Annotated in this window: 48 protein-coding genes (1 of these 48 cut by a window edge); 24 read left to right on the forward strand and 24 right to left on the reverse strand. The window is 67.6% G+C overall.

All coding sequences use genetic code 11. The features are described 5' to 3' along the window. Nucleotides 1-239: 239 nt before the first annotated feature. The 4 genes from A3ES_RS53900 to A3ES_RS55450 form a co-directional block, all read right to left on the reverse strand. On the reverse strand, nt 240-422 hold the full coding sequence (locus A3ES_RS53900; RefSeq protein ID WP_157630419.1) for a hypothetical protein: 183 nt from the start codon (nt 420-422) through the stop codon (nt 240-242). 108 nt (nt 423-530) lie between these two features. Continuing rightward, on the reverse strand, nt 531-1,958 hold the full coding sequence (locus A3ES_RS0109505; RefSeq protein ID WP_202806473.1) for an SNIPE associated domain-containing protein: 1,428 nt from the start codon (nt 1,956-1,958) through the stop codon (nt 531-533). Between the two features lie 310 nt (nt 1,959-2,268). Further along, entirely contained in the window at nt 2,269-3,711 is a 1,443-nt protein-coding gene (locus tag A3ES_RS55005) for a neutral/alkaline non-lysosomal ceramidase N-terminal domain-containing protein (protein WP_020386567.1), read from the reverse strand. Continuing rightward, nucleotides 3,708-4,169 (reverse strand): carbohydrate ABC transporter permease, encoded by a 462-nt coding sequence (locus tag A3ES_RS55450; protein WP_020386568.1) that lies wholly within the window; start codon nt 4,167-4,169, stop codon nt 3,708-3,710. The genes A3ES_RS55005 and A3ES_RS55450 overlap by 4 nt, the downstream gene beginning before the upstream one ends. Before the next feature lie 65 nt (nt 4,170-4,234). Between A3ES_RS55450 and A3ES_RS55455 the strand changes: the two genes are divergently transcribed. Beyond that, complete coding sequence (locus tag A3ES_RS55455) at nt 4,235-4,621, forward strand: hypothetical protein (RefSeq protein ID WP_202806474.1); 387 nt, start codon at nt 4,235-4,237, stop codon at nt 4,619-4,621. On the opposite strand, the gene A3ES_RS46745 is transcribed toward A3ES_RS55455, so the two are convergent. From A3ES_RS46745 to A3ES_RS0109535, 4 genes are all read right to left on the reverse strand, one after another. Continuing rightward, nucleotides 4,572-5,237, reverse strand: coding sequence for an extracellular solute-binding protein (locus A3ES_RS46745; RefSeq protein WP_020386569.1), 666 nt, complete (start codon nt 5,235-5,237; stop codon nt 4,572-4,574). The genes A3ES_RS55455 and A3ES_RS46745 overlap by 50 nt on opposite strands. A gap of 100 nt (nt 5,238-5,337) precedes the next feature. Further along, complete coding sequence (locus tag A3ES_RS0109525) at nt 5,338-6,024, reverse strand: N-acetylmannosamine-6-phosphate 2-epimerase (RefSeq protein ID WP_020386570.1); 687 nt, start codon at nt 6,022-6,024, stop codon at nt 5,338-5,340. After that, a complete protein-coding gene (locus tag A3ES_RS51145; RefSeq protein ID WP_020386571.1) occupies nt 6,021-6,911 on the reverse strand; it encodes an N-acetylglucosamine kinase in 891 nt (296 codons plus the stop codon). Before A3ES_RS51145 ends, A3ES_RS0109525 begins: the two co-directional genes overlap by 4 nt. Continuing rightward, nucleotides 6,908-8,974: a PLL family lectin gene (locus tag A3ES_RS0109535; protein ID WP_020386572.1), complete on the reverse strand. Its 2,067-nt coding sequence runs from the start codon at nt 8,972-8,974 to the stop codon at nt 6,908-6,910. The genes A3ES_RS51145 and A3ES_RS0109535 overlap by 4 nt, the downstream gene beginning before the upstream one ends. 227 nt (nt 8,975-9,201) lie before the next feature. Here A3ES_RS0109535 and A3ES_RS46755 point away from each other — a divergent pair, with 227 nt between their 5' ends. Together A3ES_RS46755 and A3ES_RS0109545 are read left to right on the forward strand one after the other, a co-directional pair. After that, entirely contained in the window at nt 9,202-10,032 is an 831-nt protein-coding gene (locus A3ES_RS46755) for an LLM class flavin-dependent oxidoreductase (protein ID WP_020386573.1), read from the forward strand. Between the two features lie 49 nt (nt 10,033-10,081). Next, nucleotides 10,082-10,930: a glycoside hydrolase family 172 protein gene (locus A3ES_RS0109545; RefSeq protein ID WP_020386574.1), complete on the forward strand. Its 849-nt coding sequence runs from the start codon at nt 10,082-10,084 to the stop codon at nt 10,928-10,930. A gap of 89 nt (nt 10,931-11,019) precedes the next feature. Here the strand turns inward: A3ES_RS0109545 and A3ES_RS0109550 are convergent, their stop codons facing one another. Together A3ES_RS0109550 and A3ES_RS0109555 are read right to left on the reverse strand one after the other, a co-directional pair. Beyond that, nucleotides 11,020-12,444, reverse strand: a complete 1,425-nt coding sequence (locus A3ES_RS0109550; protein WP_020386575.1) for a gamma-aminobutyraldehyde dehydrogenase — start codon at nt 12,442-12,444, stop codon at nt 11,020-11,022. Nucleotides 12,445-12,507: 63 nt separating this feature from the next. Then, entirely contained in the window at nt 12,508-14,142 is a 1,635-nt protein-coding gene (locus tag A3ES_RS0109555; protein ID WP_020386576.1) for an amidohydrolase, read from the reverse strand. Nucleotides 14,143-14,301: 159 nt separating this feature from the next. Between A3ES_RS0109555 and A3ES_RS0109560 the strand changes: the two genes are divergently transcribed. After that, nucleotides 14,302-15,690 carry an aspartate aminotransferase family protein gene (locus A3ES_RS0109560; RefSeq protein WP_040454401.1) on the forward strand — a complete coding sequence of 463 codons (1,389 nt, stop codon included), beginning with the start codon at nt 14,302-14,304 and terminating at the stop codon, nt 15,688-15,690. Between the two features lie 111 nt (nt 15,691-15,801). Here A3ES_RS0109560 and A3ES_RS0109565 read toward each other — a convergent pair whose 3' ends face one another. From A3ES_RS0109565 to A3ES_RS0109585, 5 genes are read right to left on the reverse strand one after another with little or no spacing between them, the layout of a single operon-like run. Further along, nucleotides 15,802-17,190: an NAD(P)/FAD-dependent oxidoreductase gene (locus tag A3ES_RS0109565; RefSeq protein WP_026162713.1), complete on the reverse strand. Its 1,389-nt coding sequence runs from the start codon at nt 17,188-17,190 to the stop codon at nt 15,802-15,804. A gap of 5 nt (nt 17,191-17,195) precedes the next feature. Beyond that, entirely contained in the window at nt 17,196-18,005 is an 810-nt protein-coding gene (locus tag A3ES_RS0109570) for an ABC transporter permease (RefSeq protein ID WP_020386579.1), read from the reverse strand. After that, nucleotides 18,002-18,889 carry an ABC transporter permease gene (locus tag A3ES_RS0109575; RefSeq protein ID WP_020386580.1) on the reverse strand — a complete coding sequence of 296 codons (888 nt, stop codon included), beginning with the start codon at nt 18,887-18,889 and terminating at the stop codon, nt 18,002-18,004. The genes A3ES_RS0109570 and A3ES_RS0109575 overlap by 4 nt, the downstream gene beginning before the upstream one ends. After that, nucleotides 18,886-20,025, reverse strand: coding sequence for an ABC transporter ATP-binding protein (locus A3ES_RS0109580; protein WP_020386581.1), 1,140 nt, complete (start codon nt 20,023-20,025; stop codon nt 18,886-18,888). Before A3ES_RS0109580 ends, A3ES_RS0109575 begins: the two co-directional genes overlap by 4 nt. A 5-nt stretch (nt 20,026-20,030) precedes the next feature. After that, entirely contained in the window at nt 20,031-21,209 is a 1,179-nt protein-coding gene (locus A3ES_RS0109585) for a polyamine ABC transporter substrate-binding protein (RefSeq protein WP_020386582.1), read from the reverse strand. A 157-nt stretch (nt 21,210-21,366) separates the two neighbouring features. Between A3ES_RS0109585 and A3ES_RS0109590 the strand changes: the two genes are divergently transcribed. After that, nucleotides 21,367-21,846: an Lrp/AsnC family transcriptional regulator gene (locus tag A3ES_RS0109590; RefSeq protein WP_020386583.1), complete on the forward strand. Its 480-nt coding sequence runs from the start codon at nt 21,367-21,369 to the stop codon at nt 21,844-21,846. Then, complete coding sequence (locus tag A3ES_RS0109595) at nt 21,831-23,225, forward strand: NAD(P)/FAD-dependent oxidoreductase (protein WP_020386584.1); 1,395 nt, start codon at nt 21,831-21,833, stop codon at nt 23,223-23,225. Before A3ES_RS0109590 ends, A3ES_RS0109595 begins: the two co-directional genes overlap by 16 nt. Nucleotides 23,226-23,243: 18 nt before the next feature. On the opposite strand, the gene A3ES_RS0109600 is transcribed toward A3ES_RS0109595, so the two are convergent. Beyond that, complete coding sequence (locus A3ES_RS0109600) at nt 23,244-23,960, reverse strand: hypothetical protein (RefSeq protein ID WP_020386585.1); 717 nt, start codon at nt 23,958-23,960, stop codon at nt 23,244-23,246. 197 nt (nt 23,961-24,157) lie between these two features. On the opposite strand from A3ES_RS0109600, the gene A3ES_RS0109605 reads away from it, so the two are divergent. After that, nucleotides 24,158-25,315, forward strand: coding sequence for an ROK family transcriptional regulator (locus tag A3ES_RS0109605; protein ID WP_083933316.1), 1,158 nt, complete (start codon nt 24,158-24,160; stop codon nt 25,313-25,315). Between the two features lie 1,094 nt (nt 25,316-26,409). After that, entirely contained in the window at nt 26,410-26,817 is a 408-nt protein-coding gene (locus A3ES_RS0109610) for a MarR family winged helix-turn-helix transcriptional regulator (protein WP_020386587.1), read from the forward strand. Between the two features lie 20 nt (nt 26,818-26,837). Here A3ES_RS0109610 and A3ES_RS0109615 read toward each other — a convergent pair whose 3' ends face one another. Next, on the reverse strand, nt 26,838-27,578 hold the full coding sequence (locus tag A3ES_RS0109615) for a GntR family transcriptional regulator (protein ID WP_020386588.1): 741 nt from the start codon (nt 27,576-27,578) through the stop codon (nt 26,838-26,840). A gap of 161 nt (nt 27,579-27,739) precedes the next feature. On the opposite strand from A3ES_RS0109615, the gene A3ES_RS0109620 reads away from it, so the two are divergent. Genes A3ES_RS0109620 through A3ES_RS0109655 form a run of 8 tightly spaced genes read left to right on the forward strand, consistent with a single transcriptional unit; the run spans nt 27,740 to nt 38,367 of the window. Next, on the forward strand, nt 27,740-28,528 hold the full coding sequence (locus tag A3ES_RS0109620) for a TIGR03084 family metal-binding protein (protein WP_020386589.1): 789 nt from the start codon (nt 27,740-27,742) through the stop codon (nt 28,526-28,528). After that, the gene (locus A3ES_RS0109625) at nt 28,525-30,252 is read left to right on the forward strand and encodes an acyclic terpene utilization AtuA family protein (RefSeq protein ID WP_020386590.1); all 1,728 of its coding nucleotides are present in this window, start codon (nt 28,525-28,527) and stop codon (nt 30,250-30,252) included. Before A3ES_RS0109620 ends, A3ES_RS0109625 begins: the two co-directional genes overlap by 4 nt. Continuing rightward, nucleotides 30,249-31,370, forward strand: a complete 1,122-nt coding sequence (locus A3ES_RS0109630; RefSeq protein ID WP_020386591.1) for an acyl-CoA dehydrogenase family protein — start codon at nt 30,249-30,251, stop codon at nt 31,368-31,370. The genes A3ES_RS0109625 and A3ES_RS0109630 overlap by 4 nt, the downstream gene beginning before the upstream one ends. Then, the gene (locus A3ES_RS0109635) at nt 31,367-32,932 is read left to right on the forward strand and encodes an acyl-CoA carboxylase subunit beta (protein ID WP_026162716.1); all 1,566 of its coding nucleotides are present in this window, start codon (nt 31,367-31,369) and stop codon (nt 32,930-32,932) included. Before A3ES_RS0109630 ends, A3ES_RS0109635 begins: the two co-directional genes overlap by 4 nt. A gap of 5 nt (nt 32,933-32,937) precedes the next feature. Continuing rightward, a complete protein-coding gene (locus A3ES_RS0109640; protein WP_020386593.1) occupies nt 32,938-34,974 on the forward strand; it encodes an ATP-binding protein in 2,037 nt (678 codons plus the stop codon). Next, nucleotides 34,971-36,128 (forward strand): acyl-CoA dehydrogenase family protein, encoded by a 1,158-nt coding sequence (locus tag A3ES_RS0109645; RefSeq protein ID WP_020386594.1) that lies wholly within the window; start codon nt 34,971-34,973, stop codon nt 36,126-36,128. The genes A3ES_RS0109640 and A3ES_RS0109645 overlap by 4 nt, the downstream gene beginning before the upstream one ends. Before the next feature lie 49 nt (nt 36,129-36,177). Then, nucleotides 36,178-37,743 carry an AMP-binding protein gene (locus tag A3ES_RS0109650; RefSeq protein ID WP_020386595.1) on the forward strand — a complete coding sequence of 522 codons (1,566 nt, stop codon included), beginning with the start codon at nt 36,178-36,180 and terminating at the stop codon, nt 37,741-37,743. A 15-nt stretch (nt 37,744-37,758) separates the two neighbouring features. Next, complete coding sequence (locus tag A3ES_RS0109655; protein WP_020386596.1) at nt 37,759-38,367, forward strand: TetR family transcriptional regulator; 609 nt, start codon at nt 37,759-37,761, stop codon at nt 38,365-38,367. Here the strand turns inward: A3ES_RS0109655 and A3ES_RS0109660 are convergent. Together A3ES_RS0109660 and A3ES_RS0109665 are read right to left on the reverse strand one after the other, a co-directional pair. Beyond that, nucleotides 38,350-40,623 (reverse strand): NACHT domain-containing protein, encoded by a 2,274-nt coding sequence (locus A3ES_RS0109660; RefSeq protein WP_237744901.1) that lies wholly within the window; start codon nt 40,621-40,623, stop codon nt 38,350-38,352. The genes A3ES_RS0109655 and A3ES_RS0109660 overlap by 18 nt on opposite strands. 109 nt (nt 40,624-40,732) lie before the next feature. Next, nucleotides 40,733-41,608, reverse strand: a complete 876-nt coding sequence (locus A3ES_RS0109665) for a proline dehydrogenase family protein (RefSeq protein ID WP_020386598.1) — start codon at nt 41,606-41,608, stop codon at nt 40,733-40,735. 287 nt (nt 41,609-41,895) lie between these two features. Here A3ES_RS0109665 and A3ES_RS0109675 point away from each other — a divergent pair, with 287 nt between their 5' ends. After that, entirely contained in the window at nt 41,896-42,912 is a 1,017-nt protein-coding gene (locus A3ES_RS0109675; RefSeq protein WP_020386600.1) for a GNAT family N-acetyltransferase, read from the forward strand. 415 nt (nt 42,913-43,327) lie between these two features. Here the strand turns inward: A3ES_RS0109675 and A3ES_RS55010 are convergent, their stop codons facing one another. Continuing rightward, the gene (locus tag A3ES_RS55010; protein WP_020386601.1) at nt 43,328-43,504 is read right to left on the reverse strand and encodes a hypothetical protein; all 177 of its coding nucleotides are present in this window, start codon (nt 43,502-43,504) and stop codon (nt 43,328-43,330) included. Between the two features lie 230 nt (nt 43,505-43,734). Here A3ES_RS55010 and A3ES_RS0109685 point away from each other — a divergent pair, with 230 nt between their 5' ends. From A3ES_RS0109685 to A3ES_RS0109705, 5 genes are all read left to right on the forward strand, one after another. Continuing rightward, nucleotides 43,735-45,030 (forward strand): NsdA family TPR-like regulatory protein, encoded by a 1,296-nt coding sequence (locus tag A3ES_RS0109685; protein WP_020386602.1) that lies wholly within the window; start codon nt 43,735-43,737, stop codon nt 45,028-45,030. A gap of 8 nt (nt 45,031-45,038) precedes the next feature. Then, entirely contained in the window at nt 45,039-45,575 is a 537-nt protein-coding gene (locus tag A3ES_RS0109690; RefSeq protein WP_020386603.1) for a GNAT family N-acetyltransferase, read from the forward strand. Nucleotides 45,576-45,849: 274 nt separating this feature from the next. Further along, nucleotides 45,850-47,505, forward strand: coding sequence for a PHP domain-containing protein (locus A3ES_RS0109695; protein WP_020386604.1), 1,656 nt, complete (start codon nt 45,850-45,852; stop codon nt 47,503-47,505). Nucleotides 47,506-47,544: 39 nt separating this feature from the next. Next, entirely contained in the window at nt 47,545-48,444 is a 900-nt protein-coding gene (locus A3ES_RS0109700) for an oxygenase MpaB family protein (protein ID WP_020386605.1), read from the forward strand. 67 nt (nt 48,445-48,511) lie between these two features. Then, the gene (locus tag A3ES_RS0109705; protein WP_020386606.1) at nt 48,512-49,729 is read left to right on the forward strand and encodes an ROK family transcriptional regulator; all 1,218 of its coding nucleotides are present in this window, start codon (nt 48,512-48,514) and stop codon (nt 49,727-49,729) included. A gap of 155 nt (nt 49,730-49,884) precedes the next feature. Here the strand turns inward: A3ES_RS0109705 and A3ES_RS0109710 are convergent, their stop codons facing one another. Beyond that, entirely contained in the window at nt 49,885-50,481 is a 597-nt protein-coding gene (locus tag A3ES_RS0109710) for a ParA family protein (protein WP_020386607.1), read from the reverse strand. A gap of 137 nt (nt 50,482-50,618) precedes the next feature. Next, nucleotides 50,619-51,506 (reverse strand): NAD(P)-dependent oxidoreductase, encoded by an 888-nt coding sequence (locus A3ES_RS0109715; protein ID WP_020386608.1) that lies wholly within the window; start codon nt 51,504-51,506, stop codon nt 50,619-50,621. A gap of 68 nt (nt 51,507-51,574) precedes the next feature. On the opposite strand from A3ES_RS0109715, the gene A3ES_RS46760 reads away from it, so the two are divergent. Continuing rightward, on the forward strand, nt 51,575-54,598 hold the full coding sequence (locus A3ES_RS46760; protein ID WP_020386609.1) for an ATP-binding protein: 3,024 nt from the start codon (nt 51,575-51,577) through the stop codon (nt 54,596-54,598). Then, the gene (locus A3ES_RS0109725) at nt 54,588-55,976 is read left to right on the forward strand and encodes an FAD-binding protein (protein WP_020386610.1); all 1,389 of its coding nucleotides are present in this window, start codon (nt 54,588-54,590) and stop codon (nt 55,974-55,976) included. The genes A3ES_RS46760 and A3ES_RS0109725 overlap by 11 nt, the downstream gene beginning before the upstream one ends. A gap of 1 nt (nt 55,977) precedes the next feature. Here A3ES_RS0109725 and A3ES_RS0109730 read toward each other — a convergent pair whose 3' ends face one another. Continuing rightward, nucleotides 55,978-56,940 carry an ABC transporter substrate-binding protein gene (locus A3ES_RS0109730; protein WP_157630422.1) on the reverse strand — a complete coding sequence of 321 codons (963 nt, stop codon included), beginning with the start codon at nt 56,938-56,940 and terminating at the stop codon, nt 55,978-55,980. Further along, a protein-coding gene (locus A3ES_RS0109735; protein WP_020386612.1) for an ABC transporter permease subunit crosses the window boundary here: on the reverse strand, nt 56,937-57,286 show its final stretch. The gene runs 1,612 nt beyond the window's last position; only the last 350 of its 1,962 coding nucleotides appear in the window; its start codon lies off the right edge, out of view; it ends in the stop codon at nt 56,937-56,939. The genes A3ES_RS0109730 and A3ES_RS0109735 overlap by 4 nt, the downstream gene beginning before the upstream one ends.

A 57,286-nucleotide genomic window follows, 5' to 3' on the forward strand; every position in this document is an offset into this window, starting at 1 on the left:
TGACCGGTCTCCTCCATCCGGCCCAGCAACTCCGCCCCGTAGGCCTCCAACGCGGCGACCTGCTCATGCACGGCGTCGTAAGCCGACAGCAGTTCGCTGCCGCTCATCAACACNGCTGCACGATCGTCCATACCGCTAAGGCTAGACGAGGCCGCCGACAGTTTCCGGGCCTGAATCCCCTTATCCACAAGGGGAAACCTCACATCCAGGAAACGCCGGAAAGCTGTAGGCTTACTGTCTCAGGTCGTCGGGATGCGGTGACGGATCTTGTCGAGGTTCGAGTCGATGGGATCGATGGCGTCGAGGAGGAGATCGGGCGAGCTGAGCGGTGGGTACTCCGCTCGCATTCGCTCGACGTGGGCCCAGTCGACCTCGCGACAGCGGCCCCAGCGGGTCGTAGTACACGGCGATCGCCGCCGCATGATCCGGCCCGCTCAGCACACCACGCGGCTTTATTGCCTCCAGCAACCAGTTCCCGACAAAACACAAGCGTGCCAAGCTCTCGAGCCAATCGAGCGGCCAGCGTCGGGTCAGGTGGGTGCCAGCACCCCGCCGTCGGCCTCTGCAGGTCCGTTGATCGACTGGTGGTATTCGAATGCCTCCGCGGCTTCGGTGAACTCCAGCAGATCTCCGGCGACGGCGGCCAGCAGATCCCGTACCTCCGTTGGCGTGGCGTAGAAGAACTCCCTCCGCAGGTTCACCCGATTGACTCGGCGATCCGCCAGCCTTCTGTGCATCTCGGCCTCGACACCGACCGCGTCGTTCGAGAAGTGGATGGCATGTACGTCGAAGTTGAACGGGACCGAGGCGTCCGACAGCTCACGAACCCGGTCCAGTGGTTCGAGCCGGCGCGTCATGCCCACCTTCACCATGCGCTCGCCAAATGCTCCGAGGTTGGAGATCACGTAGACGTAGCCGGCTCTGATGTTAGCGGCGCGATAGTCGACATCCTCGATGGCCTTCTCGATCTCACCCATCTCCGCGCGCATCCGATCGGCCGCTTCGACATCGCCCTTGGCCTCGAGTGCCGCCAACGCATTGACGTAGTGCGTCCGTTCGCGCTCCAGTTTCTCCCGCTGACGTTGAAGCTCCAGCTGAGTCTGGCGTTCCTCACGCAGTCGAGCTCGCTCCTCCTTTTCGTGCTCCTTCTCCCTGGCGAGCTTCTCGAGGAAGTCGGCGGTGAGCTCCATCTCCTTGAGACGCAACGCGTGGTAGTGGCTCCCGATCTCGATGTCCATCGACTGCCCCAGCTTCACGATGGTCGCCTTGGATTTCTCGAGCCGGTCCTTCGAGGTGGACACCTTGTACGGCCGCATGCCGCGAACCAGGTTGTCTGCTTCGTTGTTGTAGGCCCTCAGCAACAGCTTGGAGAACTCGCGAACCATCTTCGCGCCCTGGGGCCGCGAGCCGTTCATCGTCATCTGCTGCGAGCCGGACACCGCGCCGCCGTCTTTGCGGGCCATCGCCTTGATTTGGTCCTGCAGCCTGGCCAACTCGGCCTTGTAAGCGACCGAGTCATCCAGTGGATGGGTGTATTCGTAGACGCCCACCTCCTGAAGGATCATGGTGTCCTCGGTCAGAACCAGCTTGTCCCGGAGGGTTTGCAGTTGCCCGGTGACAGTCGCCTTTTCGGCGACGAGTGCGTTGATGGCCGTTGTACCCCGTACATGCTCTGCCTCCAGTTCACGCGTCAGCGTGATCCTCTGGCTCTCGAGCTCCGCGGTCAGCTCGATCTTCCGCTCCTCCAGCTCTACCAGAGACAGGGCGCCGAGCTTGTCCAGCTGAGCCCTCAGCTGCTCATTCTTGGCGGCCAGTTGCTGAACCTGGATTGCAAGCTCTTTGGCTTTTCCGCGTGCCCCGAACAGTCCAATGGTCGGCTCGGGCGCCGCCTTGACCGGCTGATGCACAGCCGGGGCCGCGGGAAGCGCTGGCTCGGCTGCGGGAGCCGGTGCAGCCACCCCGACCTGCCGCGGGAGCCAGAAGGTCCAGTTGACCGGTGGGGGTCCCCAGGCTGGATCGGGAAGCCAACCCGGCGGCGGTACCCAGTCGGGCGGTGGCGGCGGCCAGTTGGGCGGCGAGTTGTACCGCCAGTTCACAATCCAGTCCGGTGGCGTTGGAGCACCTTGGACAGGTGGCTGCTGGTCACGGCCATGCTTCATGGCTATCCCTCCCCAGACGTCGTCTACTACGACGTCCCCCGCGGGGACCGTAACACTCTGTGTAACGGAGGACCAGCTCTCACTATGGGTGACTTCGAACGATAAATACCTAGCTAACCTGCCCCGGTTCGGCCAGGAGATTGGTGGCTGCGGTCAAGAGTTCTTGGGTGGTGGGTTGGTCGAAGTAGGTGATTAGGGCTTCGTAGGTGCCGTGGTGGGCGGCGTCGGGGTCTACTACGTAGCCGTAGTAGCCGTCGGTGTAGCCGATTACTCGGGTGATGGGGTGGGGGCTGTCTGCTTGGAGGTAGAGGCCGTGGGCGGCGAAGAGTTCTATGGGGAGGTGGACCCAGGCGACGTCGCCTAGTTTGACGACGCTGATGGGGAGGTCCAGGACGGGTGGGAGGCTTGCGGTTGCCATCAGGGCTTGGCCTCGGGCGCCGTCCAGGCGGGTTTGGGCGATGCGTTGGGCGGGGTCGTCGAGGCTGCCGTCGAGGCCGGCTTCGGCGGTTGCCACCATGGCGTCCGTCTCCAGTTGGCTGGGGAGGTCGCGGACCTTCAGGCTGACTGTCGTACGGCGGATGGTTGGGGCGACGGAGGGTAGGTCGAGGCCTGGTTCGGCGAGGGCTTCGGCGACTCGGGCGGCGAGGAGGCCGCCTAGGCGCTCGACTTCGGGTGCGCCGCGACCCTGGCGGGTGAAGCGCGGGCTGACGTCGCCTGCGGCGCCCTGGAGAAAACCAACAACAGGCTCAGGGTGTGCGACCCCGGCGTCGGAGGTGAAGTCGGCGGCGGGGGCGGCGGTGGACGTGTGGCCGGCACTGGCGCCGGAGGCGGCGGTGGACGTGTGGCCGGCACTGGCGGCGGGGGCAGCCTCAGCGGCGGGGGCGAGGTGGGCTAGCGCGGCACGGGTGGCGCCGGGCCAGTCGGCTGAGTAGAGGAGGTTTTCCGGGCCGTACGTCGTCGGGTGGCAGGCGAAGTCGAGGAGGATGGCTTGGAGGGTTTGGTCGGCGACGGAGTGCAACGTTAGAACGCCGGCCGTATTGTCGTGGGGCCCATTGCGGCGGTGCCGGTTCGTGCCGACGCCGACGACCTCGGTCGAGCGCCAGGAGGCGCGGACCGGTTGGCGCTCCAGCCGGGCACTCGCGACAGCGGCCGCGAGCGCCTCGTACAGCGGAGCCTCTCGGGAGGCGGAGATGACCGGGTGGATCTGGCCGGTCCACCCCGACGGCGCCGAGTGAGTGTGCGACGCACACACCAAGACGCACTCCGGTGGAATGCCGGCCGCAGCACCCGCCGCAGCGGACAGCTCGGCCGCCAGCGACGCGCCGATCGCGATCGCATCTACGCTCAGCCAGAGGACGCCTGGGGAGTCGAAGGTACTGAGCCAGATCATCGTCGCGCGCAACTGATCCGCAGTACCGGTGGCCACTCCCTTGCGGGCGGAGTAGCCGTCGAGGCGGTGACCCGGCGGTGGGGTCACGTCCAAGGACACCGCCGCCAGCAGCAGCTCAGCACCCGCATCGAGCCGCCGCGTGCTGTTCGGTCGTGCGCTCATTTCAACGCTCCAGCGGTCATTCCCGTGCTGATCTGCTTGTGGAACACCAAGTAGACGCCCAGCACGGGCAGGATCGAAATGGTCAGTCCGGCGAACAGCCCGGAGAAGTCACTGTGATAACCCTGCGTCACAGCGATGTTTGCCAAACCCTGGGTGACGAGATAGCGCTTCTCGTCGGTGTTGAGCACGAGCGGGAGCAGGTACTCGTTCCACATCCCGAGGAACTGGAAGATGCCGATGCTGACCAGCCCCGGCCGGGCCAGTGGCAGCATGATCCGGAACAGCACACCCCAGTGCGAGCAGCCGTCGACCAGCGCGGCCTCGGCGAGCTCCTTCGACTGGGTCCGGAAGAACGCGGTCAGGAAGAACACCGAGAACGACATTCCGTGCGTCGCGTAGACCAGGATCAGCCCGGCGTACGTGTTCAGCAGCCCGAGGTTCTGGACGACGAAGAACAAACGGCACCAGCGCCAGGAAGCCCGGAAACACCATGCCGCCGACGAACACGTAGTACAGGACGCGGTTGCCGGGGAACTCGAAGCGGGCCAGCACATACGCGACCGCCGACGACAGGATCAGCGTCAGCACGACCCCGCTGCCGACGACGACCAGGCTGTTGAAGAAGTACGCGCCGATGTGCGACTCGGTCCAGGCCCGCTCGAAGTTCTCCCAGCGCCAGACGGCCGGCAGCGTCCACGGGCTCTTGAAGATCTCCGCGTCGGACTTGAACGAGCTCACCACCGCCCAGAGCAGTGGGAACACCACCATCACGCCCCAGATCAGCACGAAGCCCTGGCTCGTTCCGCCGAAGACACGCGACGCGACGGTACGCCGTACTGTCGCGTCCGCTCGTTCCCCCATCAGTACTCCACTCGCTCGCGCCGGGTCAGCCGGAAGGTCAGCAAGGTGAGGATCTCCTCGCACACCTTGAGCATCTCGTCCCAGTGCTTCGGGTACTTCCAGCCGTGCTTGTCCATCAACGGCTGGCTGTACCAGAGGCCGGAGACGCCGAAGACGTACGGCATCTCGTACTTCACGCCGTCGTACCGGCCGGCCTCGGCGACGCCCGGCAGCAGGGTGTCCTTGACCTTCACGCCCGGCTGGTCGTACGACTCCATCTCGAGCAGCTCACCGATGTCCATCACCTGCCTCTGCGAAGCCAGCGTGGCGCCGTCCAGGCCGACGTTCTCGATCAGGTCGGGCGGGTTGCCCTGGATGAACCGCGGCTGTAGCTGCTGCTGGAGCTTCTGCCCGCTGGTCAGCGTGACCTTGGCCTGCGGGAACTCCTTGCGGTACAGGTCCAGCGGCATGGTGGTCCAGTCCTTGCCGTAGCCGCCGTCGAAGTTGAAGAACTCCAGCGCCTTGCCGCCGTCGACCTTGCTGTAGTCGACCTTGTTGGCGGTCTGGACGGCAGGGCCAGCTTTGTCGGCGACCGGCTTCGCGCACGAGGCGAGCAGGCCGACGGCAGGCGCGGCCAGAGCCACGCGGAGGAGGGTACGGCGGTCGACCTGGCCGTCAGTTCTCATCTGTCGCGTCCTATCTCGGGAAGAGTTGGCTCATGGATACGCCTGCCGAAGACGGCGGGGAAGATGATCCGGCAACCTGGACTAGACCACTTGCGTGAGGTCACCCCCGAGGAATCGCGCCGACCAGCCGGGCCGTGATGTCCATCGGATTCGTGATCGCGTAGCCGACGACAACGGCATAGGCACCGGCTTCGCACACGGCCCGGACGTCTTCCGGCGTACGGATCCGGCCTTCGGCGATCACCGGGCAGTCCAGCGTCGCGACGAGCTGCCGGACCAGGTCGACGTCTGGTCTGGTGGGAGGGTTGCCATTGGTATAGCCGGACAGTGTGGTCGCGACCAGATCAGCGCCATCGGCACGGGCCGCGAGACCGGCTTCCAGGCTGTCCACATCGGCGATCACCGGTACGCCGAGCTCGTCGTGGATGCGCTCGATCTGCCGGTGCAGCCGGTGCCCGTCGGGGCGCGGCCGGAGCGTGCCGTCGAGGGCGATCAGGTCGGCGCCGGCCTCGACCAGGCCGATCGCCGACTCGAAGGTCGGGGTGATGAACACGCCACCGGGATCGCCGAGCTTGTTGAGACCGATGATCGGCAGGTCGGTGACCGCGCGGATCGCGCCCACGTCGGCGGCTCCGTTGGCGCGGATGGCGCCGGCACCCCCGGCCTCCGCGGCGCGGGCCATCAGGGCCATCGGTTCGGGGGAGTAGAACGGGTTGCCGGGGCCGGCTTGGCAGGACACCACCAGGGTGCCTGGCGCGAGGATCGACATCAGCTGGTCCTGTTTCATCGCGAGCGGTGGATCACGAGCAGTTCGGCGTACGGGCCTGGTGGCGCTGTGGCCAAGCGTTCGGCACCGTCGAGGGAGTTGCCTGCCGCCTCGGTCAGGTGTGCGCGAGCCGGCAGGGCCGCTCGCATTGGCGCGGCGAGTTGCTCGCCGGCGCCCGCGAACAGGCCGCCTACGCAGGCCACAGGGACTGGTTCGTTGCCGGCTAGTCGGCCTACGGCGGTCGCGATCGTCTCCGCGATGTCGGCAGCGGCCCGCAGGACGATGTCTTGGGCAACGAGATCGTCCTCGGCAGCACGACGCAGTACTTCGGGCGCGAAGCGGGCCACGTCATCCACGAGGGTCGGCGACGGATACAGCGCGATCGGATCCAGTTCGGTCTCGGCGAGTGTGGTGGCGGGGCCACGACCGTCACGAGCACGCTGTACTGCGACGAGGCCCGCTCGGCCGATCGCGAAGGCGCTCCCGGCGTCGCCGAACATGTACCCGTGCCCGTCGACCTTGTACCAGGAGCCGTCGCGGTCAACCGCCAGGCAAACCAACCCGGTGCCTGCGGCAACCACCACGCCGTACCCGTCCGGCAGAGCACCCGCATGCGCGGTCACCATGTCCTGGGTCAGGCGCACTTCTGTTGCCTGCAACAACTCTCCGATGCCCTCGGCAAGCTTCCTCGCCGTCGCCGGATCCTGCGGGAACCCGGTGAGCCCGAGCGCGACGACCTCGACCGGCTCGCTCACCCCCGCCTTCTCCGACGCGAGGCGGATGGCCTCCAGGGTGGCCTGCACACTGTTGCTTCCGTGGGCGTAGCCGGGGCCTTCGGCCGTTGTGCCGGAGGGGAGTACTCGGAGACGGAGAGCCGACTGGCCGCCGTCGAAGGCTAGATGGCTCATGCTGTGATCCAGTGGGAGTAGTCCTGCCAGGGAAGGTGCCAGCGATTGACCTTGCGGGTACGACGATCTTGGCCCGCGAGGTCGTTGGCCGTGAGTCTGACGGTACCGAGCGTTTCGTCGTACAGGATGGCGGGTGAGCCCTGGAAGTGCAGGGTGCCGACCTGTTCCCACGGCGTGTGGCCGCCACGGACGTCGATCATCGAGCAGTGGTGGATATGTCGATCCTTGCCGAGGGCATAGACCTCGATCGCGTCCGCGCCGGGGTTGAACGCCACGACCGGATCGTCCGCCAACTCCAGATCGCCCAGCTGCCGCCAGCGACCTTGGCCGAGGCTGTCGTCGAGGTAGGTGTGGTGCAGGTGGCCGTCGGCGCCGTGGACGTAGATCTCCACCGCGCCAACCGGTTCGTTGCGCGCCCAGACCGGGTCGCCCGCGGCGATCAGGTCACCGAGTAGCGCCTCAGCATCGCCTTGCATGCGCAGGATCCGGCCGTCTTCTCGCCGACTGAAGGTTGCCGGTGGCGCCGCCTTCCCCGCCGCGATAGCGTCGAACTCCGAGCGCACCGAGGCGACCAACTCGCTCCGGTCGGCAGTAGGCGAGGGAAAGAACTCCGCACCGGTCAGCCAGAGCATCGCACCGATCAGCGAAGGCGCGACGGACCACCCGGTCTCCACGCAGTACGGACCCCAGCCGAGGTCGGCGTTCGAGCCGACGTACTCCCACGCCTCGAAGTCGAAGGCTCGCTGCCAGGTCCCGTCGAGCTGCTCGTCCGACGGATCATCGGTCTGGATCCGCGACAGATAATCCAGTACTCCGGTCGCCAGTTCGCCGAAGATCTCCTCACCGGTGACCTGGTACGCGAGCGGCAAGGCCCAGGCGGCGAATGGCGTTCCGTAGAGCTGGTCCGTGACCGGGTCTCCGTTCGCCTGGAAGATGGACGCCTCGTCCACGCCGTACGCCTCGTTGCTCGGCGGGCACTTCCCGTCCCATTCGGCGAAGCCGCCATCCGGCCCTTGCCTGCTCTTCAGGTACTGCGCCAGCGCGCGCAACGTGTCGAGATAGAGCGGCTTCCGGGTGTAGAGATAGCCGCCGACCAAGGGCAGCAGGAATCGCCCCGCCTCGCAGGTCCGGCTGGTCTCCAGGCGAACCCGTGGGAAATGCGTCGCCATGTGGTCGAGACCGCGGGTAGCGATGTCGAGATAGGCCTGCTCGTCCGTCACGCCGTACGCGTAGAGATAGGAGCAAAGCGCTGAGCTCTGCCAGTGCGACGTGAGGTCGAGGCCGTCGGCGATCGGCGTACGGGCGATCTCGTCCCAGCCCTTGACCAGGATCGTCGACGGCGTGCGCCATGGGTCGACTTGCAGGCCCAGTTCCTCGTTCGCGGTACGGATCAGGGACTCGACGCCGCGCAGGCCGGACCGGGTGTCGCCGGAGATCAGTGCGAACAATGAGATCCAGCCGTCGTCATCGGCGAACAGGTTATTGGTAGCGGTCAGATCGGTGCGAGCGCCACGCGGTTCCCAGGCACCGAAGAGCGCGTTGTGGTCGGTGAGTTGCTGCTCCTCGACGACCAGGCGCATCAGGTTGGTGGCGATCGTCTTGCCGCGCGGGAAGTCGGCGAGGTCGGCGTACAGGCGGAAGGCGTGGGCGACCTGGGTGAAGCAGTCGCCGCGCGGTACCGGGCGGAACGGGAGCTTGCCGTCCAGACCGACCTCGTTGGAGAAGCCTTCGGCGACGCCCTTCGAGCCGTCGGGTGCGTCGTAGAACATGCCGGCGCGGTCGAACCAGGCGATGCCCTTGTCGACCATCCGGCGATAGCGCTGCTCTCTGGACCTGACCTCGACACTGGCCACTGCGCCGTCCACCGTGAAGGTGTGGGTGCCGTCGGCAAGCAGTTGCGGCTCCGACTCGAAGCGACCGGGCGCTGTCTCGGTGAGGTTGAGTTCGCCGAAGTCAGTTGGTCGCGCGCTGGCGATCCCGGCGCGGTCGAGCGCGGCGAGGACAGGGGCCGACGGGCCGGCTGGTCCGAACACGGCGACGGCGACGGGCGGGCTGGCGGTCACTGGCTGCGGTACCTCTGCCTTCTGCGGGTCGGTCGGGTGCCCGGCGTACCGCTGCCGACCTGCCGGAGCCCCCGTGCTGATGGGCCTACTGTGGCTGCCCGGATGCGGTGGGTAAAGCAAACCGAGTAGACCACTGGGGCGTGTCGTGAGGTCCTCCAGGGCAGTGTTTCGCGCCCGGAAAGTATTCCGTGACAGGCTGGGCGTTCAGAACTCCGGGAGGGGACGGCATGCGATTCGGGCTCAAGGTGAATCCAGCGGGTTGGGACGACGCGGCACGCTGGGCGGGCATCGCCGAGTCGGCCGGGTTCGACGGCCTCTGGACCGGCGACAACCTGCGCAACCCACGAGACCCCGCCATCCCGGTGCACGACGGGCCGACCGTCATCGCCGGCTGGGCGGCGACCACGAGCAGGATCCGGGTCGGGCTGCTGATCGCGAACATGGTGTTCCGGCACCCGACCGTGCTCGCCAAGCAGGCGACCACACTCGACCACGTGTCCCGCGGACGATTCGACCTGGGCATCGGCTCCGGCGTCTGGCCCACCGACCACGGCATGGCCGGTACGCCGGTCTGGACCGCGCGCGAGCGGACCGACCGGCTGGCCGAGTTCGTGGCGGTCGTGGACCGGCTGCTGTCGGGAGATGTGACCGACCACGACGGGCCGTACTACCCGTACACGTTGGCGGCGATGACGCCGGGAACGGTGCAGGAGCGGCTGCCCTTGATCGTGGCGGCGAACGCTCCGCGCGCTCTCGCGGTGGTTGCCGCTCACGCGGACGGTTGGGTGACCTTCCCCGGTGCAGCCGCCGAGGAGGAGTTCTACGCGAAGTCGGTCGAGCGCGGGCAGGCGCTGGACGAGGTGCTCGGCGGGCGGGAGATCCGGCGGATCCTGCTGGCCTACGGGCAGATCGATCCGTGGGCATCCGAGGACGGATTCGCGCGACTGGTCGAGCGCTACCGCAAGATCGGCTTCAACGAGCTGGTGGTCTACGCGCCGAAGGAGCACGAGCTGGCCGTCTTCGAGAAGGTGGCGGCGCGGCTCGACTCGTATCGGTGAACCTGAGTTAGACCACTTGCTCCGGGTGCGGCGCGGGTGGTCTGGCAGGGTGGCGATCACGCATCTGTGGATGACCGTCGACGCGAAGACGTGGCGATCGATCGTGCTGCGCGCCTACTGGGACGACGAGGAGACGCCGTCGATCGAAGTACCGCTCGGAGACTTCTTCTGCAACGGGTGGGGTGAGCACTGCCAGGTCAGCTCGGTGCCGATCGCGGTGAACCCGTCGGGTGGCTTCAACAGCTATTGGCAGATGCCGTTCCGGGCCGGCGCCCGGATCACCGTCGAGAACCTGCTGGAGACGCCGATCGAGGGCTTCTACCAGGTGGACTTCCTGCGCACCGAGATCCCCGACGACATGGCGTACCTGCACGCCCAATGGCGACGGAGCAACCCGGTCCCGTACGGCGAAGTGCACACGCTGCTGGACGGCGGACGGGGTGAGGGGCAGTACGTCGGGACGTATCTCGCGTGGGGCTGCAACAACACCGGGTGGTGGGGTGAGGGCGAGGTGAAGTTCTACCTCGACGGGGACGACGAGTATCCGACGATCTGTGGCACGGGCACGGAGGACTACTTCGGTGGCGCGTGGGGATTCGTTCATCCCGCGAACACCTACGCCACCTTCACCACGCCGTACCTCGGCATGCCACAGGCGATCCAGCCCGACGGCTTCATGCAGAACCAGCAACGCTTCGGGCTTTATCGCTGGCACATCGCCGACACGATCCGCTTCACCAGCGACCTCCGCGTCACCGTCCAAGCTCTGGGCTGGCGCCGGGACGGGCGGTTCTTGTTGCTGCAGGACGATCTCGCGTCCACGTCCTTCTGGTACCAGACCGAGCCGCACGCGCCCTTCCCAGAGCTGCCCGGGAAGGACTTCCTCGAGGTCATCTGAGCCCCGCGGCGCCACGGCAGGGACCACTTTGTGCTCCGCCCCCTGAGCGTCTGCTGGCCAGCGGAATGGCCAGGCCGAGCACAAAGTGGTTAAACCTCGATGTTGGACATCACGTGCTTGATGCGGGTGTAGTCCTCGAGGCCGTACATGGAGAGGTCTTTGCCGTGGCCGGAGTTCTTGAAGCCGCCGTGGGGCATTTCGGCGACGATCGGGATGTGGGTGTTGATCCAGACGCAGCCGAAGTCGAGGCGGCGGGCCATTCGCATCGCGCGGCCGTGGTCGCGGGTGAAGACCGAGGAGGCCAGGCCGTACTCGACGCCGTTGGCCCAGCGCAGGGCCTCGTCCTCGTCGCTGAAGCGCTGGACGGTGATCACCGGGCCGAAGATCTCCTGCTGGATCGCCTCGTCGTCCTGCCGTAGGCCCGACACGACCGTGGGCTCGTAGAAGTAGCCGCGATCGCCGACCGCGTTGCCGCCGGTCTGGAGTGCAGCGTGGTCGGGAAGGCGGTCGACGAAACCGCTGACCCGGCTGAGCTGGTCGGCGTTGTTCAGAGCGCCGTACGCGACGTCGTCCTCGGGCCGCCCGGTCTTCGTCGACCGAGCCTGCTCGGTGAGCGCCGCGACGAAGTCGTCATGGATGCGCGGACCCGCGAGCACCCGGGTCGCGGCGGTGCAGTCCTGGCCGGCGTTGAAGTAGCCCGCTCCCGCGATCGCCTCGGCGGCCGCCTCTAGGTCGGCATCGTCGAAGACAACCACCGGCGCCTTGCCGCCGAGCTCCAGATGCGTGCGCTTGAGCTGACGCGCCGCCGCGGACGCGACCTCCATCCCGGCCCGCACCGAACCAGTGATCGCAACCAGCTGCGGGATCTCATGGTCAACCAGCGCCCGACCCGTGTCCCGGTCCCCACAGACAACGTTGAAGACGCCGGGCGGCAGGAATTCATTGCACAGTTCAGCCAGCAACACCGTCGACGCGGGCGTAGTGTCGCTCGGCTTCAGGACGACCGTGTTGCCGGCGGCCAGCGCCGGCGCGATCTTCCAGATCGCCATCATCAGCGGGTAGTTCCACGGTGTCACCTGACCGACGACACCGATCGGCTCCCGCCGGATCCACGACGTATGACCGGCCAGGTACTCCCCGGCCGACCGGCCTTCGAGCACGCGAGCCGCTCCGGCGAAGAACCTCAGCTGGTCGACACACGGCGGCAGCTCCTCGCTCGCCGTGAGCGCGAGCGGCTTGCCGGTGTTCTCACTCTCCACCCTCGTGAACTCGTCCGACCTCGTCTCCAGCGCGTCCGCGATCTTCAGCAACATCCGCTGCCGATCGGCCGGCGTCGTGTCCCGCCAGGTCTCGAAGGCCCGGGCCGCCGCCTTCATCGCCTGGTCGACGTCCTCCGCCCCGGACTTCGGCGCCTGCGCGTAGACCTCGCCCGTCGCCGAATCGACCACGTCGTACGTCGCACCGCCGAGCGCGCTGGTGGGTTTGCCGTCCACGAGATTCGAGAGCGTCTGCATGCGGGCGAGCCTAATGGCACTCACAACGAATTCGGTAGGCCTTCGGCCAACTGACTGACGAAATCATCCGCCGAAGACGAGTTCTCCTTCGACATAAGTCGCCCGAACGCGTGCGCGTTCGATCTCTTCCATCGGCGCGCGGAACGGGTCGCGGTCGAGCACGGTCAGGTCGGCGAGCATCCCGGGCTCGATCCGGCCGGTCTCATCGGCGTGGTTCACCCAAGCGCTGCCCGACGTGTACGCCGCCAGCGCGGTCGCCAGGTCGAGCGCCTGCTCCGGCAGGAACGGCTCGTACTCGCCGTCGCCGGTTCGCCGATTCACAGCAACCTGTACTGCGGCCAGCGGGTCCGGACTCGACACCGGCCAGTCGGATCCGGCCGCGAGCCGAGCACCTGAGCGTGCGAGATCGCCGAAGGGGTATTGCCAGGCAGTTCGCTCCGGACCGAGGAACGGGATCGTCAGGTCGATCATCTGCGGCTCGTAGACCGCCCAGAGAGCTTGCATGTTCGCTGTCACGCCGAGGGCGGCGAATCGGGCGACATCGTCTGGGTGCACGACCTGGAGGTGAGCGATGTGGTGGCGCAGGTCGGTCTCGCCGTTCGCCATCCGGGCGGCCTCGAAAGCATCTAGTGCTTCGCGGACGGCGCGGTCGCCGATCGCGTGCACGTGGACCTGGAAGCCGGCGTCGTCGAGCGCGGTGACGTGCTCGCGCAGGGCTTGCGGGTCTACGAAGGAGAGGCCTGCGTTCGCAGTACGGCAGCCACAGCCGTCGTAGTAGGGGTCGAGCATGCCTGCTGTGAAGTTCTCGGCTACGCCGTCTTGCATGATCTTGACGCTGCGGGCTTTTAGGCGCGGGAATTGCAGGGCTTTCCTGCGCTCTAAGAGTCCGGGGATTTGCTCGGCGCCGAGGTCGCGGCGCCACCAGAGGGCGCCGTTGACGCGGGCGGTGAGGCGGCCGGTGCGGGCCAGTTCGACGTACGCCGGGGTTGAGTCGGTGAGGTTTGCGTAGTCGCCGAGGATTGCGTCTTGCCAGCCGGTGATGCCTAGGGAGTGGAGATGGGTCTGGGCGTCGAGGAGGGCGGCTACTTGCTCCTCGTGGGTGGTTGGGGGGACTAGGCGGCCGACTAGGTCCATCGCTCCTTCGTGGAGGGTGCCGGTTGGGGTGCCGTCGGGGGCGCGTTCGATGCGGCCGTCGGCGGGGTCCGGCGTACGGGCGTCGATGCCGGCGAGGGTTAGTGCGCGCGAGTTGACCCAGGCGCTGTGGTGGTCGGCGTTGACCAGGAAGGCTGGGCGGTCGCTGATGGCGGTGTCGAGGTCGGCTGCGGTGGGGGTGCCGTTGGGGTAGTCGGGTTGGTGCCAGCCGCCGCCTAGGATCCAGTCGAGGTCGGGGTTGGCGTTGGCGTAGGTCCAGATCGTGTGGAGGGTTGGCTCGCGGCCCGATATCGGGGAGAGGTCGCAGCGGGCGCGTTCGAGGCCGCCTTGGACGGGGTGGACGTGGGCGTCGACGAAGCCGGGTAACAACAAGCCGCCATCCAGGTCGACCACTTGCGTATCCGGGCCGTGGAGTTCGGGCCAGACATTGCTGTCGGCGGCGGCGGGACCTGTGGCGAGGATGCGGCCAGCGTGGGTGGCTGCCGACCAGCCGGGGCGGTAGGTGTGGCCGTCGAAGAGGGAGCCGTTGATGAAGAGAGTGTCCACTCGAGCATTCTCCTCGTGGTACGGAATCCGAATGAAATGTGGCTGCCGACTGCTGACTTCGGCAGGATATACGCCACACGGGAACGAAATCACTTGCCAGGTAGTGAGCTGGCGGGCAGGATGGCGGGCACCGGCCAGCTTGAGATGAGGAAAACGATGATGCCGTCCGACGCCCTTGACGACGCCGACTTCGCTCGTCTGCAGCAGTCCGCCCGTGACCACCTCTGGATGCATTTCACCAGGATGGGGAGCTATCAGACCGCTGAGGTGCCCGTCATCGTCCGTGGCGACGGCGTCTACATCTACGACGCCCGCGGCAAGCGGTACCTGGACGGCCTAGCGGGACTGTTCGTCAGCCAGCTAGGGCACGGCCGGACCGAGCTCGCCGAGGCCGCCGCCAAGCAGGCCTCCGAGCTGGCGTTCTTCCCGCTCTGGTCCTACGCGCACCCGAAGTCGATCGAGCTGGCCGAGCGAGTGGCCGGCTATGCGCCGGGCGACCTCAACCGGGTCTTCTTCACCAGCGGTGGCGGCGAGGCCGTCGAGACCGCCTGGAAGCTCGCGAAGAACTACTTCAAGCTGACCGGCAAGCCGATGAAGCACAAGGTGATCAGCCGCGCGATCGCCTACCACGGCACCACCCACGGCGCGCTCTCGATCACCGGCCTGCCGGACCTCAAGGCACAGTTCGAGCCGCTGGTACCGAGCACCTTCCGCGTGCCGAACACGAACATCTACCGCGCCCCGATCCACGGCGACGACCCGGTCGCCTTCGGCCGCTGGGCGGCGGACCAGATCGCCGTCGCGATCGAGAACGAGGGGCCCGACACCGTCGCCGCCGTCTTCCTGGAGCCGGTCCAGAACGCGGGCGGCTGCTTCCCACCACCGCCCGGGTACTTCGAACGGGTCCGCGAGATCTGCGACCAGTACGACGTACTGCTGGTCAGCGACGAGGTGATCTGCGCCTATGGGCGGCTCGGCCACATGTTCGGCGCGGAGCGGTACGGCTACCAGCCGGACATGATCACCTGCGCGAAGGGTCTCACCTCCGGCTATGCCCCGTTGGGCGCGATGATCGCCACGGACCGGCTGATCGAGCCGTTCCTGCAGGGCAACACGTCGTTCGCTCACGGCTACACCTTCGGGGGGCATCCCGTCTCCGCGGCCGTCGCGCTCACGAATCTCGACATCTTCGAGCGTGAGGGCATCAACGAGCACGTCCGGGACACTGAGGGGGAGTTCCGTGCGACGCTCGAGAAGCTGCTCGACCTGCCTCTGGTCGGCGACGTCCGCGGTGACGGGTACTTCTACGGAATCGAACTGGTCAAGGACAAGGCGACCAAGGAGACCTTCAACAACGAGGAATCCGAGCGACTGCTGCGCGGCTTCCTCTCGAAGGCCCTCTTCGACGCCGGCCTCTACTGCCGCGCCGACGACCGCGGCGACCCAGTGATCCAGCTGTCCCCGCCACTGATCTGCGACCAGTCCCACTTCGACGAGATGGAACAGATCCTTCGCTCGGTCCTCACCGAAGCCGAAGGGCACCTCTAGCGCCGCACCTCCTTCCGTTCGTTCGCCCCCTTTTCACCTTCGATTGCCGCTAGCGGTTGCGAGGTCGCTGATCAGGAGGGTGAAAAGGGGGCGAATGAACGGGTGGGTGGGTTAGAAGTCGAAGCCGAGTCCAAGGCGGTCGAGAGTTCGCAGCCACAGGTTGCGGTGACCGCCGTGGGCATCGGCCTGCGCCATCGACCAGCGGGTCAGGTGGATGCCGGCGGCGCGGATTGGCTCGGGCGGGAACGGGAGTGGGCGCTCGCGGACCATCCGGAGCTCTGTGCGCTCGGAGGTTTCGCCGTACAGGAGGTCGAGCATGACGTCGGCGCCGAAGCGGGTCGCGGCCACTCCTAGGCCGGTGTAGCCGAGGGCGTAGGCGATGCGGCCTTCGGAGGCGGTGCCGAAGAAGGCGCAGAAGCGGGTGCTGGTGTCGATCACGCCGCCCCAGCGGTGGGTGAAGCGCAGGCCTTCCAGTTGCGGGAAGGTCGTGAAGAAGTGCCGGGCCAGCATTTCGTGGACGGTGTCGCGCTGTTCGAGGGCCGGGTTGATGCGGCTGCCGAAGTGGTAGAGCGGGGTGTAGCCGCCCCACAGGATCCGGTTGTCCCGGGTGAGCCGGTAGTAGTGGAAGAGGTTCGACGCGTCGCCGATGCCCTGGCGATGGCGCCAGCCGATCGCAGACAGTTGCTCGGCCGACAGCGGCTCCGTAGCGAGGACAAGGTCATAAACCGGGACGGTGTAGAGACGTAGACGCCGGAGCAACGAGGGAAAGGCATTGGTGGCCAGGGCGATTCTGCCCGCGCGTACGGACCCTGTTGCCGTGCGCAACAAGTCGCCGCGCAGGCTGGTCACCGGCGAGTGCTCATGGATCCGCACACCGTGGTCGAGGCAGACTCGTCTGAGTCCCCAGGCGAGTCTGGCCGGTTCGACCAGCGCGGTGCCGTCGTGATCGGCGAGCGCGCCAAGGTAGGTCTGGGAGTTCACCTCGGCGCGGGTCTGGTCACCATCGAGCAGGGTCAAGTTGTGGCCGAGCGCTTGCCGGGCCTCAGCTTCCTCGGCCAGATCGTCCAGTTGGTGCGGAGCCGTCGCGACCGTCAGCTCACCCGTCCGCTCCCAGCCGCAGTCGATCCCGTACTTCGCGATGGTCGCGCCGATCGCCTCGAGGTTCTCCTCACCGAGCCGCTCCAGCAACGGCAACTCGTCCGGCCACCGAGCCAGGCCGTTGCCGAATCCGTGCGTCAGGCTTGCAGCACAGAACCCACCATTGCGACCACTCGCCGCGTTCCCACAGGTCCCCGCCTCCAGGACGACCACATCGAGCGACGGGTAGCGCTCTTTGGCTCGAAGCGCTGTCCACAGGCCGGTGTAGCCGCCGCCGACGATTGCGAGGTCGGCGCGCTGGTCGCCCACGAGCGGTTCCGCGGTATCGGGCGCGGAAAGGTCGTCCAGCCAGAAGACGCGGGGCTCGGCGTCACGCAGCGCGGCATCGGCGAGCGCCCGCATCTCGCTCACCGAACCCGGGCATTCCGCCGCCGGCGGGCCAGTTCTCCACCTAGTACCAAGACCAACGCGAGCAGGAACATCGCCGTACCGATGACGTTGATCTGTGGCGGGATGTCGCGTTGCGCCGAACCCCAGACGAACATCGGGAAGGTCACCGTCGTCCCGGCGTTCAGGTTGGTGATGATGAAGTCGTCGAACGACAGCGAGAAGCTGAGCAGCGCGGCGGCCAGGATGCCCGGGAAGACGAGCGGGAAGGTGATCCGCCAGAACGTCTGCCACTCGTTGGCGTACAGATCCATCGCCGCCTGTTCGAGCCGCGAATCCATCCCGGTCAGCCGCGCCTTCACCGTGACGACCACGAACGACAGGCAGAACATCACGTGTGCGATCAGGATCGTCCAGAAGCCCAGCCGGCCGCCGAAACCCGACGACACGAACAGTGCCAGCAGCGACGAGCCGAGCACGATCTCCGGCGAGGCCATCGGCAGGAAGATGAACAGGTTCGTCGCGGACCGGCCGCGGAACCGTCGCCGGACCATCGCGAACGCCATCAACGTGCCGAGCGCGGTGGCGATGACCGTGGCGACCAGGCCGATCCGCAAGCTGACGCTGACCGCCTCGCACAGCCCGGACGGCCGGCACGGATGCTGCCAGTTCTCCCAGGTGAAGCCGTCGAACGTGTAGGACAGCTTGCTCTTCGGCTCATTGAAGGACATCAGCATCACGACGAAGATCGGCGCGAACAGGTACAGCAGGACGAGCAACCCGGCAAAGAGGATGAGGTGCCGTCCGATCCAGCGACCGACCCGCGTCATACCAGCTCCTCCGTCCCGGAACGGCGTACGTAGAAGAGGACCAGGACGACGATCGCCGCCATCAACGTGACCGACAGAGCGGCAGCCGTTGGATAGGCGCCGGCCGCGAAGAGTCGCTGGATGTCGTTGCCGATCATCCGTTGTTTCGGCGTACCGAGCAGTTGGGCGTTGATGTAGTCGCCGGCCGCCGGGATGAAGGTCAGCAGCGTGCCCGCGACGACCCCCGGCATCGACAGCGGCAGCGTCACCGTGCGGAAGGTCGTGAACGGCCCGGCGAAGAGATCACCACCGGCCTCGATCAGGCGGTGGTCGATCTTCTCCAGGCTGGCGTAGAGCGGAAGCACCATGAACGGCAGGAAGTTGTAGGTCAGGCCGGTCACGACCGCCGCCGTCGTCGCGAGCAGGCGACCGTCCGAGCCGAGGATGTGCACCGCCTTCAAGGCATCCACCACAAAGCCGTTGTCGCTGAGCAGCATCTTCCAGGACAGGGTCCGGATCAGGAAGCTGGTGAAGAACGGCGCGATCACCAGCGCCAGCATCACGTTCTTCCATCGGCCGGCCTTGAACGCGATCGCGTAGGCGAGCGGATAGCCGAGCAACAAGCAGAAAGCCGTTGTCAGCAAGGCGTACCACAACGATCGCCCGAACGGCCGTGCATAGTCGGCCAGCGCATCCACGTAGTTGTGCCAGCTCCACGTCATCGAGAAGCCGGCTTCGATCGAGCCATCCGGGTCGTACAGGCTGGCCGCCAGCAGCGACACGATCGGTACGACGAAGAACAGCAGCAGCCAGAGGCCACCCGGAAGGAGCAGCAGGTACGCCGTCAGCCGTCGCCCCTGTCGCTCTGGCTTCCCGGCGGCAGGGACGGGAACGAGGGCGCTCATCCCGCGTCGTCCGCGATGTCCTCGACGCCCGCCAGGGCGTCCTGCGCCGCATCGAGCACGAAGGTGTGCGACGGCTGCCAGTGCAGATCGACCGAATCCCCGACCTTCAACGCCGCCCGCGCCCCAGTGTTCTGCTCGAACACCGTCAGCTCCTGCCCCCACGGCAACTTCGCCAGGTACTGCGTACTGACGCCGATGTAGCTGACATCGGTCACGACCGCCGATCGCAGGACGTTGGAGCCGGCCTCCTCCTCGGAGCCGGCGGGAGCGAGGAAGACCTTCTCCGGTCTGATCCCCATCCAGACGTCGCCCTCGGTCACCCGGCAGCGCGGTACCGGCACGGTGATCTTGCCGCCATGGACGTCGACCACGACACTCCCATCGGCCTGGCCGAGGATTGTGGCGCGGACCAGGTTGGACTGGCCGAGGAAGTTGGCGACGAAGGTGGTGGCCGGCAGGTCGTAGAGTTCGGCAGGCGAGCCGAGCTGCTCGATCACGCCCGCGTTCATCACCGCGATCGTGTCGGCCATCGTCATGGCCTCTTCCTGGTCGTGCGTGACGTGCACGAAGGTGATGCCGACCTCGGTCTGGATCCGCTTCAGCTCGATCTGCATCTGCCGTCTGAGCTTGAGATCCAGCGCGCCCAGCGGTTCGTCGAGCAGCAGCACCTGCGGCCGGTTGATCAACGCCCGGGCCAGCGCGACTCGTTGCTGCTGGCCACCAGACAGCTGGGTCGGCTTTCGCTTGCCATAGGCACCTAGTTCGACGAGGTCGAGCATCTCGCCGACCTTCTGCCTGACCTCCTTGATGCCACGGCGGCGCAACCCGAAGGCGACGTTCTCGAAGATGTCGAGGTGCGGGAAGAGCGCGTAGTTCTGGAAGACGGTGTTGACCGGGCGCTTGTACGGCCGCAGCCCGGTGATGTCTTGGTCGCCCAGACTGATCGTCCCGGCGGTCGGCTCCTCCAGCCCAGCGACCATCCGCAGCGTCGTGGTCTTGCCGCACCCGGAGGGGCCGAGAAGCGCGAAGAACTCGCCCTGCGGCACGGTCAGGTCCAGCTGGTGCACGGCCCGATGACCAGCGAACTGCTTGCTGATACCGCTGAGCACTAAGTCGCTGGAGCCGGTGAGGTTCATGGCGGTCAGCCCCCGATCGCGAGGTTGAAGTCGGTTTCGTAGAGCTTCGCCTTGGCCGTGTCCAGCGGCATGAACGCGAAGGTCTTCTCCAGGACGGCCTGGTCGGGGAAGATCAGCGGGCTGTCGACCAGCTCCGGGTCGACCTTCTCCATCGCCTCACGGGCGCCCTCGACCGGGCAGATGTAGTTCACCCAGGCCGCCAGCGTGGCCGCGACCTCCGGGTCGTAGTAATAGTTCATCAGCGCCTCGGCATTCGCCTTGTGGGCGGCCTTGTTCGGCACCAGCATGTTGTCCGACCAGAGCCCGAGGCCCTCTTCCGGAATGACGAACTTGATGTCCGGGTTGTCGGCCTGGAGCGCGAGCACGTCGCCCGACCAGGCTTCGCAGGCGACGATGTTGCCGGCGTTCAGGTCCTGCACGTAGTCGTTGCCGGTGAAGCGGCGGATCTGCCCGGAGGCGACGTACCCACTCAGCCGGTCGAGCGCCTTGCTCCAGGCGGCATCGTCGAACTTCGCCGGGTCGGCGCCGTCCAGCCGCAGCATGAAGGACATCGTGTCGGGCATCTCGGACAGCAGCGTGATCTTGCCCTTGAGATCGGCGCGGCTGAGCAGATCGGCGTAGCTGCCGACTTCCTTCGTGTACTTCGCGTTGTAGGCGATCCCGGTCAGGCCGGTTTGCCAGGGCACGCTGTAGTCGCGGTTCGGGTCCCAGCGGGGCGCCTTCAGTTGTTTGAGCAGGTGCTTGTCGACGTTCGGGATCTTGGCGTGGTCGAGCTTCTGGATCCAGCCGAGGCCGACCGTGCGCGCGGCCATCCAGTCGGTCAGGACGAAGATGTCGCGACCGCAGGGCTGGCAGGCACCGAGCTGGTCGCGCACCTTCGCGTAGAACTCGGCGTTGTCGTTGACGTCGGCGGTGTAGGTGACCTTGATGCCGGACTTCTTCTCGAAGGCGTCCAGCGTCGGCAGCAGGGTCTTGCCGTTGACCTTCTCCTCGGACTCGTCCATGTAGCTCGGCCAGTTCGAGAAGATCAGCGACTTCTCCGTCGCCGACTTGTCGGTACTGACGCAGCTGCCGGCGCTCTGCTTGGCGGCCGGGATCCCGCAGGCGGTCAGCAACCCACCCGCGCCCAATCCAAGCGCGGCCCCGCGGAGGACGGCCCGGCGCCCGATCACAGGCTGGCTCATCAGACCTCCCTAGCAGAGTCATTCCTGAGGGCTTTCGCGGGCGATACTGTCAAACGGTTCCCGCCAAGACAAGGGATTCCGAAGTTGTAGGTGGATTTGGCAACGGATTCCGGTACCGCGGCTTGCCTACACCCGGTACCGCTGACAGGATCTGCTGGTGACCGGACGCACGGGGAACCCCGACCAGAACGCACTGCTGGACGACACCGCCAAGGCGATCATCCGCGAACTCCAGCTCGACGGGCGCAAGTCGTACGCCGCGATCGGCAAGGCGGTCGGGCTGTCCGAGGCCGCCGTCCGGCAGCGGGTCCAGCGGCTCACTGACGCCGGCATCATGCAGGTGGTCGCGGTCACCGATCCGCTGGAGATGGGTTTCGCCCGGCAGGCGATGATCGGGATCAAGGCCGAGGGCGCGCTCGAGCCGATCGCCGACGAGCTCGCGGCGATGGACGAGATCGAGTACGTCGTGATCACCGCCGGCTCGTTCGACCTGCTGGCCGAGGTGCTCTGCGAGAGCGACGAGCAGTTGCTCAAGGTGTTGTCAGAGCGGGTCCGGTCGATCAAGGGTGTGAAGGTGACCGAGACCTTCGTCTACCTGAAGCTGGTCAAGCAGACCTATTCGTGGGGTGTGCGCTGAACCTCTGGGCCGAGACCGCGGAGCCCGCGGGGCCTGCGGGCTCTGCGGAGTCCGCGACGGACCGGCCGCGGCTCGCCGGTGACCGGGACGCCGACGTGGCGATCGTCGGCGCCGGGTACACCGGCCTGTGGACGGCGTACTACCTGGCGAAGGCCGATCCCGGTCTCCGGATCGTGATTCTGGAGGCGGAGACCGTCGGGTTCGGTGCTTCTGGACGCAACGGCGGCTGGTGTTCCGCGTTGTTCCCGGTGTCCTCGCACCGACTCGCCTCGCTGCCCGGATCGAGTCGCGATTCGGCGATCGCAATGCACCTGGCGATGCAGGCCTCGGTGAACGAGGTCGGCCGGGTCAGTGCCGTCGAGGGCATCGACTGCGACTACCACAAGGGCGGCACGATCGTGCTCGCGCGGACTCGGGCGCAACTGGCTCGCGCGCGGTCGGAGGTCGAGGAGGCCGCTGAATGGGGGCCTGGCGATCTGCGCTTCCTGGAGCCGGACGAAGTCGCCTCCCGGGTCCGGGCGACAAAGGTGCTCGGGGCAACATTCACCCCGCACTGCGCGGTCATCCACCCGGGCAAGCTGGTCCGCGGGCTCGCCTCTGTCGTCGAGCGCCTTGGCGTCACGATCTACGAGCACACGCCAGTCCGTGCGATCGAGTCCGGCCGGGCTGTCACGCAGTACGGCGTACTGCGGGCTGAGGTTGTCGTACGGGCGACTGAGGGGTTCACGCCTTCGCTGGCTGGGGAATCGCGAGCGGTGGCGCCGGTCTACTCGTTGATGGTGGCGACCGAGCCGTTGAGTGCGGAGACGTGGGACCGGATCGGGCTGACGGATCGGCCGACGTTCAGCGATCACCGGCATCTGGTGATCTACGGGCAGCGGACGGCTGATGGCCGGCTGGCGTTCGGCGGGCGGGGTGCGCCGTACCATTTCGGCTCGCGGGTCAAGCCGTCCTTCGACACTGAGCCACGGGTCTTCGGCGCGCTGCAGCGAACGCTGCGGGAGCTGTTCGGCGGGCTGGACGACGTGGGCTTCACCCATGGTTGGGGCGGACCACTCGGCGTACCGCGGGATTGGTGCGCGTCGGTCGGGATCGACCACGGAACCGGCCTCGCCTGGGCCGGCGGCTATGTGGGCGACGGCGTCAGTACGACGAACTTGGCGGGGCGCACGTTGACGGATCTCATCCTTCGCCGGGACACGCGGCTGATCCATCTCCCTTGGGTCGACCACCGCTCACCCCACTGGGAACCAGAACCACTCCGCTGGCTCGGCATCAATGCGGGACTCCGCGCGATGACCATCGCCGACACCGAGGAGCGCCTGACCAGGAGGAACAGCCTGATCGCGCGATTGATGGCGCCTTTGCTCGGAGGCTGAAATGGCCGTCGGCCTGGTCTAGCCGCTGGCTTGGGCGGTCAGGGCTGGGAGGGCCGGGAAGTTGGCCAGGTCTGGGAGGGACGGGAGGTCGGCGAGGATTGGGCGTTCGACGCTGGCGCGGCCCGCGAGGAGGACCTGGAGGCGGGGGCCGTGCAGGATCGTGGGGTCGTGGAGCCAGTCCTCGATGACGGGGACGGCGGCGCGGTGGTGGTTGGAGAGATCGCGGAGGCTGAGTTCGTCGACGTTGACCGGGTTGCCGGTCAGTTCGACGATGTCGCTCATCAGGCCACCGACCTGTTCCTCCCAGAGAGGGTTGTCGGTGGCAACTTCGTCGGATCTGATCAGCAGCAGTGCGACGTCGCTCTTGAGATCACCCTCGCCACGGGCGGCAGCGCCGTACAGGCTGGTGTGCAGGGGTGCGATGCGCCAGGAGGCGATGTTCGCGGACAGGGTGTCGGCGAAGGTGGCGCGCAGGTTGGCGAGCAGTTCGACGGCTTGGGCCGCGAGGTGGGACCGGTTGAGCCGGTAGAGCAGCGAGCTGCCGGCCTCGTCGACGTGCACCAACCCGGTCGAGGCCAGCCGATGGAGAACCAGCCGGACGCCGGCCACGCTGCCAGTGCCCGCCTCGGCGTGCACCTGACGGCCGGACAGCATCCGGTCGGCTCGCGCGAGCACCTGAAGCACCGGACCGTCGAGCGAGGGGATGACAGTGCTGATCGGAGTACTGAAATCCACCGGCTACCGTGCCCACAATTCTGCGGATGTGATCACTTTAGTGATCATAGTGACCAACTGATCACTTTGTGTCAGCGGTCGAAGCGGCGAGGTCGGCTCTCACTCCGCACGGCTGAGTTTGTTAGGCAGCCTGCCTAACTTACGGGAAGTATCATCAGGCCCGGAGGCTGACGTCAAGGCTTAACTAAAGGTGGCCAATGAACCGTGTTGTGAGCGGTACGCCCAGTGCGAGCGTCGTGCTGACCCAGTTGCTGTCCCGGTCCGAGCCACAGACCCGGTCGGAGCTGGCGGTGGCGTGCGCGCTGTCCCGTCCGACGGTTTTCGCCGCGGTGGAGCGGCTCGAATCGCTCGGGCTCGCGGAGCCGGTGGCGCAAAGAAGTGGTCTACCCGGACGCACGGCCACTCTGTACGGCGTACCGGCTGGTGCTGGTTGTGTCGCGGGGATCGATATCGGCGGCACGAACCTTCGGGCAGCCGTTTGTGACCTCAGCGGTGCTCCGTTGACCGAGTTGAAGCGGGCCACTCGAGCGAAGGGCGCGGCGAGCGTCGTACGGCAGGCGGTTGAGCTGCTCGCTGAGGCGCGGTCGGCGGCTGATCGTTTGGAGGTGCCGCTGCTGGCGGCGGGGGTGTCGATCCCGGGTGTGGTGAACCCGCACGATCCGATGGTCCGCTACGCGTGGAACGTCGGGCAGGACCAGCCGTACGACTTCTACTCGCAGTTGTCGGCGGCGATCGACGGGCCGGTGCTACTGGAGAACAACGTGAACCTGGCCGCGATCGGTGAGCAGCGGCATGGCGCCGCTACCGAGGCGTCGATGTTCGCGGTGATCGCGATCGGGACTGGCGTCGGCGCGGGCATCATGCACAACGGCGTACTGCTGCGCGGAGCCCATGGCGCGGCGGGCGAGGTCGCCTTCTTGCCGACCGGTCACGCACACCGCAGCGGTACGCCGTCCAGCGCGGACGAGGCCGGCGGCAAGGCGCTGCTCCGCGAGGCACGGGCCCTCGACCCGGCGTTGAAGGATGTCGCGGACCTCTTCGAACGAGCCCGCCTCGGCGACCCGCAAGCGCTGTCCCTGGTCGAGGACGAGTGCCGCCGGATCAGCGAGATCGTCGCCGCCATCTGCGCGGTCGTCGACCCGGAAACAGTCATCCTCAGCGGCGGCATCGGCGACAACGACTTCCTCGCCGCCCGCGTCGCCGACCTCGCGTCCGCTCTTCCCATCCCCCCAACCATCATCCGCTCCACCCTCGGCGACCGAGCCAGCCTCGTCGGCGCCATCACCACCGCCACCACCCACGCCGCCACCCACCTCCTAACCCGACTAGAACCCCCCAACTCAGTCACCGGCTGACTCTCCCGGCGTTGCACACACCAGAACCAGGGGGGTTGGTGTGTATCGAGACACCAGAACCCCGGGGGTCGACACCGCCGCGCGAAGCGTGGGGTCCGCCCCGCCCCGCGGGGTTCGCCCCTTGGCAGACCAAGGGGCGAACCATTCCAGGAGGAGCTAACCCCCGCCCCGCCGGGTTAACCCCAAGGCCGGTCGGTTGGGTGAAGCGTCACTTCGTCAAGGACAGGTAGGCGTCGGCCACGTCCGACGAGGTACGGCGTGGGCCGGATCGGCGGGATGGGTGGCGAGTGGCGTCCAGCACAGTGGCGGGCACGAGGGTGCACTCGAAACTGTCCGCCACCGGCGCCGGTCACCCTCACCGGTTGGGGAGGATCTTCGCTGGACCTGCGGAGGATTTTGGCCCCGGTCTGGCACATTTCCCTCCTCAACCGGCGAGGTGGGATCGACCTTGGGCACGGGCCGGGCGTCGTTCGGTGGGTTGGGTGCCTGGCCGGTGCGCAAGGTGGCTCGGGGTGGTCAAGAGGGGGCGAATGATCGGGTGCTGTCGGCCTGGCGAGGACCGGATGGCGGGCACAGACCTCGTACCACTCCGCCGGACGTCACGCTGAAGGGGTCGTCGACCGACGAGACCCCGTGGGGCACGTGGCCGGGGAGGGGCCGGACGCTCATGCATACCCCTCTCCGGCCGGGAAGCGCTTCCCTCGGCGTGTCGGAGCATCGGGGCCGGGTCGTGCGTGCGCCGGCGTCCGCGGCTTCGCCACGGCGGTCGCATGGGTCGAGTACCCGACCAACTGCCCCTTGCCCGCGGTTCGGCCACGGCGAGGTACCTCCCCGGAAACCGCTGAACTTACTGGCCTTGGGGTTGACCCCTCAGAGGGTTGGCTGGGTGGAGGGTCACTTTCGTCAACGACAGGTGGCGAGGGGGGATTGACTTTGGGTACGGGCTGAGCGCGGTTCGGCGGGTTGGGTGTCTGTGTGTCCAGTTGTCCTGGATCGTGATAGTCAGGTTTAGTGACTGTCATGGGTTTGTACGAAGGGGGTTGTTGGTGGTGGTGAGTCGGGCGGGGCGTGGTCGGGGGGATTCTGATCTTGGGATGTTGGCTGGGCAGTTGTTGTTCGGGGTGCAGCGGGAGTTGTTCGGGAAGTTGGGTGAGCTTGGGTTTGACGATCTGCAGCCGCGGCATGGGGCTGTACTTGCGTACTTGGACGTTGACGGGGTGCGGGCTACTGAGCTGGCTCGGCGGTCGGGGCAGCACAAGCAGGTGATTGGGACGATGGTCGATGAGCTGGAGGCGCTGGGGTATGTCGAGCGGCGGCCGGATCCTGTTGATCGGCGGGCGAAGCTGATCCGTCCGACGGAGCGCGGTAGGGCTGAGTTGGCTGCGGCCGACAAGATTCTTGCGGCGATGCAGGAGCGGCATGCGCGGCGGCTCGGGCGGGAGAAGTACGCGGCATTCAAGGCCGCCTTTCAGGACATCGTCGAGCACCAGCGGAAGCGTTAGAGCGGTCACTTCGGAGGCGGTTAGAGGCCTTTGGCGTCTGCGCGGAGGGTGGGGGTCATCCGGAGTTCGGCGGTGAAGGCGTAGCGGTCGCCGCGGTAGACGGCTGAGGTGTACTCGAAGACGCGCTCGCGGCGGTCGAAGCTGACCCCATGCAAGGCCAGGCACGGCTGGGTGCCGGGGATGTTGAGCCACTCGGCCGTCTTGGCGTCGGGCATCACCGGTTCGAGCTTCGACGTACCGCTGACCAGTTCGATGCCGTACCGGTTGGTCAGCAGCTCGTAGAGCGAGCCGCTCAGGTCCTCGGCTTCGAGACCGGGCACGTAGCTGCCGGGCAGCGTGGTGCGCTCGACCACCATCGGCATGTCATCGGCGAGCCGGAGCCGGGTGAAGGTGAGCACGGGGTCACCGACCGGGATCCGGAGCCGGCGGGCGGCCGCGCGTTCGGCCTTCTGCCGGCGAAACTCCAGCGTCTTGCTCCCCGGCTGCATGCCCCGGCGGCGGATGTCCTCGGAGAAACCCATCATCCCAAGCCACTTCGCCACCTTCGGGCGCGCGGTGTAGGTGCCACTACCGTGCCGCCGAACCAGCAGCTCCTCGATCACCAGTTCGTCGACCGCGCGACGCAGCGTCATCCGCGCCACGTTCCACCGCGCCGACAACTCCCGCTCAGGCGGCAGCGCGGCACCCTCAGGCAGGGTGTCGATCAGGTTGAGCAACAGCGCCCGGATCTCAGCGGCCTTCCCGGGCAGCGAACTGTGCATCCACCCTGCCTAACACCACACCAGGGTCTACGGGAACCCTTTCCAACAGCATGCAACAGACCCCGCTAGACCAGTCGTCCGGAAAACAAAAACAAGCAGGCTTGATTCTTTTTGGCGACGGTGGGAGGCTCGGCTGACCAGGTCGAGGGCAGGAGTCACGCGTGCAGTTGGATGAGGTGCTGGCGGATCTGAGTGCTGAGAGTGTGGAGCTGGATCTGCTGGTTGGCGGGTTGGCGGCGGATGGGTGGGGTAAGCCGACGCCCGCTGAGGGGTGGACGGTTGCACATCAGATCGCTCATCTTGCGTGGACGGATGAGGCTGCTCGGTTGGCTGCGGTGGAGCCTGAGGAGTTTCAGGTTGAGTTGCAGAAGGCTGTGGATAACCCGGCCGGATTTGTGGATGACGGTGCCGCCGAGGGTGCTGCGCTGCCGCCCGGTGAGTTGCTGACCTATTGGCGGCAGACGCGTGGCGAGTTGCAGGAGGCGCTGCGCGCGGTACCGGCTGGACAGAAGTTGGCCTGGTTCGGGCCGCCGATGAGTCCGACCTCGATGGCGACCGCGCGGTTGATGGAGACCTGGGCGCATGGGCAGGACGTCGCTGACGCGCTTGGTGTGACTCGGCAACCGTCCAATCGGCTGAGGCACGTCGCGCACCTCGCAGTACGGACTCGGGACTTCGCTTATCTGTTGAATGATCGCCAGCCGCCGGCAGCGCCGTTCCACGTGGAACTGAGCGGGCCGGATGGCGAGCTGTGGACCTGGGGGCCTGAGGACGCCGAGCAAAAGGTGAGCGGCAAGGCGATGGACTTCTGTCTGCTGGCGACTCAGCGGCGGCATCGCGATGACCTCGACGTACGGGCGGTCGGCGCAGAGGCCGACGAGTGGCTGGGGATCATCCAGGCGTTCGCCGGGTTGCCGGGCAAGGGCCGCGAGCGAGGGCAGTTCGCATGAGCGAGCAGGCGCCGATCCGGATCGGGAATGCTTCGGGGTTTTACGGTGACCGGTTCAGCGCCTTTCAGGAGATGCTGACCGGCGGGCCGCTGGATGTCCTGACCGGCGACTATCTGGCCGAGCTGACGATGCTGATTCTCGGCCGTGACCGGTTGAAGGACCCCTCGCTCGGCTACGCGAAGACGTTCCTCAGGCAGTTGGAGGCCGGGCTCGGTGAGGCGCTCGACCGCGGCGTCAAGGTGGTCAGTAACGCTGGCGGCCTCAACCCCGCGGGACTCGCGCAGGCCATCCAGGAGCTCGCGGACAAGCTCGGACTGCACCCCAAGATCGCGTACGTCGAAGGCGACGACCTCCTCCCGCGCGCCAAGGAACTCGACCTCGGTCAGCCGCTGACGGCGAACGCCTACCTCGGCGCCTGGGGTATCGCCGAAGCCCTCAAGGCCGGCGCCGATGTGGTGGTCACCGGCCGCGTCACCGACGCCTCCGTGATCGTCGGACCGGCCACCGCCCACCACGGCTGGCGGCGCGACCAATACGACGAACTGGCGGGCGCTGTCGTCGCCGGGCATGTGATCGAGTGCGGCTGTCAGGCGACCGGTGGCAACTACGCGTTCTTCCACGAGATCCGCGATTTCGGCCGGCCCGGTTTCCCGATCGCGGAGATCCACGCCGATGGCAGCAGCGTGATCACCAAGCACGACGGTACCGGCGGCGCGGTCACGATCGACACGGTCAAGGCCCAGCTGCTCTACGAGATCGCCGGCCCCCGGTACGCCGGCCCGGACGTGACCGCGCGGATGGACACGGTCGAGCTGGCCGAGGACGGCCCGGACCGGATCCGGATCACCGGCGTGGAAGGCGAGCCACCGCCGCCGACGTACAAGGTGTCGCTGAACAGCGTGGGCGGGTTCCGCAACGAGGTGGATTTCGTGCTCACCGGCCTAGAACTGGAGGCGAAGGCCGAGCTGGTCCAGCGCCAGCTCGAGCAGGGACTCTGGAAGAAGCCGGCCGAGCTGAAGTGGTCGCTGGTCTGGACCGAGCAGCCGAACGCGGAGACCGAGGAGCTGGCGAGCGTCCTGCTCAAGTGCATCGTGAAGGACCCCGATCCGAAGGTGGTCGGCCGCGCTTTCTCCAGCGCGGCGATCGAGTTGGCGCTGGCGAGCTACCCCGGTTTCCACGTGACTGCTCCACCCGAGGACGCCTCGCCGTACGGCGTGTTCACCGCCGGGTACGTCGATGCGCGCAAGGTCGAGCACGTCGTGGTGCTCCCCGACAACACTCGCCTCGCGATCGAGCCCTCCGACGACACCCAGGAGCTGGAGACAGCGGAAGGCGGCGCGCTCCCGATGCCGCTGCCGCAGCTGGTCGCCGCGGGCAGGCCGGCCAGGTCGCTCACGCGAGAGGTGCCGCTGGGCCGGGTCGCTGGGGCAAGGAGTGGCGACAAGGGCGGCGACGCCAATGTCGGGGTGTGGGTGCGGAGCGAGACGGCTTGGCGGTGGTTCGCGCACACGTTGACGGTCGAGCTGTTCCGGGAGCTGCTGCCGGAGACCCAAGGTCTGCCCGTGACCAGGCATGTCTTCCCCAATCTGTGGGCGCTGAACTTCGTCGTAGGCGGGTTGCTCGGCGAGGGAGTCGCGTCGCAGGCGCGATTCGATCCGCAGGCGAAGGCCGTCGGCGAGTGGCTGCGGTCGCGGTACGTCGACGTACCCGAGGTGTTGTTGTGAACGCCTTCGGCGAGAGCGTTCGGCGGTTCATGGCGGCGGAGGTGCTGCCCAATCTCGAGCGGTGGGAGCGCGACGGGGAGCTGCCGCGCGAGTTGCACAAGAAAGCGGGCCAGCTCGGGCTGCTCGGCGTCGGGTTCCCGGAGGCGGCCGGCGGTGGCGGTGGTTCGCTCGAAGACGCGATCGCTGTGGTCGAGGAGATGCACTATTCCGGTGGCTCCGGCGGCCTGGTCGCCTCGCTGCTGACCTGCGGGATCGCGCTGCCACATATCGTTGCTGCAGGCAACCAGGATCACATCGACCGGTGGGTGCGCCCAACCCTGCAAGGCGAGTTGATCGGCGCGCTGGCGATCACCGAACCTGACGGCGGCTCCGACGTCGCCTCGATCCGCACTACGGCGCGCCGCGACGGGGACGGCTTCATCGTCAACGGCGCCAAGACCTACATCACCTCCGGGTGCCGGGCCGACTTCGTCACCACGGCGGTTCGCACCGACGGACCAGGTGCGCATGGGATCTCGTTGCTGGTGATCGAGCGCGGTACGCCGGGCTTCGAGGTGTCGCGCAAGCTGGAGAAGATGGGCTGGCTCTGCTCGGACACGGCCGAGTTGTCCTTCACTGACGTACGGGTGCCGGCCAGCAACCTGGTCGGTGAGGCAGGCACGGGATTCGTCCAGTTGGCGCAGAACTTCGTTGCCGAGCGGCTGACGCTCGCAGTACAGGCCTATGCGGGAGCGCAGCGTGCACTGGACCTCACGGTCGAGTGGTGCAGGGCGAGGGAGACCTTCGGCCGGCCGCTGATCTCGCGGCAGACCGTGCAGCACACGTTGACGGAGATGGCACGGCGGATCGACGTCGCCCGGGTCTACGTGCACTCGGTTGCCGAACGCGCGGCTCGCGGCGAAGACGTGATCGCCGAGATGTGCTTCGCCAAGAACACCGCGGTCGAGGCCGGCGCGTGGGTGTGCGATCAGGCACTGCAGTTGCACGGCGGGCTCGGGTACATGCGCGAGGCCGAGGTGGAGCGCCAGTACCGCGACCAGAAGATCCTCGCCATCGGCGGCGGCACCACCGAGATTCTGACCAGCCTGGCGGCCAAGAGACTGGGGTTCACCGGATGAGCAATCGCGAGGCGATGCTCGACAAGCTTGCCGAGTTGGGCACCGAGCATCAGAAGGCGCTGGCCGGCGGCGGAGCGAAGTACGTCGACCGGCACCACCAACGCGGCAAACTGCTGGCGCGGGAGCGGATCGAGTTGCTGCTCGATCCGGACACAGCGTTCCTCGAGTTGTCGCCGCTGGCCGGCTGGGGCAGCGACTTCACCGTCGGCGCGAGCCTGGTCACCGGGATCGGCGTGGTGGAAGGCGTCGAGTGCCTGATCACCGCGAACGACCCGACCGTCAAAGGCGGCGCAAGCAACCCGTGGACGCTGCGGAAGGCGCTGCGGTCGGATGAGATCGCCCGGGCGAACCGGCTCCCGGTGATCAGCCTGGTCGAGTCGGGCGGTGCGGATCTGCCGACCCAGAAGGAGATCTTCATCCCGGGCGGCGCGATGTTCCGCAACCTGACCCGGCTGTCGGCCGAGGGGATTCCGACGATCGCGCTGGTGTTCGGCAACTCGACCGCCGGTGGCGCGTACATCCCGGGCATGAGCGACTACGTGGTGATGGTCGACGGCGGCGCGAAGGTGTTCCTGGCCGGTCCGCCGCTGGTGAAGATGGCGACCGGCGAGGACGCGGACGACGAGTCGCTCGGTGGCGCCGCGATGCACGCGCGGCAGTCCGGGCTGGCCGACTACTTCGCCGTCGACGAGCGCGACGCGATCAGGCTCGGCCGGCAGATCGTGTCGCGGCTGAACTGGAAGAAGCTCGGCCCGGCACCCGCATCGGAGTACCGGGAGCCCTTGTACGACGAGGACGAGCTGCTCGGGATCGTGCCGGGTGACCTCAAGATCCCGTTCGATCCGCGAGACGTGATCGCTCGCGTGGTGGACGGATCGGTGTTCGACGAGTTCAAGCCGCTGTACGGGTCGTCGCTGGCGACCGGCTGGGCGTCGGTGCACGGCTATCCCGTGGGGATCCTGGCCAATGCGCGCGGCGTGCTGTTCAGCGAGGAGTCGCAGAAGGCGGCGCAGTTCATCCAGCTGGCCAATCGGGCCAACACGCCGTTGATCTTCCTGCACAACACGACCGGCTACATGGTCGGGCAGGAGTACGAGCAGGGCGGGATCATCAAGCACGGCGCGCAGATGATCAACGCGGTCTCCAACTCGCGCGTGCCGCACATCTCGATCCTGATGGGCGCGTCCTACGGCGCCGGGCACTACGGGATGTGCGGGCGGGCGTTCGATCCACGGTTCCTGTTCGCCTGGCCGTCGGCGAAGTCCGCGGTGATGGGACCGCAGCAGCTCGCCGGGGTGCTGTCGATCGTCGCGCGGGCGGCGGCGGCCGCGAAGAACCAGCCGTACGACGAGGACGCCGACGCCGCGATGCGGGCTTATGTGGAAGGCCAGATCGAGGCGGAGTCGCTGCCGATGTTCCTGTCCGGACGCCTGTACGACGACGGCGTGATCGACCCACGCGACACCCGGACCGTACTCGGCTTGTGTCTGTCAGCCATCCACTCAGGCCCCGTAGAGGGCACCCGCTTCGACGGCGCCAACTTCGGCGTCTTCAGGACGTGACGGCGATGATCACATCGGTGCTGGTGGCGAATCGTGGGGAGATTGCGCGGCGGGTGTTTCGGACGGCTCGGTCGCTGGGGGTGCAGTGCGTGGCGGTGCACTCGACGGCGGATTCCTTGGCGCCGTACGTCGGGGAGGCGGACGCGGCGGTGCATTTGCCCGGTACTGCGCCTGGTGACACCTATTTGCGCGGTGAGCTGGTGATCCAGGCGGCTCTAAAGGCTGGCGCGGATGCGGTACATCCTGGCTATGGGTTCTTGTCGGAGAGCGCTGGGTTTGCGGCGGCGGTGATCGAGGCCGGGCTGACCTGGATCGGGCCGCCGGTCGAGGCGATCTCGTCGATGGGGTCGAAGATCGAGGCGAAGAAGCTGATGGCGGCGGCCGGCGTACCGGTGCTGGCGGAGCTGACGCCTGCTGAGGTGAGCGCCTCCGATCTGCCGGTGTTGGTGAAGGCGTCGGCCGGTGGTGGCGGGCGCGGGATGCGGGTTGTCCGGCGGCTGGAGGATCTCGCGGCTGAGATCGATGCGGCGTCGGCTGAGGCGTTGTCGGCGTTCGGTGACGGGACCGTCTTTTGCGAGCGGTATCTCGCGACCGGGCGGCACATCGAGGTGCAGGTGCTGGCGGATCAGCACGGGACGATCTGGGCGGTCGGCGAGCGTGAATGCTCGATTCAGCGGCGGCATCAGAAGGTCGTCGAGGAGGCGCCTTCGCCGTTGGTGGAACGTCTTCCGTGGATGCGGTCGCGGTTGTTCGAGGCGGCGCGGAAGGCTGCGGAAGCGATTGGGTATGTCGGTGCTGGGACGGTTGAGTTCCTCGCGGATGAGGAGGGTGGTTTCTACTTCCTCGAGATGAATACGCGGCTGCAGGTCGAGCATCCGGTGACGGAGTCGACTACTGGGTTGGATCTGGTGGCGTTGCAGTTCGCTGTCGCGGCGGGCGAGGCGTTGCCGGCCGAACCGCCTGCTCCTGTTGGGCATTCGATCGAGGTGCGGCTTTATGCCGAGGATCCCGCAAACGATTGGCAACCTCAAACCGGCACCCTCCACCGCTTCGCGGTGGAGGGTGCCGGAGAGGGAAGGCGGATGGTCGCTCCTGGACGCGCGGCGGGGGTAGGGCTGGCCGGGGCAGCGGTGGGTCCGGCAGGGCTGGCGGGGGTGGCGGAGTTCACCGCAGGTGGGCCTCGGGAGGGGGCGCCGTGGGTGCGGGTGGACTCCGGTGTTGTCAGCGGGTCGGAGGTTTCGCCGTACTACGACGCGATGGTGGCGAAGGTGATTGTGTGGGGTAGCACCCGCGAACAGGCTGCTGCGCGGCTTGCGGCGGAGTTGCAGCGGGCTGAGATCCACGGCGTGCTGACCAATCGGGATTTGCTGGTGTGGATTCTCCGGCATCCCGCGTTTTTGGCTGGGGATACCGACACCTCGTTCTTCGACAAGCGCGGGATTGGTCCGGCTGTCGATGAGGCGGCTGAGCGCGTGGCTGCTGTTGTGGCGGCGTTGGCGGATGCGGCTTCGCGGAAACAGCGTGCGACGGTGCAGCGTGGGTTGCCTGGTGGGTGGCGGAACTTGGCCTCCCAGCCGCAGCGGAAGAGTTTCCGCGTGGGCGATTCGCAGTACGACGTCGAGTATCGGCGGACTCGCGATGGATTGACCGTCGACGGTGCTGTGGTGGTCGAGGCGACGGCTGAGCGAGTGGTGCTGGAGGTCGACGGGGTGCGGCGGCCTTTTGGCGTTGCCGCTTATCCGGGGCTGGTTTGCGTGGGGCCGGTCGCGCTGACGCCTGTCGAGCGGTTCCCGGATCCGTCGCAGCAGCTTGCGGTTGGGGCCTTGGTGGCTCCCATGCCGGGGAGTGTGGTGCGGGTCGGGGTCGCGGTTGGCGACAAGGTGACTCGCGGGCAGGGACTGGTGTGGCTGGAGGCGATGAAGATGGAGCACACCATCTCCGCGCCGGCCGATGGGGTGGTGACCGAACTCGCCGTTGCCGCAGGGCAACAGGTCGAGGTCGGGATGGTACTGGCCGTAGTACAAGTGGAGGAGGACGCATGAGCTTCGTCGAGTCCGAGGAACGTCGCGCTTTGCGGGCGGCGGTGAGCGAGCTGGGCAAGAAGTACGGCTACGCCTACTTCAACGAGCGAGCGCGCTCCGGCGGGCAGACCACGGAGCTCTGGCAAGAGGCCGGCAAGCTCGGCTACCTCGGGGTGAACCTGCCGGAGCAGTACGGCGGCGGTGGCGGCGGGATGGCCGACCTGTCGATCGTGCTGGAGGAGCTCGGCGCGGCCGGTTGCCCGTTGCTGATGATGGTCGTGTCGCCGGCGATCTGCGGCACGGTGATCACCCGGTTCGGCACCGACGGGCAGAAGGAGCAGTGGCTGCCCTCGCTGGCCGATGGGACCACCACGATGGCTTTCGCGATCACCGAGCCAGACGCCGGTTCCAATTCGCATGGGATCACCACCACGGCCCGGCGTACCGGGGATGGCTGGTCGTTGTCCGGCCGGAAGGTCTACATCTCCGGGCTCGACGTCGCCAAGGCCGTCCTGGTCGTCGGCCGGACCGAGGACGCGAGAACCGGCAAGCTGAAGCCCGCGCTCTTCATCGTGCCGACCGATGCGCCGGGCGTGGAGTTCCGGAAGATCGAGATGGACCTGATCAGCCCGGACAAGCAGTTCTCGCTCTTCCTCGACGACGTGCAACTGCCCGCCGAGGCACTCGTCGGCTCCGAAGACGCCGGCCTGATGCAGCTCTTCGCCGGTCTCAACCCGGAGCGGATCATGGCGTCGGCGTTCGCGATCGGGATCGGCCGGCACGCGCTCGGCAAGGCCGTTGCCTACGTCAAGGAACGGCAGGTCTGGAAGACGCCGATCGGCGCTCACCAGGGCATCGCGCACCCGCTCGCGCAGAACAAGATCGAGCTCGAACTCGCCCGGTTGATGATGCAGAAGGCCGCCGCCCTGTACGACGCCGGCGACGACCTCGACGCGGGCGAGGCGGCGAACATGGCCAAGTACGCCGCCGGTGAGGCGACCGTGCGGGCCACCGACCAGGCCGTCCAGTCCCTCGGTGGCAACGGCATGACGGTCGAGTACGGCGTCGCCTCGCTGGTCGCGGCCGCGCGCGCCAGCCGGATCGCTCCGGTCAGCCGGGAGATGATCCTCAACTTCGTCGCGCAACACAGTTTGGGCCTCCCAAAATCCTACTGAGCCGAAGTCGTACTGATTCCGCCGTCGTCGTGTAGAGAGGACCACCGTCATGGTCATCCACAGTGAGTACCCGCCCGTCGAGATCCTCGACGTGCCGATCCACGACGCGGTGCTCGGCCGCGCCCAGGAGTACGGCGACCGGCCGGCGCTGGTCGACGGCGTCACCGGTCAGCAGATCAGCTACGCGCAGCTCGACGGGATGAGCCGGCGGATCGCGGCCGGGTTCGCCGAGCTGGGGATCGTGCACGGCGACACCATCGCGCTCTACAGCCCGAACACGATCATCTATCCGGCGGTGTTCTACGGCGCGACCCGGGCGGGCGCCACGGTGACGACGGTCAACGCGCTGTACACGGCGAACGAGTTGCACAAGCAGTTGGTGGACTCGAAGGCGAAGTTGCTGGTGACAATTTCGCTCTTCCTGCCGATCGCGACCGCCGCGGTGGAAGGGACCGGCGTCCAGGAGATTCTCGTCTGCGACACGGCCGAGGGGTACCGGTCGGTGATGGAGTTGCTGGCGTCGACGGCGCCGGAGCCGGTGGTCGACATCGACCCGGCCAACGACGTCGCGGTCCTCCCGTACTCGAGCGGGACGACCGGCGCGGCCAAGGGCGTGATGCTGACGCACCGCAACATCGCCACGAACATCACCCAGGCCGAGCCGATGATCAGCCTCTCCGACGGCGAGCGGCTGATCGCGATCCTGCCGTTCTTCCACATCTACGGGCTGACCGTGCTGATGAATCTGCCGCTGCGGCTCGGCCTGACCGTGGTGGTGCTGCCGAAGTTCGACCTGCAGCAGTTCCTGACCGTGCTCGACGAGCAGAAGATCACCCGGGCCTTCGTCGCGCCGCCGATCGTGCTGGCACTGGCGAAGCACCCGGCTGTCGACGGGGTGGACCTGTCCGCGCTGAAGTACGTGACGAGTGCCGCGGCACCGCTCGACGGCGACCTGGCCGAGGCGTGCGCCAAACGGCTCGGGCTGCACGCAGTACTGCAGGCGTACGGGATGACTGAGTTGTCGCCGGGCACGCACTCGGTGCCGCAGGACGACATCGATCCACCGGCCGGTGCCGTCGGCAAGCTCTTCCCGTCCACCGAGATGCGGCTCGTCGGTGCCGATGGCAACGACGTACCGGCAGGTGAGGTCGGCGAGGTCTGGATCCGTGGCCCCCAGGTGATGAAGGGGTACCTGGGCCGGCCCGAGGAGACGGCCGCGACCATCGACCCGGACGGCTGGCTGCACACCGGTGACCTCGGTCGCGTGGACGAACGCGGCTATCTGTACATCGTCGACCGGGTCAAGGAGCTGATCAAGTACCACGGGTACCAGGTGCCGCCGGCTGAGCTCGAGGCCGTGCTGCTCACCGACACCCGGATCGCGGATGCGGCCGTGATCGGCGTCCAGTCCGAGGGCAACGAGGTGCCGAAGGCGTTTGTCGTCCCGATGCCGGGGGTGGAGCTGACCGAGGCCGACGTGATCGAGTACGTCGCGGAGCGCGTCGCGCCGTACAAGAAGATCCGGCAGGTGGAGTTCATCGACGCCGTCCCGAAGGCCGCTTCGGGCAAGATCCTGCGGCGCGAGCTGAGGGCACGGGAGGCCGGCCGTGAGTGAATCCTGGCGGCCGCTATGAGCGAGGCGCTGCGGGAGCCGCAGCAGGACCGGAGCCGGGCGACTCGGCAGAAGCTTCTGGAGGCGTCGCTCGAGTCGCTGGCCGAGGTGGGCTACTCGGCCACCACTGTCGCGGTGGTGGCGGCTCGGGCGGGTGTCTCGCGCGGGGCTGCGCAGCACCACTTCCCGACGCGGGCGGATCTGTTTGCGGCGGCAGTGGAGTACATGACCGAGGTACGGCTGGATGAGATCCGGCAGCAGGCCACCGGGCTGCCTAGTGGCGAGGGCCGGACCGAGGCGATCGTCGGGATGCTCGCTGACGTCTACACGGGTCCACTGTTCCGCGCGGCGCTACATCTGTGGGTGGCGGCGAGTACAGAGGAGGCGCTGCGCCAGCAGATCGTTCGGCTTGAGGCGCACGTCGGGCGGCAGGCGCACCGGGCTCTGCTCGAAGTACTGGAGGTCGACGAGCGCACACCTGGTGTCCGGGAGACCGTGCAGGGCGTGCTCGATATGGCCCGTGGTCTGGGGCTGGCTGACCTGCTGACCGACGATGCGGCTCGACGGCGCGGCATCGTGCGGCAGTGGTCGCTAATCCTCGACCAGGTGTTAGCGGCTGGGCGCTAGACGGGAGCTCTTGTCAGCTATTCGCTGGTCCACCTTGGCTGCGAGCGCGTCTGGGTCGCACTCGGCCAGGTGGTCGCGTACCAAGAGGTGAATGAAGGCGTACTCGCTGCGGCCCGTCCTGGCGAGCACGTAGCGCTCGGCCGCGTACCGGAGGAAGGCACCGCGGCGCCAGGGCAGGTAGCCGCTCCAGCGCAGCAGGAAGCCGTGCAGGCCGCGCGAGAGGGCGCCCGCGAAGAAGGGCGCGCGTCGACGCCACGCCTTCGCGGCGACCGTTCCGGCGACGATGCCCAGTACCGCCTCGGGACCGGTGGACCACCACAGGCTCGCTCCTAGAGCCGCTGCGACGCCGGTGCCAGTGATGGCACCGGCACCGATCCACTTGTCCATCCGCCAGCGGGCGCCCGCGTATTCCTCCTTGCTGTGCGGATAGATCAGATGGTCCATCGGCAGGGCCTTCACGAATCGGATGCCTTGGGCAACTATCAGGCCGATCGCGCAGCCGGCCACGAAAACGGCCTGATCGTCGACCCGAGCGAAGATGAGCCAGCTCGCCACGGTCACGCCCACCAGCCGGACGCTGAGCAGGATGCGGCGCCGGTTGTTGCCGGAAAGGATGTACTCCAGTCCGTAGGACACCCAGACCACCGCGCCTTGGAATCCCAGGCCCAGCAAGGGCGGCAAGCTCTCAGCCAGAGCCGTCACGATGAGGACCGAGACGAGACCGGCGACGAGGCCCAGGCAGATCATGACTGCCAACAGTCGCCGCCGGGGTTGGTCCCTGCCTTGCTGGAGGATCCACCACGTGTGTGGTCGCACATGGACTAGCACTAGGGCGATTCCGGCGACTGCGAGGCCGGCCGATACGCCGTACAGGGCGGTGGCGCCTACTGCGGCTCCGGCGGCTAAGCCGGCGAAGAGGCCCGGGAGGCAGACCATGTGGGCCAGGTAGCCGACTGCGGGCAGGACCAGGCCGTACCAGCCGTTGGGCGTCAGACGACGCGGTACTTCGATGCGGTCGCCGGCCCTGGTGCGAGTCCACCAGGCGAGGCACCAGAGTGAGCGGACAGCCGCACGGGACTCGAACTGCGGACTGCTGGGGCGATAGCGGGCCAGCACCTCGGAGACGAAGGTGTCGAACAGTTCTTTCCTGTGGTCGGCCAGTACTCCGGCAGCGATGTCGCGGGCGTCTCTGCCTTGGTAGGCGAGCGCCATGACGTTGAGCATCAGTGGGGAGTTGACCAGATCCCAGAGGTCGTCGTCACGCTCCATGGCGGCCAGTGCACCGGCTAGCTCCTCGCCACCGGAGGCGAAGTAGTCGAGCACCTGCTGCCGGCTGAGCGGGCGGATGCGGACAGCGCCGTACAGCTTGAGCCTGTGCTGGAGCGCCTCGTACTCGCGGATGCGGCAGGTGACGGCTATCTGGCCGACCAGGTACCGCTGGCCCAGCTCGGCCAGTACAGGAGCGAGTTTCTCTTGGTGGGCAAGGGCTACTTCGTCCAGGCCGTCCAGTAGCAAGCCGAGGCGGCCCTTGCTCAGCCAGACTCGGCCGACGGCCGCGGGGATCTGGTACCGGCTGTCCAGCTCTGTCAGAAGCCAGCGGACGAAGCCGGCAAGCAGAGGGCTGTCGTCCGGGTTGTCGTCTTCCTCTCGCGCAGTGGTCGCGTTCCAGCTGGCCAGGTCCACCACGACCGGGATAGGGCTGTTGGGGTCGTGGTGGGCTTGGGCGGCGAGTGCGCGGGCCAGCTCCAGCAGCAGCGTGGTCTTGCCGGCGCCGGGCGCTCCGAGGATCAGCATGGAGTCCTGAAGGTCGTCGAAGGCCGCGGCGATATTGGCGTCCTCGCGGACCTCGGTGACGTTGCTGTTGAGCGGCTGGACGAGCAGGTCGTACGGGCGGATCACTGCCTCGGGGCTGACGTCGAGCGCCAGCGCGAGCCGGGTCTGGGAGGCGAGCGAACCGGCGAACCGGTCCGCGAGATAGCGGTCGACCCGGGCGAGCGCGTTGGGCCGGTTGCGCGGCTGGTCGGCCGAGCGAGCCGACTTCCTGACCGTCCGTCGGCTCCGGTACTCCGCCAGGCCGGTGACGATCGCGACCAGCCACAGCACCCCGATCAGCGGCCACGTCCAGTCGACGTACGGCGCCAGGAACTCCGGCGCGGTGCCACCGGTCCCCACGTTGATCGCGATCGGCAGCAACACCACCGTCAGCGAGATCGTGACCACGAGCACGACCACCCTGAGCAGCCCGTGGATCCTCACCCACGGAGAGTACCCAGCAACCGGGCCCACCGCCCGCCCACTCGGTGTTTCCCTACAGGGGTTTCCAGTGGGTGAACCGAGCCTTCGGGAATACCGAGATGCCGCGCGACTAGGCGCCGCGGGACTCTGCGACTCGGCGGAGCCAGTAGCGGAACCAGGAGGGGCCGTAGGGGATGTAGACGCGGGTTGGGATGTCGCGGGTGCGTAGGTCGTCCAGGACTTCGGGGCGGACGCCTAGGAGGTGCTCGACGCGGACTGTGCCGACTGAGAGCAGTACTGCTTCGCGTAGGCGGCCGTCGTGGGTTGCTAGGGACCAGTTGTCGCCAGTGGCTGCCAGCTGGTGCGCCAGACGGAGGTACGCGATGTCGGTCGGTTCGCCGTACGGGTGGGCGCCGACCGGTTCGACGTACGCGCCCTTGACGAGCCTGACCTGTACTCCGGCCTCGGTGAACGCCTCGATGTCTCCAGGGGAGCGCAGGAGGTTGGCCTGGACGGTGGCGCCGAGGCGATCGGCCAGGCCGCGACTGGCGACCTCCAGGACGCACTGCTGGATCTTGTCGGTCCGGGCGATGTCCTCGGCGCCGATCTGGAGCCGTCTGCCTGGCGGGAGCGCCTCGACGATCCTGGCGACCAGGTCGGCCGCACCGGCGGGGTCGACGTCCAGTGCCAGGTGCGAGAGGTCCAGCGACAACCAGACGTCAGCCGGGGGCTCCGGGAGGAGCTTGGCCAGCTCTAGGTACTCGTCGACCACCCGGGCCGCGTCTGCTGGGTCGGTGGACATCTCACCGAACAGGTCGACGCTGATGCCGTGCCCCTTGGCGACCTGGGCCTCCGCCACCTGCAGTGCCTCGTCGCGGGTCCGGCCGGCGACGTACCGGGAGGCTGCGCGCCAGGCGTTCTCCTCACCGCCGGGCACGCCTTTCACCAATTGTTCAAGTCGTTCGTTCGTCGCCAGCTTGAAGAGCACCGCACGGTCAAGACGCATGCTGATCAGTCTGCCAGCGGCTGGCGACTTAGACACTCAGGCTGCCCGTCAGGGCAGCGGGGCCAGTAGAGCCGTGAGGAGGCCTGCGGCTGTGAGCAGGACCCAGAGGATGGTGAGACCCCGGTTGAGGATGCCCACAGACTTCTCCGACGAAGGCGCCGCCCAGTCCGCAGGTCAACGCGACCGCGAAGCCGATGCCGACGGCCCGGCCGACGTACCGGCGTACCGGTGGTGGTGTGGTCGTGGACATGAGAGGTGACTCTGTCACGGCGCATTAGGTTGAAGGCATGCGGCCAGTGGATTGTGTCGGGGCCTTGATCCAGGACGAGCGGCAGCGGGTGTACGTGCAGCGGCGTACTGCGGAGCGGCGGTTGCTGCCGGGGATCTGGGACATCGTCGGCGGACACCTGGAGGAAGGGGAGACGCCGGAGCAGGCCCTGGCCCGGGAGGTCGAGGAGGAGACCGGGTGGCGGGTCCGGGAGATTGTCGCCACTGTCACCGACTGGGAGTGGGAGTACGAGGGCCGGGTACGGCGGGAGCTCGACTACCTGGTCACTGTCGACGGGGACCTGACCCGGCCGCGCCTGGAAGCCGGCAAGCACGACGTGAGCGCCTGGGTCGGGCCGGACGAGTTGGACCTGCTGATGGTCAACCGGACCGACGGGGATCGGCGGCTGCGCGACATCGTGGCGCACGCCGTACGGACGCGCTTCACCGAGCGACTCCGGCTCGCGCCGATCACCGGACCGGATGAGGTCCTACCCGGACATGCGGCGGACCTCGAGCGCTTGCACGCCGACCCCTGGGTCGCGCACTGGTACGACGAGACGTGGTCACCAGAGGAGTCCGCCAGCCGGGCCGCGGGGTTCCAGGCGCGCTGGGAGGCCAACGGGATCGGCAAGTGGATCGCCTATCGGCGGTCGGACGGATCGTTGGCCGGCCGCGGCGGGATCGAGCGGCTGGACGCCGGCGACGATCGCACCGCGGAGATCGCGGCGCTGCTCGACGACGGCGGCGCCTGGGCAGCGGACGGGCTGGAGCTGGGCTGGACACTGCTGAGCTCTGCACGCGGCCAGGGGCTGGCGACCGAGATCGGGCAGGCCGGACTGGACTACGCCTTCGGGACCCTCGCTGCCCGCTCGGTGATCGCCTTCACCGAACGCCACAACCTGGCGTCCCGAGCGGTGATGGAACGCCTGGGGATGCGGTTCGCCGGTGAGATCCGGACGGAGGGCTTGGTCGAAGGTCTGGAAGGCGTGCACCCGGATGCGCCGTTCGCCGTGTACGTCGCCGCAGCCGGCTGAGCCGGCTGCGCACGGCATGCAGCGACCAGCAGACGGTCGACGTACTGCGGCGGATGGCGGTGAACCTCGGGCGCGCAAATGGCTCCGCTGCGTGACCGCCCAGGCGCGGCGGTCACACAGCGGAGTCGGCCACCTCGGAGTGCGGCTTCTGGTGAGGTGTCAGAAGCCACTTGCCCCGCCCGGCCCGAGGTGTCGGCCAGGAGGTGGTTTGGAACGGCTGGACGGCGGCGATACAGGGACTCAACCGCCGGCCCAGCCGGGCTGGTGGGCGGTGCGGTCCGGAGCTGAGGAGTGCCCCGGACCGCACCTCGGGTTTCGTCCGGGGCTGAGGAGGCCCCGGACCTTCGATCGCTACTCCTGGACGTGAGGAGACCCCAGGAGCAACTCCGGGTCTGAGGAGGACCCGGAAGCTTGGTCAGATATCGGTTTCCTGCTGCGGGCCGAGCACGTCGTTGGTGACCCGGAGACCGGCGAACCGCCTCCGCATTGCCTGCTCGTACCGCGCCGCCAGCGGTGCTTCCGCGACGTACTGCGCGATCACGTGCTCGCCGAACCAGACCCGAACTCTGCGCCGGTGCTGCCTCGACGTCATTTCTGCAACAGTCACTGCTTGCTCACCCCGTAACTCTGAACCCTTGCAACCAGTTGGACTTACTGGTTGTCATGGCAGTAATGGTGCACAAGCCGACCGTGACCGCTCTAGGACCTGGACCGGACCTTTGCCGGACCTCTTCAGGACCTCTGGCGGACATCTGGAGGACTGCACCTTGTCGTGGGGCATGAGTCGAGACAACGTCTTCACTGACGTGAACGGGAGGAACGATGGCGGGTAGGTATACGCCAAGAACGGTCCTGGCGCACCTGATCCAGCGCCGGAACCAGACCTACTCCGAGATCGTCGCCGAGTTCGTCGTGCTGGGTGGAACCATCACCGAGCGGCACCTGCGGCGCCTCGCATCGGGCGAGCGCGCAGGGACCACTCCACAGACCCGGCGCACCCTGCAACGCATGTTCGGCAAGCCGGTCGAGGAGCTCCTCGCCCCGTACGTCCCCGAGCAGGCCGCCCAGGTGGTGCCGGCGCCTGCATCGAGTGGACGGATCACGACAGGTAATGAGATGGAGGTACTCGACATGGCTGCCAGCCGTGCGCGGGCTTTTGCCCTCGCGGCCCAGACCGGTCTCGGAAGCGAGGCCATGGAACAGGTGTACGACGACGTGAGACACGTCGCGAAGGCCTATCCGCAGCGCCCGCTGCCGGAAATTCTCGGCCAGCTGGTCGAGACGCAGGACCTGGTCTTCGCGTTGCTGGAGAGCCGGCAGCGTCCGGAACACCTGCGGCAGCTGTACTTCCTCGGCGGCGTGACCGGCGGTCTGCTGGCCAAGGCGTCACACGACCTCGGCAACCCGCACGCCGCCCTGACCCAGGCCAGGACGGCCTTCCTGTGCGCCGACAACGCCGACCACCACGGGCTGCGGGCCTGGGTCCGTGGGCTGCAGTCGCTGGTCTCGTACTGGGCCGGCAACCCGCACGACTCGGTCCGGTACGCCCAGCTGGGCGCCGGCTACGCCGAGCAGGCCAACAGCACCACCGGTGTCTGGCTGCCGGTGAGTGAGGCCCGCGCCTGGGCCGCACTGGGCAACGCCGACGCCGCCCGCGCGGCGCTGGTGCGCGCCGAGAACGCGTGGGGCTCGGTCCGCGACGACGATCTCGACGAGATGGGCGGCCTGTGCACCTTCGGCCGCAACCGTCAGCTGTACTACGCGGCCGACGCGCTCGCCTGGCTCCCGGGCGAGGTGGAGACCGCCGAGCAGTACTCCCGGCAGGCAGTGGACGCCTACACCGACCAATCGCACCCCGAGTGGGCCTTCGGCGACGCAGCCGGCAGCCACGCCGCCATGGCCATCACCCGGATCGCGAACGGTGAGCTGGACGGCGCAGCCGACGCGATCGCGCCGGTCCTGGGCCTGCCGACCGAGCGCCGGATCAACGGCGTCGTGCACTCGGCCCGCCGGGTGCACCAGGCACTGCGGCAGTCGGGCCGCGCGGACGACGCCCGCGACCTGCAGGAAGAGATCGAGATGTTCACTCGTACGCCGATGCAGACCTTCCCGCGGTAGCAGGCGGGATGGATCCGCTCACCGGCGATGGCACCAGGCTGCGCGATCTGCGGCCGGAGGATCTGGAAGATTTCTTCGCCATCGTCGGTGACGATCGGGTGACCAGCTGGATGGCTTTCGACAGCCACACCCGCGAGTCGGCCGAGACGATGCTGACCGGGATCATCACCCGGTCGGCGCAGCAGGACCGGCCCGATTACATGCTCGCCGTCACCCGCCTTGACGACGACCAGGTGATCGGTTTCGGCCGGCTCGCGCCGAGCGGCACCCAGGCCGGCAAGCTCGGCTATGCGATCGGCGCCGACTACTGGGGCCGCGGCTATGCGACCGACGTGGCCCGGACGCTGGTGAAGTTCGGGTTCGGGCCGCTCGACCTGCATCGGGTCAGCGCCGCGATCGGCCCGGAGAACCTGGCCTCGGTCGCAGTCGTCAAGCGCCTCCGCTTCAGCTACGAAGGCCGCCTCCGCCACCACGTCTTCACCAACGGCGCCTGGCGAGACTCCCTGCTCTACTCACTCCTGGCGACCGAGTTCTCGGCAACCTGAGGGCGGGTTCGAGGGGTGGTTGCTGGGGGCAACGAAGCTCCAGGCATACCCAGGTCGGCGGGCAAGCGGTTACCTGGGCGTGTCGGCGCGACCGGGACGGGCAGTGCGTGCATGGCGGTCCGGCAACCCCGTCCCGTCCCGGGGCCTGGCGGTGCACCCGATTGTGGCCAGACTTCCCAGCGTGCTGGATACGGCCGAACAGTTCACCCGGCGCACACCTGGGCGTCATTCCGGAGCTTGACAGTGGTTTGTCCGGACACGGATGGTTCCGGGCATGAGGTCTGAGCAGCAGCTGCCCGAGTGGGCCGATCCTGAGGTTCCTGAAGAGTCGTTGGATCCGCAGGGGGTGTCGCGGCGGGGGTTGATTCGCGGGGCCGGGCTGCTGGGAGCGGGGTTTGCCGCGGCCGGGATCGGGGCCGGGGAGGCGGTGGCGAGCACCGGTACCGCGTACGGGGATCCTGAGTTGATGTATTTGGTGGGCGATCACCATGTGCACAGCCGGTACAGCCATGACGCGAAGTACGACTTCACCCAGCTCGCGCAGCGTGGGGCGCAGTTCGGGCTGGACTGGATGGCGCTCACCGAGCACAGCAACTTCGGGCACGCAGACAAGGGCGCGCAGGCGGAGAACGCCGAGGTGCTGAAGGCGCGGGCGGAGAACCCGCGGATGCTGATCTTCCAGGGTCTCGAGTGGTACATCCCCGCCGCCGAGCACGGCACCGTTCTGGTCGCGCCGGGGCCGAACAACGTTGCGCTGATCCAGCAGTTCGAGCGCGAGTACGACGGCAAGCTGACCGGCCGGGCCGGCGACACCGCCGACAACGAGCAGCACGCGATCCGGGCGCTGCAGTGGCTGGCCGCTCAGAAGAGGAGCGGGTACATCGACGACGTACTCGTACTGGCGAACCACCCGCTGCGGCTGGGGATCGACTCACCGCACGAGCTCAGAGGCTGGCGCGACACCGGGATCTGCATCGGCATGGAGGGTGCGCCCGGTTCGCAGGGCGACGCCGAACCGGCCTGGGTCGCCTTCCGCGGCGCCACCAACGCGCAGCGCGGCGAGTACGTGAACAACCCTGGCACAGGCAGCTTCGCGGGGTACCCGAAGGACGCGTACCGCACGTACGGCGGCTTCGACTGGGCGACGGCGACAGTGGGTGGCTTGTGGGACGCCATGCTCGCTGAGGGCAAGCTCTTCTCGATCACCTCGAACAGCGACAACCACCGGACCATCTGGGACACCTGGAAGGACGGGGTGTTCCCGGACGGGCAGAACTTCGACTCGCTGGGATGGAAGCCTTCGCCGACCGACTCGGGCGTGCCGCAACCGGGGAGCGACTTCTGGCCCGGTCAGTTCAGCAGAACGCATGTGGGCGTGACGAAGTACGGCTACCTGGATGTGATGGCCGGGCTGCGGGCTGGGCGGGTCTGGGTGGATCACGGGCAGCTAGTGGACGGCATCGACGTACGGGTTGCTCCGGCTGGCTCGTCGCATCGCGGGGTCACGCTGGGCGGGCGGCTGAAGGTACGCCGGAGTGAGCGGCTGGAGCTGCGCGTCACGGTGACCAGTGCGACCCGGCCGAACTTCCACGGCGTACTGCCGAAGCTTGCTCACTTGGACGTCATCCGCGGCGTCGTGACCGGTACTGCGCCCGACAAGGACAGCTGGCGCGCTCCGGACACCAGGGTGGTCGAGCAGGTCGACGTACACCGCAAGAGCGGCACCTACACGTTGCGCATCCCGCTCGGCCGGGCAGAGCGGTCGCACTACCTCCGCTTGCGAGGCAGTGACGGTAGGAGGAACGGTCCCGGCTACCTGGGCCGGCAGATCGACCCGGCCGGGCCGATCCAGCACCCGACCAACGACGGCGACCCGTGGCTCGACACCTGGCTCTACACGAACCCTGTGTTCGTGGATATCAGCCAGTGACGATGGTGGAGGGCTTGGAGTGGTGGGGAGACTGGGGACATGGCCGCCACCACGCAGGAGAGCTTGCTGGACCCGTTGAGGGACGGGCTTGCCCGGATGATCCTGACGAAGGTGGCGGGTCCGGAACCGCAGGCCGCGCGGGCAAAGGTTCACAACACTCCCGGGCCTAGGTGGTTCGCGCCGGATCGACCGATCCGGCGCGTGCACGGAGACGCGTCGATGTTCGCTGGTGGGCTTCGGGCGCTCCTGTTGCAGTCGCTGCATCCGCTGGCGATGGCGGCGGTGTCGGCACACTCGGGCTACCGCGGCGACCCGTGGGGGCGGCTGCAGCGGACCAGCTACTTCCTGGCGATCACGACGTACGGCGCTGCTGCTGATGCGGAGGAAGCCGTCGCACGAGTGCGTGGTGTGCATGAGCGAGTGCGGGGGTCCAGCCCGGACGGGGTCAAGTACCACGCGTCCGACCCGCATCTGCTCAAGTGGGTCCACCTGGCTGAGGTGGACAGCTTCCTGGCTGCGCATCAGCAGTACGGCGCCGCATCGCTCGACGCTGCCGAGCGGGACGGGTACGTCGAGGACATGGCGCAGGTCGCTCGCGCAGTGGGAGTCGTGGAGCCGCCGACCACCCAGGTGGAGTTGCGGCAGATGCTGGCGGAGTACCGGCCTGAGTTGCGCGGTACTACGGAAGCCAGGCAGGCAGCGCGCTTCATCCTGATACACCCGCCGGTGCCGCTGGCCGCACGACCCGCGTACGCCGTACTGACGGCTGCGGCGGTCGGCCTGTTGCCCTGGTGGACCCGCTGGCCGCTGCGGCTGCCACTCATGCCGCTGGCCGAGAGCACGGTCGTGCGAGCCGCTGGGGACGGCCTGACCCGGACGATCCGCTGGGCATTGGCCGCACCGAGCTTGGCTGGGATCGATGTCGACAAATCGCCCTAGCATTGTTCTTGCTGGGAGCCGTGCGCCCGGAGCACGGATTTGGACCTCGCGCCGGTAGTTTGGTCTAGTGCCGTTGCGCCCGAATCGCCCGCTGCCACTCGCTACTCCGGCGGGGGTCGAGGTGCTGACCAGGATCCTGACCCAGGGACCGATCCCGCGGGTCGAGATCGCCCGGCGTACCGGCTTGTCGCAGGCGGCTGTCACCAAGGCCGTCGCGCCGTTGATCGAGGCGGGATTCGTCACCGACCAGCCTGTCGCCGTACCGGCTGATGCCGCTGGTGAGAGTCGCGCCGAGCTGGGGATCGGGCGGCCGGTCAGCCCGCTGACGGTGGTACCGGACAGCATCTCGGTGATCGGGCTCAAGGTGACGCCGACGGATCTGATCGGTGTGACGACGGACTTCCGCGCGGGGATTCGCGCGGTCCGGCATCAGCAGGTGACCGACACCTCCGCCGACGCGGTGCTCAAGCGGCTGGTCGAGCTGGCGAGGGAGCTGATCGCGACCCTCGACGATCCGGCGGATCCGGCGGGGCCGCTGATCGGGATCGGTGTTGCTGTCTCCGGCGACGTCGATGCGCGGCATGGCGTCGTTCGGGACTCGCCGTTCATGGGCTGGCGGGACATCCCGGTCGCCGCGCTGCTGACCGAGCAACTGAAGGTGCCGGTCGTGGTGACGAACGACGTCCGTGCATTGACGGTGGCCGAGCATTGGTTCGGGGTCGGGGTTGATGCCGACTCGTTCGCGGTGGTGACGATCGGGTCCGGGGTTGGCTGCGGGCTCTACATCAACGGCGAGGTTGTGTCGGGCGCGCATGGGGTATCGGGTGAGCTCGGGCATCTCCCGCTCGCCCCTGGGGAGCTTGTCTGCACCTGTGGACGAAGGGGCTGTGTCGAGACGGTTGCTTCGTCGGACGCGATCCTGGCGCGGGTGCGGGAGACCACTGGCCGGCCGGAGCTGGATCTGGCCGGAGCGATCGAACTCGCGCACGGCGGTGACGCGCATGCGCGGGAGGCGTTCGACCGGGCGGGCGAGGTGATCGGGTCGGCGCTGGCCGCGATGGTGAATCTCGTCGGCCCGGAACTGGTGGTGATAGCCGGCGAGGGCGTCGCCGACTACGACCTCTACGACCAGCGGATGCGACAGGCCTTCAGCGATCATGCCTTCGGCGCCGCAGGCGACTGCCGATTGATGCTCCGCTCCCACACCTTCGACGACTGGGCCCGCGGCGCAGCAGCCACAGTGATCCGCTCCTACGTCCGAGGCGAACCGCCACTCACCCGCTGACCCACGGGCTCGTGACGCTGCGCGTCACCTCGCGAACAGAAGAGAAGCGGTACGGCGTGGCGTCCGCCAGAAGCCCAGGGGCGCGCTGGTTCGTAGTACCGGCGCGCTGAACCGCCCCTCCGGCGGCGAGGTCGGAAGGGCGGCTGCAGGGTGGTTCAGCTGCGGGCGGCGGCCAGGATTTTGCGCCAGACTTTGCGGTAGGACTCCAGGCCGTCCTCGGCCAGCGGACCCATCGGGCCGGCGGTGATCGAGACGCGCTCCGGGATGGTGCCCCAGACCGGGATGTTCTCGTCGGCGTACTGCCGCATCGCTTCCTGGTAGCTGCGCGTGTAGGTGCGCGCCGAGCAGATCACCAGGCCGACCGGGACACCCTTGGGCACCAGCTCCAGCACCGCCCTCACCCGCGGCGTCTCGACACCGCCGACGCGGGTCGGCAGGATCACGATCCGGGCCCGCTCGAGCGCCTTGTTCAGCAACCGCTCGTGCGATGGCGGCATGTCCACCACCCCGATGCCCTCCGGCGGAACCTTGTCCAGTGCCTTGGTGAGAAGCCGTTCGGTCGGCGCCTCGGCGATCTCGATCCTGGACAGATGGTCGTCGTCGGATTCGGCGACCCAGTCCGCGGCACTACCTTGCGGATCGGCGTCGACGAGGGTGGCTGTGCGACGGTTGGAAGATGCCAGCGCGGCCAAGTACACCGACGTGGTTGTCTTACCTACCCCGCCCTTCAGTGCAGCTGTCACGATGATCATGGGACGACGCTACCCGGTTTCAACCAATTTCCGGCGTGTCGTCGGCGTTGCTCGTGTCTCTCGTGATAGTTGCCGGTGGCGTCGAACAAGCTCAACGGCACTTCAACCTGTACGCCGGGCGCCGTCCGTGATAATGCTCAGGCCACCGGCTTCCGGATCGTCTCGATCATCGAGTTGAAGCCGTCGAGCCCGTGCCCGTCAGCATCTGCCCGGGCGAACAGAGCGGCCACCGCAGCGGGCAGCGTGGTGTCCAGGCCCGCCTGGGTGAAGGCGTGCGCGATGTGCTCGCTGCCGACGGCCATCATGTGCAGGTTGTTCTCGGCACCGGGATAGTTGCTCGAGTCGATCTCCGCGGCGAGGATCTTGAGGAAGCCCATCGGGCCGTCGTCGGCCAGCTCTTCCAGCATCGTCGCGATGTACGGCCGGAGCTGTTCGGCGCTGATCCCGGCCGTGCCGAGCAGGGCGGTCGAGTAGAAGTAGCTGATCAGCGTCGTGCAGAACACATTGAGCATGGCCTGGTAGTAGACCATCGACAGCCCAGGGTCAGTCCCGACGTAGTCGACCCGGCCCAGCACCTCCAGCGTGGCCTTGTGCGCCTCCAGTACCTCCCGCTGGCCGCTGAAGAAGGAGTAGGCGCCCGGCTCGCCGATGCCCGGTGGCGGGACCATGATTCCGGCGGTGATGAGGGTAGCGCCGCGCTCTGTCGCCCAGCGGGTGCCTTGGCGGAGCCGGTCCGGGCTGTCGGAGCTTAGGTTCACCAGTACTCGCCCGGCGAGGTCTACGCCTTGCAGGGAGTTGTCCATTGCCGCGTAGTCGACCTGACTGATCACTACCAAGGTGCTCGCGGCCACGGCCTCTGCGGCCGTCTTGGTCTCAGTGGCCCCGGCGGCGACGAGCTGCGCGGCCCGGCCCGGCGTACGGTTCCAGACGGTGGTCGGGTGGCCGGCGGCGAGGAAGGTCTCGGCCATCTTAGAGCCCATGGCGCCGAGGCCGATGACGGTGACTGCTTCGTGGTTGTTGGTCATGCCTTGATCCTGCGGAAGAGCGCTACGGATTCCCTACGGGTGTCCATGGCACTGGCTACTGTTGCGGGGTGTACTTCGGGGTGCTGGGGCCGCTGCTCGTCCGGACGGATGCGGGTGAGCCGGTCATCGTGCCTGACACCAAGGTGCGTGCGTTGCTGCTCGACCTGTTGGTCAACCTTGGCAAGCCGGTGTCTGCTGATCGTCTGATCGATGATCTCTGGGGCGATCATCCGCCGCGTAATGCGTCCGGCACGCTGCAAGCCCGCGTCTCACAACTCCGTACTGCGCTCGCTCGGGCTGAGCCGGGCGGTCGGGCGCTGGTCACTCACGGGCCGGGCGGCTACACCCTGGCGGTGCTGCCAGAGGTTGTCGATAGCAACAACTTCGAGCAGTTGGTGGCCGGCGGGTCGCGCCAGGTCGAGGTACTGCGGGAGGCGCTCGGGTTGTGGCGAGGGCCGGCGTACGCCGAGGTGGCGGATCGCGAGTTTGCCCGGGCTGCGCGGGATCGGCTGGAGGAACTACGGCTGACCGCTACGGAGGATCTTCTCGCGGCTCAGCTCGATCGGGTGTCTGGTGGGGCGGTGCTTGCCGAGGTTGCGCAGCTGGTGGTGCAGCAGCCGTTGCGGGAGCGGGTGCGGGCGATTCAGTTGCGGGCGCTGTATCGGGCCGGGCGGCAGGACGAGGCGCTGAAGGCGTTCGCTGAGTATCGGGAGCTGTTGGCTGAGGAACTGGGGGCTGATCCGGGGCCGGAGTTGGCCGCGTTGCATCAGGCGATCCTGCGGCATGATCCGGCGCTGACTGCGGGCGGTGGTAGCAAGCTGCCGGCGCCGCTGAACGAGCTGATCGGGCGGGAAGGCGCGGTGGCGGAGGCACTGTCGCTGCTGGCGAAGGCGCGGTTACTGACGCTGGTCGGCCCGGGCGGGGTAGGCAAAACCCGCTTGGCTCTCGAGCTCGGCCGCGAGGCTGCAGCAGGAGCTGCCACCGGGCCGGCAGCCGCTGTGGAGCAGGTGGTTCTTGTGGAGTTGGCGGCTTTTCGGGACGTGGATGTGCTGGATGCGGTGGCGGCTGGGGTTGGGTTGCGGGATGAAGTGGTGGGGATGCCGGTTCCGGCGATGGGGCGGGAGCTGAGCAAGCGGCTGGTCGAAGCGTTGAGGGCTCGGCCAAGTCTGCTGGTGCTCGACAACTGTGAGCATCTGGTGGATTCCGTGGCCGACCTGGTGGGAACGCTGCTGGCAGAAGTGCCGGGACTGCGAGTACTGACGACCAGCCGAGAGCCACTGGGCTTGGCGGGTGAGCACCTCCTGGAGGTGACCCCGCTGGCACCAGCAGCCGCCGCACGACTGTTCCGCGAACGAGCGACCGCCGCGGGCGCCGAAGACGTCACCCCCGCCGAGGATGCTGCTGTCGGGGTTATCTGTCGGCGGCTGGATGGGATTCCGTTGGCGTTGGAGCTGGCGGCTACTCGGGTGCGGGCGTTGGGAATGCAGGGGCTCGCGACGAAGCTTGATGATCGGTTTCGGTTGCTGGCGGGTGGGCGTGGGGTTCCCGAGCGGCAGCGGACTCTGCGGGCAACCATCGACTGGAGTTGGGAGCTGCTGAGCGAGGACGAGCAGGTCCTGCTCAGGCGGCTCGCAGTACATGCCGACAGCTTCAGCCTGGAGGCGGCGGAGGAGGTCGGCGAACTACCGGCCGAAGTACTCGCGCGCTTGGTCGACAGGTCACTCGTAGTCTCCACCGGCGGCCGCTACCGGCTGCTGGAGTCAGTCGCCGCCTACAGCCTCGAACGACTGGTCGAGTCCGGCGAGGAACCACGGCTCCGACTCCGACATACGGCGTACTACGTGTCGCTGGCTGAGCAGGCGGAGCCGCACCTGCGTGGCGCCGACCAGAGACTCTGGCTGGACCGACTCGACCAAGAGAACGCGAATCTGCGGCTAGCCCTTCAGCACGCATCGCCGGCCAGCGCCCTGCGGCTAGTGAACGCCATGGCCTGGTACTGGTACCTCCGCGGGCGCCTGAGCGAGGCAAGACGCGCCCTGGCCGCCGCGCTCGCAGTACCGGGTCCTGCGAATGCTGCACGAGCTGCGGCGACTGTCTGGAGTGTGGGGTTCGCTGCGACGGCGGCGGAGGGGAGCAACCTCACGGCGGCCAGTACTGCGGCCCTGGCTCTGTACGAGTCGCTCGATGATGCGCAGGGTCAGGCGCGAGCAGAGTGGTTCCTGACGACGACACAGTGGGCGTACGGCGAAGGTCAGCTGCTCATGGGGCGGATCGATCGGTCGATTGCGACCTTCACCCGGCTGGGGGATCGGTGGGGGTTGGCTGCGGCGCTCAGTACTCGGGCGCAGTTGTCGCTGACGCACGCTGATCTGGAGGCGTTGCAGAGAGACGGCCTGCGGAGTGTGGAGCTGTTCGACGAGCTTGGCGACGGGTGGGGGCAGTTGCAGGCAAACTACTCGCTCATCGTGGCTGCTGAGATCTCTGGGGACTACGAGACGGCCACCAGGCGGCTGCAGGATGCATTGCGGCTGGCCGAGGAGCTGGGGATGTGGACAGAGGTGTCGTTCCGTACGTCGGGGCTCGGGCGGATCGCGATGCTCACCGGGGACTACGAGCGGGCTGACGAGCTACATGAGCGGGCGCGACGGCTGGCGATCGAGCAGTCCAACAAGTCGGCGGAGGAGTACGCCGAGGTCGGGCTCGGGATGACGGCGCGACGACGGGGTGAGCTCGACAAGGCGGAGCAGCACCTGGCGAAGTTGCTGGGCTGGCTGCGGCAGGTCGGCGGCACGTCGGGCGTCGCTTTCATCCTCACCCAGCTCGGCTTCATCGCGGACCAGCGAGGTGACCACGTCAAAGCCCTGCAACTGCAAACAGAAGCCCACGCGACAGCAGTCGCCACAGGAGACGAGCGAGCTATCGCACTGGCTCTGGAGGGCCTGGCCGCCGCGAGAGCCTGCGCCGGTCAATCAGACCAAGCATTAGAACTCTTGAAGGAGGCAGAAGAGTTGCGGCTGAAGGTGGGTGTGCCGCTGGCGGCAGGGGAACGGTTCGATGTGGAGCGGATTCGGGAGGCTCTTGATGGGGTTTGAGTGGGTCAAGCAGGTGCCGGGGCTGGATGGGGAGTTGTTGGTCGACGAGGTCAGCCGGAGCGAGGTCTCGCAAGACGCCGGGCAGTACCTGACGGAAACGCCGCAGGTCGTACTGCGGCCGGGGTCCGTCGCTGACGTCCAGACGATGGTCAGGTTCTGCGCACAGCTTGAGATCCCAGTCGCGGCCCGCGGGCTGGCGAACACCACTCACGGCCAAGGGCTGGTCGGTGGGCTGCTGATCGACATGCGCTCACTGAACACCATTCACGAGATCCACGACGACCGCGCGGTGGTCGACGCCGGCGCCGACTGGCTGCAGCTGACCAACGCAGCCCACGAACGCGGCTTGACCCCGCCCGCGCTGACCGGCTTCCTCGGTCTCAGCCTCGGCGGCACCTTGTCCCTCGGCGGGATCCCGCCCGCGATCCAGTCCGGCGGTCAGGTCGACAGCGTGATCGAGCTGGAGGTGGTCACCGGCACCGGCGACCTACGCCGCTGTTCGCCGACCCAGGACGAAGACCTGTTCGAGGCGGTCCTGGCCGGCCTGGGGCAGTACGGGATCATCACCAAGGCCACCGTCCGCCTCGAGCCCGCGCCGGACCTGGTCCGAGGTCATGAGCTCGCCTACCCCGACCTCACCGGCTTCTTCGAAGACTTCCGGACGCTGCTCGGCCGCGCGGAGATCAGCGAGATCTACGGCGACTGGTGGCGGCCGGGTGAGCAGGGCGAGGTGCAGCACCTCAACGCCTTCACCTTCCACTCCCAGGCCGAGCCGCCCGACGACGCGCACCTGCTCCGCGGCCTCACGCCGGCCACGACCGAGATCAGCGAGAACGACTTCCTCCCGCACGTCACCCGGATCGACGTCGCGGTCGAGCAACTCCGCGAGCTTCTCGACTGGGATCACCTGGCGAAGCCGTGGCTCACCGTCTGGCTCCCCGAGGCGACCGTCGAGCAGTACGTCACCGAGGTCGTCACGCACCTGACGCCGAGGGACATCGGCACCGGCGGGTTCGTCCTGCTCTACGCCCACCGGCGTTCCCGCCTCACCCGGCCGTCGCTGAGCCTGCCGCAAGACGACAGCGACTGGGTCTACCTCTTCACCCTGATGACCGCCGGCCAGCCGAGCACGGAGTACGCCAACGAGATGACCGCCGGCCAGCCGAGCACGGAGTACGCCAACGAGATGCTGGCCAGGAACCGCGGCCTGTACGACCGGGCCCGCGCGCTCGGCGGCACGCGGTACCCGATCGAGTCGGTCGCCTTCACCCAGGACGACTGGGCGGACCACTACGGCGACCGCTGGCCAAAGCTCCAGGAACTCAAGCGCACATTCGACCCGGCCGGGATCCTGACCCCCGGCCCGGGCATGTTCTGAACTACTTGCCGAGCCAGGCGTCGACCTTCGACTGGTTCTCCTTGACCCACTTCTCGGCGGCCGCGTCCGGGGTCAGCTTGTCCTCGGCGATGTACTTCGCGACCACGTTCTGGTCGTCGTTGGTCCAGTTGAACTTCTTCACCAGCTCGTACGCCGGGCTGCCCGAGTCGGCGAACTTCTTCGACACGATCTTGTCCAGCTCGTACGCCGGGTAGTCGCAGGCCACCTTCGCCGGTACTGCGTCGCAGCCGGTCGTGTACGCCGGCAGGTCGACCTTGACCAGTTTCAGCTCGTTGAAGAACCACTGCGGCTCGTAGAAGTACCCGATCACCGGCTTCTTGTTCTTCTCCGCGTCCCGGAACGCCTGGATCAGCGCCGTCTCGGAGCCCGCGTAGACAACCTTGTAGTCCAGCTTGAGGTTCTTCACCAGCGCCTCGTCGTTGGTGACGAACGACGGGTCGCCGTCCAGCAGCTGGCCCTTGCCACCCGACTCCGAGGTCTTGAACATCGCGGCGTTCTTGTTCAGGTTCTTCCAGTCCTTGAGCTCCGGGTGCTCGGCCGCGAGCCACGGCGGCAGGTACCAGCCGATCACGCCCTTGTTACCCGACAGCCCGGCCTCGACGGCGACCTTCTGCTCGGTGATGTACTTCTTCTTCAGGTCCTCGTGACCCCAGTTCTCCAGGTTCGCGTCGACCTCACCGGTGCTGAAGCCCTGCCAGGCGATCTCTTCCTTCAGGTTCTTCTTCACCACCTTGCAGCCGAGCTCCTTGGTCGCCACGTACGCGACCACGGCCGCGTTCGCCTCGTACCCGACCCACGGGCTGACGGCCAGGTTGAAGGTGCCGCACTCCTTGCCACCAGTGGTAGCCGGCTTGTCGGCCTCGCCGACCTTGGCGCCTCCACAGGCAGTCAAGGCCAGGGCAAACGCGGTCAGAACTCCAGCACTCCGGAGCTTCTTGGTCACCACAGGTTGTCTCCTCTAGCTGTTCCTTTGAACTTCCGGGTACGCCGGGCCGCGGCCTGCGTGATCCGGTCGAGCATCACGCCCAGCAGCACGATAGCCAGCCCGGCGGCGAGTCCCTTGCCGTACAGCTCGCTCTGCGCGAAGCCGGCGGCGACGTCGTACCCGAGGGCGCCGGCGCCGACGAGTCCGCCGACGACGACCATCGAGAGCACGTAGATCAGGCCCTGGTTGACCGCCAGCGCGATCGCCCGCCGGGCCACCGGGAGCTGCACCTTGCTGATCACCTGCCAGGTGCTGGAGCCGACCGAGTTCGCCGCCTCGACGGTCGCGACCGGCACAGCTCTGA

This window comes from Kribbella catacumbae DSM 19601, assembly GCF_000372465.1.
Classification (GTDB): Bacteria; Actinomycetota; Actinomycetes; order Propionibacteriales; family Kribbellaceae; genus Kribbella; species Kribbella catacumbae.

Excerpts from the sequence above, each read along its gene's own strand:
- A3ES_RS53900 (WP_157630419.1), bottom strand. The coding sequence starts at position 422 with ATGCGGCGGCGATCGCCGTGTACTACGACCCGCTGGGGCCGCTGTCGC.
- A3ES_RS55005 (WP_020386567.1), bottom strand. The coding sequence starts at position 3,711 with ATGAGCGCACGACCGAACAGCACGCGGCGGCTCGATGCGGGTGCTGAG.
- A3ES_RS46745 (WP_020386569.1), bottom strand. The coding sequence starts at position 5,237 with ATGAGAACTGACGGCCAGGTCGACCGCCGTACCCTCCTCCGCGTGGCT.
- A3ES_RS0109525 (WP_020386570.1), bottom strand. The coding sequence starts at position 6,024 with ATGAAACAGGACCAGCTGATGTCGATCCTCGCGCCAGGCACCCTGGTG.
- A3ES_RS51145 (WP_020386571.1), bottom strand. The coding sequence starts at position 6,911 with ATGAGCCATCTAGCCTTCGACGGCGGCCAGTCGGCTCTCCGTCTCCGA.
- A3ES_RS46755 (WP_020386573.1), top strand. The coding sequence starts at position 9,202 with ATGCGATTCGGGCTCAAGGTGAATCCAGCGGGTTGGGACGACGCGGCA.
- A3ES_RS0109550 (WP_020386575.1), bottom strand. The coding sequence starts at position 12,444 with ATGCAGACGCTCTCGAATCTCGTGGACGGCAAACCCACCAGCGCGCTC.
- A3ES_RS0109560 (WP_040454401.1), top strand. The coding sequence starts at position 14,302 with ATGCCGTCCGACGCCCTTGACGACGCCGACTTCGCTCGTCTGCAGCAG.
- A3ES_RS0109565 (WP_026162713.1), bottom strand. The coding sequence starts at position 17,190 with ATGCGGGCGCTCGCCGATGCCGCGCTGCGTGACGCCGAGCCCCGCGTC.
- A3ES_RS0109570 (WP_020386579.1), bottom strand. The coding sequence starts at position 18,005 with ATGACGCGGGTCGGTCGCTGGATCGGACGGCACCTCATCCTCTTTGCC.
- A3ES_RS0109575 (WP_020386580.1), bottom strand. The coding sequence starts at position 18,889 with ATGAGCGCCCTCGTTCCCGTCCCTGCCGCCGGGAAGCCAGAGCGACAG.
- A3ES_RS0109580 (WP_020386581.1), bottom strand. The coding sequence starts at position 20,025 with ATGAACCTCACCGGCTCCAGCGACTTAGTGCTCAGCGGTATCAGCAAG.
- A3ES_RS0109585 (WP_020386582.1), bottom strand. The coding sequence starts at position 21,209 with ATGAGCCAGCCTGTGATCGGGCGCCGGGCCGTCCTCCGCGGGGCCGCG.
- A3ES_RS0109605 (WP_083933316.1), top strand. The coding sequence starts at position 24,158 with ATGAACCGTGTTGTGAGCGGTACGCCCAGTGCGAGCGTCGTGCTGACC.
- A3ES_RS0109610 (WP_020386587.1), top strand. The coding sequence starts at position 26,410 with ATGTTGGCTGGGCAGTTGTTGTTCGGGGTGCAGCGGGAGTTGTTCGGG.
- A3ES_RS0109615 (WP_020386588.1), bottom strand. The coding sequence starts at position 27,578 with ATGCACAGTTCGCTGCCCGGGAAGGCCGCTGAGATCCGGGCGCTGTTG.
- A3ES_RS0109625 (WP_020386590.1), top strand. The coding sequence starts at position 28,525 with ATGAGCGAGCAGGCGCCGATCCGGATCGGGAATGCTTCGGGGTTTTAC.
- A3ES_RS0109635 (WP_026162716.1), top strand. The coding sequence starts at position 31,367 with ATGAGCAATCGCGAGGCGATGCTCGACAAGCTTGCCGAGTTGGGCACC.
- A3ES_RS0109640 (WP_020386593.1), top strand. The coding sequence starts at position 32,938 with ATGATCACATCGGTGCTGGTGGCGAATCGTGGGGAGATTGCGCGGCGG.
- A3ES_RS0109645 (WP_020386594.1), top strand. The coding sequence starts at position 34,971 with ATGAGCTTCGTCGAGTCCGAGGAACGTCGCGCTTTGCGGGCGGCGGTG.
- A3ES_RS0109650 (WP_020386595.1), top strand. The coding sequence starts at position 36,178 with ATGGTCATCCACAGTGAGTACCCGCCCGTCGAGATCCTCGACGTGCCG.
- A3ES_RS0109655 (WP_020386596.1), top strand. The coding sequence starts at position 37,759 with ATGAGCGAGGCGCTGCGGGAGCCGCAGCAGGACCGGAGCCGGGCGACT.
- A3ES_RS0109665 (WP_020386598.1), bottom strand. The coding sequence starts at position 41,608 with ATGCGTCTTGACCGTGCGGTGCTCTTCAAGCTGGCGACGAACGAACGA.
- A3ES_RS0109675 (WP_020386600.1), top strand. The coding sequence starts at position 41,896 with ATGCGGCCAGTGGATTGTGTCGGGGCCTTGATCCAGGACGAGCGGCAG.
- A3ES_RS55010 (WP_020386601.1), bottom strand. The coding sequence starts at position 43,504 with ATGACGTCGAGGCAGCACCGGCGCAGAGTTCGGGTCTGGTTCGGCGAG.
- A3ES_RS0109685 (WP_020386602.1), top strand. The coding sequence starts at position 43,735 with ATGGCGGGTAGGTATACGCCAAGAACGGTCCTGGCGCACCTGATCCAG.
- A3ES_RS0109690 (WP_020386603.1), top strand. The coding sequence starts at position 45,039 with ATGGATCCGCTCACCGGCGATGGCACCAGGCTGCGCGATCTGCGGCCG.
- A3ES_RS0109695 (WP_020386604.1), top strand. The coding sequence starts at position 45,850 with ATGAGGTCTGAGCAGCAGCTGCCCGAGTGGGCCGATCCTGAGGTTCCT.
- A3ES_RS0109700 (WP_020386605.1), top strand. The coding sequence starts at position 47,545 with ATGGCCGCCACCACGCAGGAGAGCTTGCTGGACCCGTTGAGGGACGGG.
- A3ES_RS0109710 (WP_020386607.1), bottom strand. The coding sequence starts at position 50,481 with ATGATCATCGTGACAGCTGCACTGAAGGGCGGGGTAGGTAAGACAACC.
- A3ES_RS0109715 (WP_020386608.1), bottom strand. The coding sequence starts at position 51,506 with ATGACCAACAACCACGAAGCAGTCACCGTCATCGGCCTCGGCGCCATG.
- A3ES_RS0109725 (WP_020386610.1), top strand. The coding sequence starts at position 54,588 with ATGGGGTTTGAGTGGGTCAAGCAGGTGCCGGGGCTGGATGGGGAGTTG.